58 protein-coding genes (1 of these 58 only partly in view) are annotated in these 54,337 nt (G+C 66.5%); 26 read left to right on the top strand and 32 right to left on the bottom strand.

The annotated features are described in order from the left end of the window. A protein-coding gene (locus tag ATO6_RS14040) for an ABC transporter ATP-binding protein (RefSeq protein WP_088624648.1) crosses the window boundary here: on the top strand, positions 1-167 show its 3' portion. 517 nt of this gene lie to the left of the window's left edge; only the last 167 of its 684 coding nucleotides appear in the window; its start codon lies off the left edge, out of view; its stop codon occupies positions 165-167. A gap of 43 nt (positions 168-210) precedes the next feature. Beyond that, positions 211-1,191, top strand: coding sequence for an Ldh family oxidoreductase (locus ATO6_RS14035; RefSeq protein WP_088624647.1), 981 nt, complete (start codon positions 211-213; stop codon positions 1,189-1,191). Positions 1,192-1,261: 70 nt separating this feature from the next. Here the strand turns inward: ATO6_RS14035 and ATO6_RS14030 are convergent, their stop codons facing one another. From ATO6_RS14030 to ATO6_RS14015, 4 genes are all read right to left on the bottom strand, one after another. Continuing rightward, positions 1,262-2,578 (bottom strand): pilus assembly protein TadG-related protein, encoded by a 1,317-nt coding sequence (locus ATO6_RS14030; RefSeq protein ID WP_088624646.1) that lies wholly within the window; start codon positions 2,576-2,578, stop codon positions 1,262-1,264. 1 nt (position 2,579) lies between these two features. Next, the gene (locus ATO6_RS14025) at positions 2,580-2,981 is read right to left on the bottom strand and encodes a TadE/TadG family type IV pilus assembly protein (RefSeq protein ID WP_088624645.1); all 402 of its coding nucleotides are present in this window, start codon (positions 2,979-2,981) and stop codon (positions 2,580-2,582) included. Between the two features lie 249 nt (positions 2,982-3,230). Next, positions 3,231-5,189: a DNA topoisomerase IV subunit B gene (parE, locus tag ATO6_RS14020; protein WP_088624644.1), complete on the bottom strand. Its 1,959-nt coding sequence runs from the start codon at positions 5,187-5,189 to the stop codon at positions 3,231-3,233. Positions 5,190-5,318: 129 nt separating this feature from the next. Continuing rightward, positions 5,319-6,314 carry a DUF2125 domain-containing protein gene (locus ATO6_RS14015; RefSeq protein ID WP_176440934.1) on the bottom strand — a complete coding sequence of 332 codons (996 nt, stop codon included), beginning with the start codon at positions 6,312-6,314 and terminating at the stop codon, positions 5,319-5,321. Positions 6,315-6,433: 119 nt separating this feature from the next. Between ATO6_RS14015 and ATO6_RS14010 the strand changes: the two genes are divergently transcribed. Genes ATO6_RS14010 through ATO6_RS14000 form a run of 3 tightly spaced genes read left to right on the top strand, consistent with a single transcriptional unit; the run spans position 6,434 to position 10,515 of the window. After that, positions 6,434-6,976: a gamma-glutamylcyclotransferase gene (locus tag ATO6_RS14010; protein ID WP_088624642.1), complete on the top strand. Its 543-nt coding sequence runs from the start codon at positions 6,434-6,436 to the stop codon at positions 6,974-6,976. A 53-nt stretch (positions 6,977-7,029) separates the two neighbouring features. Beyond that, positions 7,030-8,256, top strand: coding sequence for a flagellar protein FliT (locus ATO6_RS14005; RefSeq protein WP_088624641.1), 1,227 nt, complete (start codon positions 7,030-7,032; stop codon positions 8,254-8,256). A gap of 3 nt (positions 8,257-8,259) precedes the next feature. Then, the gene (locus tag ATO6_RS14000) at positions 8,260-10,515 is read left to right on the top strand and encodes a peptidoglycan -binding protein (protein WP_088624640.1); all 2,256 of its coding nucleotides are present in this window, start codon (positions 8,260-8,262) and stop codon (positions 10,513-10,515) included. Positions 10,516-10,518: 3 nt separating this feature from the next. Here ATO6_RS14000 and ATO6_RS13995 read toward each other — a convergent pair whose 3' ends face one another. The 3 genes from ATO6_RS13995 to gloB form a co-directional block, all read right to left on the bottom strand. Further along, entirely contained in the window at positions 10,519-11,481 is a 963-nt protein-coding gene (locus ATO6_RS13995; protein ID WP_088624639.1) for a M23 family metallopeptidase, read from the bottom strand. Positions 11,482-11,601: 120 nt separating this feature from the next. Beyond that, entirely contained in the window at positions 11,602-13,932 is a 2,331-nt protein-coding gene (gene clpA, locus ATO6_RS13990; protein WP_088624638.1) for an ATP-dependent Clp protease ATP-binding subunit ClpA, read from the bottom strand. A gap of 168 nt (positions 13,933-14,100) precedes the next feature. Beyond that, the gene (gene gloB, locus ATO6_RS13985) at positions 14,101-14,862 is read right to left on the bottom strand and encodes a hydroxyacylglutathione hydrolase (RefSeq protein WP_088624637.1); all 762 of its coding nucleotides are present in this window, start codon (positions 14,860-14,862) and stop codon (positions 14,101-14,103) included. A gap of 59 nt (positions 14,863-14,921) precedes the next feature. Here gloB and ATO6_RS13980 point away from each other — a divergent pair, with 59 nt between their 5' ends. After that, complete coding sequence (locus tag ATO6_RS13980; RefSeq protein ID WP_088624636.1) at positions 14,922-15,722, top strand: class I SAM-dependent methyltransferase; 801 nt, start codon at positions 14,922-14,924, stop codon at positions 15,720-15,722. Here the strand turns inward: ATO6_RS13980 and ATO6_RS13975 are convergent. Continuing rightward, positions 15,698-17,056, bottom strand: a complete 1,359-nt coding sequence (locus ATO6_RS13975) for a hypothetical protein (protein ID WP_088624635.1) — start codon at positions 17,054-17,056, stop codon at positions 15,698-15,700. The genes ATO6_RS13980 and ATO6_RS13975 overlap by 25 nt on opposite strands. Before the next feature lie 416 nt (positions 17,057-17,472). On the opposite strand from ATO6_RS13975, the gene ATO6_RS13970 reads away from it, so the two are divergent. The 5 genes from ATO6_RS13970 to ATO6_RS13950 are packed head-to-tail and all read left to right on the top strand — an operon-like array spanning position 17,473 to position 22,337. Next, positions 17,473-18,033 carry a F0F1 ATP synthase subunit delta gene (locus tag ATO6_RS13970; RefSeq protein ID WP_088624861.1) on the top strand — a complete coding sequence of 187 codons (561 nt, stop codon included), beginning with the start codon at positions 17,473-17,475 and terminating at the stop codon, positions 18,031-18,033. Between the two features lies 1 nt (position 18,034). Next, positions 18,035-19,573 carry a F0F1 ATP synthase subunit alpha gene (gene atpA / locus ATO6_RS13965; protein ID WP_088624634.1) on the top strand — a complete coding sequence of 513 codons (1,539 nt, stop codon included), beginning with the start codon at positions 18,035-18,037 and terminating at the stop codon, positions 19,571-19,573. A gap of 12 nt (positions 19,574-19,585) precedes the next feature. Continuing rightward, positions 19,586-20,461, top strand: a complete 876-nt coding sequence (locus ATO6_RS13960) for a F0F1 ATP synthase subunit gamma (protein ID WP_088624633.1) — start codon at positions 19,586-19,588, stop codon at positions 20,459-20,461. Positions 20,462-20,480: 19 nt separating this feature from the next. Further along, positions 20,481-21,905 carry a F0F1 ATP synthase subunit beta gene (gene atpD, locus ATO6_RS13955; protein ID WP_088624632.1) on the top strand — a complete coding sequence of 475 codons (1,425 nt, stop codon included), beginning with the start codon at positions 20,481-20,483 and terminating at the stop codon, positions 21,903-21,905. 12 nt (positions 21,906-21,917) lie between these two features. Next, a complete protein-coding gene (locus ATO6_RS13950) occupies positions 21,918-22,337 on the top strand; it encodes a F0F1 ATP synthase subunit epsilon (protein ID WP_088624631.1) in 420 nt (139 codons plus the stop codon). Positions 22,338-22,391: 54 nt separating this feature from the next. Here ATO6_RS13950 and ATO6_RS13945 read toward each other — a convergent pair whose 3' ends face one another. The 5 genes from ATO6_RS13945 to ATO6_RS13925 form a co-directional block, all read right to left on the bottom strand. Continuing rightward, positions 22,392-23,384, bottom strand: a complete 993-nt coding sequence (locus tag ATO6_RS13945; protein ID WP_088624630.1) for an enoyl-CoA hydratase/isomerase family protein — start codon at positions 23,382-23,384, stop codon at positions 22,392-22,394. A 74-nt stretch (positions 23,385-23,458) separates the two neighbouring features. After that, positions 23,459-24,772 carry a TRAP transporter large permease gene (locus ATO6_RS13940; protein WP_088624629.1) on the bottom strand — a complete coding sequence of 438 codons (1,314 nt, stop codon included), beginning with the start codon at positions 24,770-24,772 and terminating at the stop codon, positions 23,459-23,461. A gap of 66 nt (positions 24,773-24,838) precedes the next feature. Beyond that, positions 24,839-25,480, bottom strand: coding sequence for a TRAP transporter small permease (locus tag ATO6_RS13935; RefSeq protein ID WP_088624628.1), 642 nt, complete (start codon positions 25,478-25,480; stop codon positions 24,839-24,841). A 71-nt stretch (positions 25,481-25,551) separates the two neighbouring features. Beyond that, positions 25,552-26,655 (bottom strand): C4-dicarboxylate TRAP transporter substrate-binding protein, encoded by a 1,104-nt coding sequence (locus ATO6_RS13930; protein ID WP_088624627.1) that lies wholly within the window; start codon positions 26,653-26,655, stop codon positions 25,552-25,554. A 295-nt stretch (positions 26,656-26,950) separates the two neighbouring features. Then, positions 26,951-28,054, bottom strand: coding sequence for a C4-dicarboxylate TRAP transporter substrate-binding protein (locus tag ATO6_RS13925; protein WP_176440933.1), 1,104 nt, complete (start codon positions 28,052-28,054; stop codon positions 26,951-26,953). 362 nt (positions 28,055-28,416) lie between these two features. Here ATO6_RS13925 and ATO6_RS13920 point away from each other — a divergent pair, with 362 nt between their 5' ends. Further along, positions 28,417-28,767: an H-type lectin domain-containing protein gene (locus ATO6_RS13920; protein WP_088624625.1), complete on the top strand. Its 351-nt coding sequence runs from the start codon at positions 28,417-28,419 to the stop codon at positions 28,765-28,767. Between the two features lie 9 nt (positions 28,768-28,776). On the opposite strand, the gene ATO6_RS13915 is transcribed toward ATO6_RS13920, so the two are convergent. Continuing rightward, a complete protein-coding gene (locus ATO6_RS13915) occupies positions 28,777-29,109 on the bottom strand; it encodes a monooxygenase (RefSeq protein ID WP_088624624.1) in 333 nt (110 codons plus the stop codon). Between the two features lie 2 nt (positions 29,110-29,111). Continuing rightward, the gene (locus tag ATO6_RS13910) at positions 29,112-30,128 is read right to left on the bottom strand and encodes a ribose-phosphate pyrophosphokinase (protein ID WP_088624623.1); all 1,017 of its coding nucleotides are present in this window, start codon (positions 30,126-30,128) and stop codon (positions 29,112-29,114) included. A 96-nt stretch (positions 30,129-30,224) separates the two neighbouring features. Here ATO6_RS13910 and ATO6_RS13905 point away from each other — a divergent pair, with 96 nt between their 5' ends. Both ATO6_RS13905 and ATO6_RS13900 read left to right on the top strand, forming a co-directional pair. Further along, positions 30,225-30,824: a 2-hydroxychromene-2-carboxylate isomerase gene (locus tag ATO6_RS13905; protein ID WP_088624622.1), complete on the top strand. Its 600-nt coding sequence runs from the start codon at positions 30,225-30,227 to the stop codon at positions 30,822-30,824. Further along, a complete protein-coding gene (locus tag ATO6_RS13900) occupies positions 30,824-31,660 on the top strand; it encodes an alpha/beta fold hydrolase (protein ID WP_088624621.1) in 837 nt (278 codons plus the stop codon). The genes ATO6_RS13905 and ATO6_RS13900 overlap by 1 nt, the downstream gene beginning before the upstream one ends. 78 nt (positions 31,661-31,738) lie before the next feature. Here ATO6_RS13900 and ATO6_RS13895 read toward each other — a convergent pair whose 3' ends face one another. The 7 genes from ATO6_RS13895 to ATO6_RS13865 form a co-directional block, all read right to left on the bottom strand. Beyond that, the gene (locus tag ATO6_RS13895; RefSeq protein ID WP_088624620.1) at positions 31,739-32,788 is read right to left on the bottom strand and encodes a low specificity L-threonine aldolase; all 1,050 of its coding nucleotides are present in this window, start codon (positions 32,786-32,788) and stop codon (positions 31,739-31,741) included. Continuing rightward, the gene (locus ATO6_RS13890; protein WP_088624619.1) at positions 32,789-33,262 is read right to left on the bottom strand and encodes a YcgN family cysteine cluster protein; all 474 of its coding nucleotides are present in this window, start codon (positions 33,260-33,262) and stop codon (positions 32,789-32,791) included. It abuts the gene before it with no gap. Further along, complete coding sequence (locus ATO6_RS13885) at positions 33,259-34,197, bottom strand: bifunctional riboflavin kinase/FAD synthetase (protein ID WP_088624618.1); 939 nt, start codon at positions 34,195-34,197, stop codon at positions 33,259-33,261. Before ATO6_RS13885 ends, ATO6_RS13890 begins: the two co-directional genes overlap by 4 nt. 115 nt (positions 34,198-34,312) lie before the next feature. Then, positions 34,313-34,756: a MaoC family dehydratase gene (locus ATO6_RS13880; RefSeq protein WP_088624617.1), complete on the bottom strand. Its 444-nt coding sequence runs from the start codon at positions 34,754-34,756 to the stop codon at positions 34,313-34,315. A gap of 104 nt (positions 34,757-34,860) precedes the next feature. Then, positions 34,861-35,733: a TIGR01459 family HAD-type hydrolase gene (locus ATO6_RS13875; protein ID WP_088624616.1), complete on the bottom strand. Its 873-nt coding sequence runs from the start codon at positions 35,731-35,733 to the stop codon at positions 34,861-34,863. 53 nt (positions 35,734-35,786) lie between these two features. Next, positions 35,787-36,287 (bottom strand): hypothetical protein, encoded by a 501-nt coding sequence (locus ATO6_RS13870; RefSeq protein WP_088624615.1) that lies wholly within the window; start codon positions 36,285-36,287, stop codon positions 35,787-35,789. Beyond that, positions 36,284-37,459 carry an MFS transporter gene (locus ATO6_RS13865; RefSeq protein ID WP_088624860.1) on the bottom strand — a complete coding sequence of 392 codons (1,176 nt, stop codon included), beginning with the start codon at positions 37,457-37,459 and terminating at the stop codon, positions 36,284-36,286. The genes ATO6_RS13870 and ATO6_RS13865 overlap by 4 nt, the downstream gene beginning before the upstream one ends. Before the next feature lie 138 nt (positions 37,460-37,597). Between ATO6_RS13865 and ATO6_RS13860 the strand changes: the two genes are divergently transcribed. Continuing rightward, positions 37,598-38,401, top strand: coding sequence for an SDR family NAD(P)-dependent oxidoreductase (locus tag ATO6_RS13860; protein WP_088624614.1), 804 nt, complete (start codon positions 37,598-37,600; stop codon positions 38,399-38,401). Between the two features lie 3 nt (positions 38,402-38,404). On the opposite strand, the gene ATO6_RS13855 is transcribed toward ATO6_RS13860, so the two are convergent. Beyond that, on the bottom strand, positions 38,405-38,998 hold the full coding sequence (locus ATO6_RS13855; RefSeq protein WP_254919156.1) for a hypothetical protein: 594 nt from the start codon (positions 38,996-38,998) through the stop codon (positions 38,405-38,407). A gap of 290 nt (positions 38,999-39,288) precedes the next feature. Here ATO6_RS13855 and ATO6_RS13850 point away from each other — a divergent pair, with 290 nt between their 5' ends. Continuing rightward, positions 39,289-39,717: a hypothetical protein gene (locus tag ATO6_RS13850; RefSeq protein WP_141102002.1), complete on the top strand. Its 429-nt coding sequence runs from the start codon at positions 39,289-39,291 to the stop codon at positions 39,715-39,717. A gap of 74 nt (positions 39,718-39,791) precedes the next feature. Here ATO6_RS13850 and ATO6_RS13845 read toward each other — a convergent pair whose 3' ends face one another. From ATO6_RS13845 to ATO6_RS13835, 3 genes are all read right to left on the bottom strand, one after another. After that, positions 39,792-40,712, bottom strand: a complete 921-nt coding sequence (locus ATO6_RS13845) for a manganese-dependent inorganic pyrophosphatase (protein ID WP_088624612.1) — start codon at positions 40,710-40,712, stop codon at positions 39,792-39,794. Positions 40,713-40,811: 99 nt separating this feature from the next. After that, a complete protein-coding gene (locus ATO6_RS13840; RefSeq protein WP_088624611.1) occupies positions 40,812-41,330 on the bottom strand; it encodes a dihydrofolate reductase family protein in 519 nt (172 codons plus the stop codon). Between the two features lie 138 nt (positions 41,331-41,468). Further along, positions 41,469-42,167 (bottom strand): ZIP family metal transporter, encoded by a 699-nt coding sequence (locus tag ATO6_RS13835; protein ID WP_088624610.1) that lies wholly within the window; start codon positions 42,165-42,167, stop codon positions 41,469-41,471. On the opposite strand from ATO6_RS13835, the gene ATO6_RS13830 reads away from it, so the two are divergent. After that, on the top strand, positions 42,166-42,912 hold the full coding sequence (locus ATO6_RS13830) for a DUF2161 domain-containing phosphodiesterase (protein WP_088624609.1): 747 nt from the start codon (positions 42,166-42,168) through the stop codon (positions 42,910-42,912). The genes ATO6_RS13835 and ATO6_RS13830 overlap by 2 nt on opposite strands. A 10-nt stretch (positions 42,913-42,922) precedes the next feature. On the opposite strand, the gene ATO6_RS13825 is transcribed toward ATO6_RS13830, so the two are convergent. Further along, on the bottom strand, positions 42,923-43,282 hold the full coding sequence (locus ATO6_RS13825) for a nuclear transport factor 2 family protein (RefSeq protein ID WP_088624608.1): 360 nt from the start codon (positions 43,280-43,282) through the stop codon (positions 42,923-42,925). Positions 43,283-43,509: 227 nt separating this feature from the next. Between ATO6_RS13825 and ATO6_RS13820 the strand changes: the two genes are divergently transcribed. Then, entirely contained in the window at positions 43,510-43,797 is a 288-nt protein-coding gene (locus ATO6_RS13820; RefSeq protein WP_088624607.1) for a co-chaperone GroES, read from the top strand. Between the two features lie 41 nt (positions 43,798-43,838). Next, entirely contained in the window at positions 43,839-45,476 is a 1,638-nt protein-coding gene (groL, locus tag ATO6_RS13815) for a chaperonin GroEL (RefSeq protein WP_088624606.1), read from the top strand. A 435-nt stretch (positions 45,477-45,911) separates the two neighbouring features. Here groL and ATO6_RS13810 read toward each other — a convergent pair whose 3' ends face one another. Continuing rightward, entirely contained in the window at positions 45,912-47,063 is a 1,152-nt protein-coding gene (locus ATO6_RS13810; protein WP_176440932.1) for an acyl-CoA dehydrogenase family protein, read from the bottom strand. Between the two features lie 240 nt (positions 47,064-47,303). On the opposite strand from ATO6_RS13810, the gene ATO6_RS13805 reads away from it, so the two are divergent. Next, a complete protein-coding gene (locus tag ATO6_RS13805) occupies positions 47,304-47,684 on the top strand; it encodes a VOC family protein (RefSeq protein ID WP_088624604.1) in 381 nt (126 codons plus the stop codon). 21 nt (positions 47,685-47,705) lie between these two features. Here the strand turns inward: ATO6_RS13805 and ATO6_RS13800 are convergent, their stop codons facing one another. Then, complete coding sequence (locus ATO6_RS13800; RefSeq protein WP_088624603.1) at positions 47,706-48,110, bottom strand: GFA family protein; 405 nt, start codon at positions 48,108-48,110, stop codon at positions 47,706-47,708. Positions 48,111-48,343: 233 nt separating this feature from the next. Here ATO6_RS13800 and ATO6_RS13795 point away from each other — a divergent pair, with 233 nt between their 5' ends. From ATO6_RS13795 to ATO6_RS13785, 3 genes are read left to right on the top strand one after another with little or no spacing between them, the layout of a single operon-like run. Further along, on the top strand, positions 48,344-48,826 hold the full coding sequence (locus tag ATO6_RS13795) for a GNAT family N-acetyltransferase (RefSeq protein ID WP_088624602.1): 483 nt from the start codon (positions 48,344-48,346) through the stop codon (positions 48,824-48,826). Between the two features lie 36 nt (positions 48,827-48,862). Then, complete coding sequence (locus tag ATO6_RS13790; protein ID WP_088624601.1) at positions 48,863-49,609, top strand: alpha/beta fold hydrolase; 747 nt, start codon at positions 48,863-48,865, stop codon at positions 49,607-49,609. Next, on the top strand, positions 49,606-50,742 hold the full coding sequence (locus ATO6_RS13785) for an alpha-D-ribose 1-methylphosphonate 5-triphosphate diphosphatase (protein ID WP_088624600.1): 1,137 nt from the start codon (positions 49,606-49,608) through the stop codon (positions 50,740-50,742). The genes ATO6_RS13790 and ATO6_RS13785 overlap by 4 nt, the downstream gene beginning before the upstream one ends. 3 nt (positions 50,743-50,745) lie before the next feature. Here ATO6_RS13785 and ATO6_RS13780 read toward each other — a convergent pair whose 3' ends face one another. Both ATO6_RS13780 and purE read right to left on the bottom strand, forming a co-directional pair. After that, entirely contained in the window at positions 50,746-51,810 is a 1,065-nt protein-coding gene (locus ATO6_RS13780; protein WP_088624599.1) for a 5-(carboxyamino)imidazole ribonucleotide synthase, read from the bottom strand. Beyond that, positions 51,803-52,291 (bottom strand): 5-(carboxyamino)imidazole ribonucleotide mutase, encoded by a 489-nt coding sequence (gene purE, locus ATO6_RS13775; RefSeq protein ID WP_088624598.1) that lies wholly within the window; start codon positions 52,289-52,291, stop codon positions 51,803-51,805. The genes ATO6_RS13780 and purE overlap by 8 nt, the downstream gene beginning before the upstream one ends. 72 nt (positions 52,292-52,363) lie before the next feature. Here purE and ATO6_RS13770 point away from each other — a divergent pair, with 72 nt between their 5' ends. After that, positions 52,364-52,939: a hypothetical protein gene (locus ATO6_RS13770; protein ID WP_088624597.1), complete on the top strand. Its 576-nt coding sequence runs from the start codon at positions 52,364-52,366 to the stop codon at positions 52,937-52,939. A gap of 3 nt (positions 52,940-52,942) precedes the next feature. Here ATO6_RS13770 and ATO6_RS13765 read toward each other — a convergent pair whose 3' ends face one another. Beyond that, positions 52,943-53,167, bottom strand: coding sequence for a YdcH family protein (locus ATO6_RS13765; protein WP_088624596.1), 225 nt, complete (start codon positions 53,165-53,167; stop codon positions 52,943-52,945). 202 nt (positions 53,168-53,369) lie between these two features. On the opposite strand from ATO6_RS13765, the gene ATO6_RS13760 reads away from it, so the two are divergent. Next, entirely contained in the window at positions 53,370-53,783 is a 414-nt protein-coding gene (locus tag ATO6_RS13760) for an Hsp20 family protein (RefSeq protein ID WP_088624858.1), read from the top strand. Positions 53,784-53,788: 5 nt separating this feature from the next. Beyond that, a complete protein-coding gene (locus ATO6_RS13755; protein ID WP_088624595.1) occupies positions 53,789-54,016 on the top strand; it encodes a DUF1150 family protein in 228 nt (75 codons plus the stop codon). Positions 54,017-54,337 lie beyond the last annotated feature (321 nt).

Below are 54,337 nucleotides of genomic sequence, written 5' to 3'. Positions count from 1 at the left end.
CGACGGGGAACCTGGACCCCGAGACCTCGGACCGCGTGTTCGGCGCGCTGATGGATCTGGTGCGCGGGACAGGGCTGTCGGCACTGATCGCGACCCACAACCTCGAGCTTGCCGCGCGGATGGACAGGATCCTGCGGCTGGACGCCGGAACGCTGGCCGAAGGTTGACCGGACGCCGCCCCCTCGCCACGGTTGGCGAAAGGGGGTGGCCATGCCCGATGTTTCACTCGACGAGATCGAAGCGCGCACCATCGCCGCGCTGACCCGCCACGGCGCTGCGCCCGAGGTCGCGGCCAGCGTCGCGGATGCGGTGCGCGAGGCCGAGGCGACGGGGAACCGGATCTGCGGGCTCTACTACGTCGAAAGCTACTGCCGGCAGCTTGGCACCGGGCGGGTGCAGGGGCAGGCGGTGCCGGTCGTGACTCGCCCGCGTCCGGGGCTTGTGGCGGTCGACGCGGCCTATGGCTTCGCGCAGCCCGCCTTCGCCGCGGGGTTCCCCGCCGCGCTGGAGGCCGCGCGGGCTAACGGCGTCGCGGCGCTGACGGTGGCGCATTCGCACACGGCGACGGCCATGGGATATTTCACCGGCCAGATCGCGCGGGCGGGGATGGTGGGGCTGGGGCTGACCAACGCCTCGCCCACGGTCGCCGCGCCGGGCGGGCGGAAACGGGTGATCGGGACCAATCCGATCGCGTTCTCGGTGCCGGACGGGCAGGGCGGGGTGGCGATGCAGTTCGATTTCTCGACCTCGGCCACCGCGCTCGGCAGCATCACCATGGCGGCGGAGGCGGGCGAGGCGATTCCGGAGGGCTGGGCGGTCGATGCCGAGGGCCGGCCCACGACCGACCCGCAGGCGGCGCTGAAGGGCGCGCTGTCGTCGGCGGGGGGCTACAAGGGCTGGGGTTTCGGCCTGATGGCGGAGCTGCTGGCGGCGGCGATGACCGGCTCGGTGCTGAGCCAGAACGTCCACCCGCTGCGCGAGGACAGCGGGCCGCCGCATGACTTCGGGCAGTTCTACCTGCTGATCGACCCCGCCACCGCGCCGGACTTCGCCGGAGCCTTCGGCCAGATCGCGGCGGCGGTCGCGGCGGACGAGGGCGCGCGGCTGCCGGGTCAGGGACGCGCGCCGCGCGATCCGGTCGGGGTGCCGCAGGACCTGTGGGACACGGTCGTCGCGCTCGGATCGGGCTGAGCGGCCAACGGACGTGAAAACGGCGCGGGCTCCTCTTCCCGCGCCGTCAGGTCCGACCGGATGCGGCCGGTCAGAGAGCCATGCGGAAGTAGGGGGCTTCGATATTCCCCTCCATCCCGGACCCGCAGAAACCCATGTTCATGTTCGACGTCCCGCTGATGATCCCCCCCGCGATCAGCGAGGCACCCTGAATGCCGTCGGCGCGGGCCGCGAATTCGATGTCGCCCTTGGCGATGATCTGGCCCCCGTAGATCTGCAGGTCCGACGCCACGCTGAACCCGCCCATGGTGATCAGCTGTGCGCCGCCGCCCTCGCCGCACCCGTCGTTAATGCCGATCTGGAACCCCGAGGGCGAGTTGAACGAGTTGGCCGACGTGTCCGAGTTGAAGATCATCACGTTCTCGAGCAGCACGCCCTGACCGAATTTCAGTTCGCAGTTCACCAGAAGCACCATGTCCTTGAGGTGCTCTCCGGCCTCGATCGTGGCCTTTCCGCCCGAGCAGTTCAGGTCGTTGATCCGGTTGGGCAGGAAATCGGCGGCGACCAGACGCGTGCCGGTCAGCTGGTAATGCGCGGTGCCATAGATGTAGTCGGGCACGTATTTGCCGGCACCCCAGTCCAGATCGTCCTTGATCGCCTCGATCTTGTTCAGGACGCGCAGGCGGTAGTAGCCCCGGCGCAGCGCCAGCTGCAGGCCTTCGTTGGTTTCGAGCCCCGAATTGGGGAGGTCCAGCAGCGACAGGTCCGGCATCGACACCACCGTTCCCTGCTCGAAGAAGTTGTTCGAGTTGATCGAGACGTAGGTGTTCGAATGGATGCAGAAGCCGTTGAAATAGCTGTTGTTCGACTGGATATCGACCACGCCCTGCGCGACGAAGCCTTCGCGCATGCATGGGGGCTGGTAGGTGGTGAAGATGGCCGAGGTGCGCACGTCCCACTCCGCATGGTTCATCAGGCGGAACAGGTAGGTGTAGACCGGATTGCCGCTTTCCTGCGCGCGGGACGGACGGACACGGACGGCATCGACGCCGTAGGGATTGGCGACGAAGGTCTTGGTGGCGCTGTTCCAGTACCCGAACTCGACATCCTCCACGCTCAGGATCTTGCCGTAGCTGGCTTCCGGCATGTCGCTGCGCGCGATTTCCAGCGCCTTCTGCTTGGCCTGATCCGGGCTGTGCGTTTCGCGGAAATAGAGCGCCGCGTGGGCCGCGCTGTCGGCGGCGACCTGCAACTGGGTGCGGGCGGATTGCAGATAGGCAAAGTCCACGGCAAAGGCGCTGATGAGCAGGGCGCCGGCAAGGACATAGAGGGCGAGGATGGTCATTGCGCCCTGTTCCTCGCGCGCGGTGCGGCGAAGGCGGGCGGCGATCAGCCGGGATGCGGTCATGTCAGTATTCCACGTAGTGCTTGGCCGAGATCGTGATGCCTATATTGGCAAGCTGTTCGATCACGTTGGGTAGGAGCAGGTCGGAGATCTGGTAGTAGACGCGGCTGGTGACGACGCCGTTCTCGATCGAGGTGTTGACCTGCGCGTTCGGCGCGAAGGAGGCGAGTTCGGCCTGGATGTATTCCTCGACCTGGGTCGTGGAGGACATGTTGCCGGTGCTGAGAATGCGGTTCGCGTTCTGCACGATGCGGTAGGCCTGGTTCTTTTCGAACACGATCATCGAAACGTTGATGATCAGCGCGAGGACCCAGACAAAGATCGGTATCCAGATGACGGATTCGACCGTGGCCGATCCCCGTTCGTCCCTCGTGAAAGCCCCCACTCGTGACAACAGCTGGCGCATTGCTGGCTTCCTTACTTGCTACCTCCTTAACAAGCTTGGGAAACCGGGCGTGAATTTGACCGATCGGGGCGAGACTTGGGCACTTGTTGGCGCAATTGCCTCAAAGTGTTCGGAGCGTGTCGGCACAGGCGGGAATCCGCCGAAAATGGGGAGGCCTGTGAATAAAGTAATGAGAATGCAACTTTGAGTTGCGCCGATTCGCTCGGCCCCAAGTGATTAAGATCCGGGCGTTATCCGTGGCGGAGGGCCTCAGACGTCCAGTTCTTCCACGAAACGTGCGTTTTCCTGAATGTACTGGAATCGCAGCTCGGGCTTCTTGCCCATAAGGCGTTCGACCAGATCGCCGGTCTCGCCCGGCTCGTCCTCGTCGATGGTGACGCGGATCAGCTTGCGCGTGTTCACGTCCATCGTCGTTTCCTTGAGGTCCTTCGCGTCCATCTCGCCCAGACCCTTGAACCGGCTGACCTCGATCTTGCCCTTTCCGCCCAGACCCTTGGCCAGCCAGACATCACGCTCGGCCTCGTCCTGCACATAGACGCGGTGCGCGCCCTGCGTCAGCCGGAACAGCGGCGGGCAGGCAAGGTAGAGGTGCCCGTGGTCGATCAGCGGCCGCATCTGGGTGAAGAAGAACGTCATCAGCAGCGACGCGATATGCGCGCCGTCGACGTCGGCGTCGGTCATGATGATGATCTTGTCGTAGCGCAGGTCGTCGATGTTGAACTTGGTCCCCAGCCCGACGCCCATGGCCTGGCACAGGTCCTGGATCTCGGTGTTGGTGCCGATCTTGGACGACGCCGCGCCCAGCACGTTCAGGATCTTGCCGCGCAGGGGCAGCAGCGCCTGCAGCTTGCGGTCGCGCGCCATCTTGGCCGAGCCGCCGGCCGAGTCGCCCTCGACGAGGAACAGTTCGGTCCCGTCCCGCGCGGTGGCGGAGCAGTCGGTCAGCTTGCCCGGCAGGCGCAGCTTCTTGGTGGCCGTCTTGCGCTGCGTTTCCTTTTCCTGCCGCCTGCGCAGCCGCTCTTCGGCCCGCAGGACGAGGAAGTCGAGGATCGCACCGGCGGATTTCGTGTCCGCCGCCAGCCAGTTGTCGAAATGGTCGCGCACCGCTCCCTCGACCAGCCGCTGCGCCTCGGTCGTGGCGAGCCGGTCCTTGGTCTGGCCCACGAATTCCGGTTCGCGGATAAAGCAGGACACCAGCGCGCAGCCGCCGGTGATCAGGTCGTCGCGGGTGATCTGCGCGGCCTTGCGGTTGTTGATCAGCTCGCCATAGCCCTTGATCCCCTTGAGGATCGCGTTCCAGAAACCGGCGACATGCGTCCCGCCCTCGGGCGTCGGGACGGTGTTACAGTAGGACTGGATGAACCCGTCGCGCGACGGCGTCCAGTTGATCGCCCATTCCACCCGGCCCGGCACGCCGAAGCGTTCCTGGAATTCCACCCGGCCCGCGAAGGGCTGGTCGGAATAGGTGGAGGCCTTGTCCATCGTTTCCTTCAGGTAGTCCGACAGGCCGCCGGGGAAGTGGAAGACCGCCTCGAGCGGGGTCTCGCCATCGTCGATCTCGGTCTTCCAGCGGATCTCGACGCCGGAGAAGAGATAGGCCTTGGACCGGATCGACTTGAACAGGCGCGCGGGCTTGAAGCGGTGGCTGCCGAAGATCTCCTCGTCGGCGTGGAACGTCGTCGTGGTGCCGCGCCGGTTCGGGGCCGCCCCGATTTCCTGCAGGGGGCCCTGCGGCACGCCGCGGGAAAAGCGCTGTTCCACCAGCTTCCGGTCGCGGGCGACCTGGACCACCATGGAATCCGACAGCGCGTTGACGACCGAGGCGCCGACGCCGTGCAGGCCGCCCGAGGTCTCGTAGGCCTTGCCCGAGAACTTGCCGCCCGCGTGCAGGGTGCAGAGGATCACCTCCAGCGCCGACTTGCCTGGGAACTTGGGGTGCGGGTCGAAGGGCATGCCGCGCCCGTTGTCGCGGACGGTGACGGCGTAATCCGAATGCAGCTCGATCTCGATCCGGTTGGCATGGCCCGCCACGGCCTCGTCCATGGAGTTGTCGAGGATCTCGGCCACCAGATGGTGAAGCGCGCGTTCGTCGGTGCCGCCGATATACATGCCGGGGCGCTTGCGAACGGGTTCCAGCCCTTCGAGAACCTCGATCGAGGAGGCGTCGTAGGTGGTTTGCGGCGCGGCCGCGAGGAGGTCGTCTGCCATGTCGTCTGCTCTTCTTGGTTGTCGGACACTATGGCATCTCGGGCCACGCGGGAAAAGACCTTCGGCGGCTTTGTCCACAAGATAAGGGGCGTTTCGCCGCTGCGGCACGCAAGATCGGGGCGGATGCCCTCAGCGCAGGCGGATGATGGGGGCGGGACCCAGCGGGACCGGCCCCAGATAGACCCGCCCGCCCGAGAATGTCAGCGTCACGTTCAGGCTGTCGGGACGGCCCGTCAGGTTGGCGAGAAAGCTCAGCCCCTTCTCGACCTGGTCCGCCACCCCGCCGGGCAGGACGCCCGCGTTGACCGCGACGCCCAGCATCTCGCGCCAGCGTTCGGCCTTGATCGCGATCTCGCCCTCGGGCTGGCCGAGCGCGTCGATATCCAGCGTGCCGGTCGCCGCCAGTTGCAGTTCGCCCCAGACCCCCTCGGCCTTGCGCAGGACGATCTGCTGTGGCTGCGGCCGGGCGCGTTCCAGCGCGTCCAGATCCCACGGGCGGTCGAAGGCCGTGTCCATGTCCAGTTCCAGCCGGGTCAGCACCGGCGGCAGCGAGATCCCCTGTGCCAGCCGGGACAGCAGAACGTCGGGCACCGTGACCCCCTCGGTCAGAACGCCGTAGCGATAGGTCGCCTCGGTCTCGGCCTTCAGCTCCGTCGCCAGCCGCAGGGTGCCGACCGAGGCGCCGGCCTCGCCGCCGACGGTGATGTCCGAGCCCACGAAGGTCGCGCGTTCCAGCGGCAGGCGCGGGGCAGGGGACAGCGATAGGCTGGCCTTCAGGTCGCCTGCCGTGACCGCCAGCCGTTCGATCGGGGTGGCCACGGTGCTTTCCGGCGGAAAGACGGCGATCACGCGGGTCGGCTGGTAGGACAGCGCCAGCAGCTGGAAGAACGGCGCCTCCCATGCCCATCCGGTGGCCGGGTCCGCGATAGCGAGGTCGGTGAAGGTGGTGTCGAAGCGGTTGGGGAACCCCCGGACGCTCAGGTCCGCGTAATCCGCCTGCCAGCCTTCCGCGCGGCGGTCGGCGAACCAGCCCTCGAACGCGCCCTTGGCCGAACGCGATCCGATCACCCAGTAGGCGGACCAGCCGAGGGCGAGGATCAGGACGAGGGCGAGAAGCTTCTTCACTGCGGGGTCTCTTTGTAACTGGGGGGCCGAGATGATAGTCGGGGCACATGGCGCGCCGTCCGGGGAATACAAGCCCCGCCCGGCGCGGGCCAGTGAATTGCGCGCGAGCCGGGGGTGAGATGGAAACGTGGGTGTTCGGATACGGGTCGCTGATGTGGAACCCCGAGTTCGATCCGGCCGAACGGGCGCTGGCCCGGATCGACGGCTATGCCCGCACCTTCTGCATGCGCTCGATCCACCATCGCGGCAGCCCCGAGGCGCCCGGCCTCGTGCTGGCGCTGGACCACGCGCCGGGCGAGGTGTGCCGGGGCATCGCCCTGCGCCTGCCCGAGGCGGGGCAGGCGGATATCCTCGCCGCGCTGCGCGAACGGGAACTGGTGTCCTCGGCCTATCGCGAGGAGGTCGTGCCGCTGATGCTGGACGACGGGCGCGCGGTGCAGGCGCTGGCCTATGTGGTCGATCGCGATCACGTGCAATACTGCGGCGGCCTGCCGCTGGAGGAGCAGGCCGGCATCATCGCCGGGGCGCATGGCGGGCGGGGTCCGAACCGGGATTACCTCTGGTCGACCGTATCGCACTTGATCGAACTCGGAATTCGTGATGCGGAACTGGAAGACCTGTCCGCCCGCGTGCGCGAAATAACAGATAAGTCCTTGGCTTGAACGGGCCGAACCCGTAGAATCGGCCAAACAAACCAGTGTCAGGATCCGTCCGAATGGACCAGCCGGACCGCGAGGCCCATACGCAGTTCTCCCAGCCCGTGCGCCAGATCATGCTCATGCTGATCGTGCTTGGGCTGACCGCCGCAGGCATGTTCATCGCCGCGCCACGGGTCCTGCCCGTCTTTGTCGCCAACCTCTACCTGAACGGCTTCATCGCCTTCGTCTTCGCGCTCGGGATCATCGCGTGCTTCTGGCAGGTGGTGCAGCTGATCGCCTCGGTCCGCTGGATCGAGGCTTTCGCCGCCGACCGGAACGAGGTCGACGACGTCGAGGCGCCGCGCCTGCTGACGCCGCTTGCCACGCTGCTCCGGTCGCGGCGGTCGCGGATGCAGATATCCTCGACCTCGGCCACGTCGATCCTCGAATCCGTCGCCACCCGCATCGACGAGGCGCGTGAAATCACGCGCTACATCGTCAACCTGCTGATCTTCCTTGGCCTTCTGGGCACCTTCTATGGCCTCGCCACCACCGTCCCGGCGGTGGTCGACACGATCCGCGGCCTCGCGCCGCGTGACGGCGAGGGCGGGGTGGAGGTGTTCAACCGGCTGATGACCGGCCTCGAAAGCCAGCTCGGCGGCATGGGGGTGGCGTTCTCATCCTCGCTGCTCGGCCTGACCGGGTCGCTCGTCGTGGGCCTGCTGGAGCTGTTCGCGGGCCACGGTCAGAACCGGTTCTACCGCGAGCTGGAGGAATGGCTGTCGACCATCACCCGCGTCAGCTTTGCCAGCGGCGACGGCGAGGGCGGCGAGGCGGGCGCGCTGGCGGGCGTCATGGACCACATGGCCGAGCAGATGGAAAGCCTGCAGACCATGTTCACGCAGTCCGACATCAACCGGTCGATGCTGGATGAACGGATCGGCCACCTGACCGACGCGGTCAGCGCACTGGCCGCGCGGCTGAACGAACAGGCCGAACACAACCCCGTTATACCCCCTCTTCTGAGGGTGGCCGAGGGGCAGGAAAGGCTGTTGGATCAGCTGTCCCGGCAAGAGGCCGGAGAAGGGCTCGATGCCGAGAGCCGGATGCGCCTGCGCTCGATCGACGTGCAGCTGCTGCGCATCCTGGAAGAAATCTCGGCGGGCCGGCAGGAAACCATGACCGAGCTGCGGACCGATCTCGCGGCTCTGTCCCGCGCGGTTCAGGCGTCGCAGCGGCGGCCCGGTCCGCTGGCGGGCACGCCCGCGCCGATCAAGCGATCCGGCGGGGGCCAGGAGGGCTGAGGCATGGCGCTTTCACGGCGCACCGGCAACCGGTTCCAGGGGTCGATCTGGCCCGGCTTCGTCGACGCGATGACGGGGCTGCTGCTGGTCCTGATGTTCGTGCTGACGATCTTCATGGTCGTGCAGTTCGTGCTGAAGGAAACCATCACCGGGCAGGAGACCGAGCTTGACGAGCTGACGACCGAGGTCGCGGCCCTCGCTCAGGCCCTCGGGCTGGAGCGGACGCGGACCAGCCGCCTGACCTCCGACCTCGACACCCTGAACGCCACGCTGGCCGAGGCGCGATCCGAGGCCGAGCAGCAGACCGCCCTGCTGACGGCCCTGACCGCCGAGCGGGACCAGACCAGCCGCGACCTGCGCGCCGCCGAGGCGCGGATCACCGATTTCGAGTCGCAGGTCGCCAGCCTTCTGGCCGCGCAGAACCGTGCGCAGGCCCAGATCGCCACGCTGACCGGCGAACGCGACGATGCCCGCGATCAGGTGGCCTCGCTTGAGGAGACGCGGCAGGGGCTGGTCGCCGATAAGGAGGCGCTGGAACAGGCGCAGGCGCGGCTGATTACGGATCAGGAGGCGCTGCAACTGGCGCTGGCGCAGGCGCGGAGCGAGATTGACGCAGGCGTGGAAACAGCACGCCTCGCCGCCGCCCGGCGCGAGGCGCTGGAGGCGCTGATCGCGGATCTCAGGACAAAGAACGCCGACGCCGCCGAGACGAACGAGAGCCTTGCCGCCACCATCGCGCGGCTTGAGACGGCGAATGCCGACGCGGCGGACGCCAATTCGGGGCTGACGGCGCGGATCGCCGATCTGGAATCCAGCCTGACCGAGCAGGAACAGGCCCGTCTGGCCGAAGCCGCCGCCGCCGAGGCGCTGCGCGAACGGCTGAAGAACGCGGATGACGAACTGACCGCGATGACGCTGGCGCTGGAGGAACAGCGCAAGAAGGCCGAGGAGACGCTGACCATGCTCGCCGCCGCGCAGGCGCGTCGGGATGACCTGTCCGCTCAGCTCGCCGCCGCGCTGCTGGCGGGCGATCAGGGCCGCGCCGCGCTGAACGCGGAACTCGACACCGCCCGCGCCCGCGCCGAAGAGGCCGAGGCACAGCTGGCCGAAGCCCGCTCGGAAGTCGCCGGTCTGCAGGCTGCCGTCGCCCGGACCGAATCCGAACTGACCGCCGCCACCGAAGGACGCAGCCGCGAGGTGGCCGGGCTTCAGCAGGAACTGACCCGCGCCGCCGCAGAACGGGCCGAGGCCGAGGCCGCACTGAACGCCCGGATCGACGCTGCCGAAGCCGCCACGGTCGAGGCCGAGAACAGGCTTGCCGCGCTGACCGAGGACAAGGCCGAGGCCGAGCGACAGCTCGCCGCCGCGCTGGCCGCACGTCAGGCGGCCGAGGCCGCGACGATGGACCGCGAAGAGATCGAGCGCCAGCTGGCCGCCGCGCTGGCCGCCAAGCTGAAGGCCGAACAATCCGCGCAGGCGCAGCTGTCCGAGGCCGAGCAGCGCGAGGTCCTGCTGCGGCAGGCCAAGGCGCAACTGGCCGAGGAACAGTCCCATTCCGCCGAAGCCGCCCGCCGCGCGACGCTGCTGAACCAGCAGGTCGCCGCCCTTCGGTCGCAGCTCGGCTCGCTGCAGGCGCTGCTGGACGACGCCAAGGAGCGCGACGCCGCCGCGAAGGTCGAGATCGCGAGCCTCGGGCAGGACCTGAACACCGCGCTGGCCCGCGCTGCATCCGAGCAGCGCAAGCGCGCCGAGCTGGAAGAGGCCGAGCGCAAGCGGCTGGAGGCGCAGGCCAAGGACCTCGAACGCTACCGGTCGGAATTTTTTGGCCGCATGCGCGAGATCCTCGGCAACCGCGAGGGCGTGAAGATCGTCGGCGACCGCTTTGTCTTCTCCTCCGAGGTCCTCTTCGCGCCCGGTCAGGCGGAACTGTCGACCGAGGGCCGGAACGAGATCGCCAAGGTCGCCCTGCTGATCGGGGATATCGCCTCCGAGATCCCGCAGGGAATCGACTGGATCCTGCGTGTGGACGGTCACACGGACGACGTGCCGCTGACGCGCAACGCCGAGTTTGCCGATAACTGGGAACTGAGCCAGGCGCGGGCCTTGTCCGTGGTGCGGTTTATGACCGACGAGCTCAATGTGCCGCCGTCCCGGCTGTCTGCCAACGGGTTCGGTCAGTATCAGCCGATCACGGAAGGCTCCTCGCCCGAGGCGCGCGCGCAGAACCGGCGGATCGAGCTCAAGCTGACCGAGCGCTGAGGCTCAGCGGACGGTCATTTCCGTCGCGATCCGGCTGATTTCCTTGCCGTCGCGAGTCAGGGTCAGATCGCCGGTGTAGGTGCCGGGGGGCAGGGCGCCCCGGTTCCGCTTGCCTCCCGCCCGGAAATACTGGGCCTGCGCCTTCTCCAGTTCGGTCTCCGTGGCGAAGATCTCGCCTTCGGGTCCTGTGATCCGCATGGACAGGATATCCCCCATCCGGCTGCCGAACCCAAACGCCCAGACGACGATGGCCGGGGTGGTCGACGACATCTCGGCACTGTGCGCGGTTCCGGCCTTGACCGCGTCATAGTCCGGGATGGCCGCGGCGAAGCCGGCGCTCAGCAGCCCGCCCGCCTGGTAGGCCGGGGGATCGGACCAGAGCGTTTCACCCGCCGCCAGCCCGCACTGGCCCGGCTCCGCCTCAGGGCGGAACGGGTCGACCACGGCGTCGTTGTAGCGGACCGACAGGTGGACATGCGGGAACTGGGTGCGCCCGCTCAGGCCGATCTGGCCAAGCACCGCTCCCGCCTCGACCCTGTCGCCGGCCTTCACGGTCACACTGCCCTGCTTCATATGGCAGTACTGGGTTTCCCAGCCGTCCTCGTGGCGGATAACCACGCCGTTGCCGCAATCCCGTCCGTCGATCTCGGCCTCGGACTCGGCGGTGAAGACGCGGTCCTCCATACCGTCCCGCACCCCGCGCACCAGCCCGGCGGCCGAGGCGACGACGTTCACGCCCGCCTCCATCGCGGCCAGCGAGGGCAGGGCGACGTCGGTGCCCTTGTGCCGGTCGTAGGAGAGCACGCCGCAGGCATAGTCGACGGCGCCCTCGGTCGGGTCGGTGTCGACGTAGTTCTGGATGTAGCAGGTTTCACCCAGCGAGCAGTCGGCGGGCAGTTGCAGGACTGGCTGTGCCGCGGCGGGAAAGGGCAGGGCGAGGACGAGCAGGGGAAGGATGTGGCGCATGCCGGCATCTTCTTCGTTCGGTGTTGGAAAGCAAGCGCGCTGACCCATCTGCCCGATCACAAAGGAAAAGGCCCGGCGCGGGGCCGGGCCTTTCCGATTTCCTTGCGATCCGTTTCCGGATCACTCCGCCGTCAGCAGCGGGGGCTTGTTGCCGGACAGGCGCGGATGCTCCGGCCCGTCGATCTGGAGGTCGATCTCGCCGTTCTTCAGCGCGACCTTGACGACGCCACCCTTGGCCAGCTTGCCGAAGAGCAGTTCCTCGGCCAGCGGCTTCTTGATGTGTTCCTGGATGACGCGGGCCAGCGGCCGCGCCCCCATCTTGTCGTCGTAGCCTTTTTCGCCCAGCCATTCGGCTGCGGGCTTGGTCAGTTCGATCGTCACGCCGCGGTCCATCAGCTGTGCCTCGAGCTGAAGCACGAACTTCTCGACCACCTGCAGGATGATTTCCTTGCCCAGCGGGGCGAAGGAGATCACGGCATCCAGACGGTTGCGGAATTCCGGCGTGAACGTGCGTTCGATCGCCGCCGTATCCTCGCCCTCGCGCCGGTCGCGACCGAAGCCGATGGCGGCCTTGGCCTGTTCCGACGCGCCCGCGTTGGAGGTCATGATCAGGATCACGTTGCGGAAGTTCACCGTCCGGCCGTTGTGGTCGGTCAGTTTCCCGTGGTCCATCACCTGCAGCAGGATGTTGTAGACATCCGGATGCGCCTTCTCGATCTCGTCCAGCAGCAGCACGCAGTGCGGATGCTGGTCGACGCCGTCGGTCAGCAGGCCGCCCTGGTCAAAGCCGACATAGCCCGGAGGCGCGCCGATCAGGCGGGAAACCGCGTGCTTCTCCATGTATTCCGACATGTCGAAGCGGAGCAGTTCCACGCCAAGGCTGTCGGCCAGCTGATTGGCCACCTCGGTCTTGCCGACCCCGGTCGGGCCCGCGAACAGGTAGTTGCCGATCGGCTTTTCCGGTTCGCGCAGGCCGGCACGGGCCAGCTTGATCGCCGAAGCGAGGGATTCGATCGCCTTGTCTTGGCCGAAGACGACGCGCTTGAGCGTGCCTTCGAGGTCTTTGAGCACCTCGGCGTCGTCCTTGGACACGGATTTCGGGGGGATGCGGGCGATCTTGGCCACGACATCCTCGATCTCCTTGGCGCCGATGGTCTTGCGGCGCTTGGACTCGGCCACCAGATGCTGCGCCGCGCCGGCCTCGTCGATCACGTCGATGGCCTTGTCGGGCAGTTTCCGGTCGTTGATGTAGCGCGCGGACAGCTCCACGGCCGACTTGATCGCGTCGGCGGTGTAGCGGACCGAGTGATGCTCCTCGAAGTAGGGCTTGAGGCCCTTGAGGATTTTCACCGTGTCCTCGACCGTCGGCTCGTTCACGTCGATCTTCTGGAACCGGCGGCTCAGCGCGCGGTCCTTTTCGAAGTGCTGGCGGAACTCCTTGTAGGTGGTGGAGCCCATGCAGCGCAGCTTGCCGCCCTGAAGCGCGGGCTTCAGCAGGTTCGATGCGTCCATGGCCCCGCCCGAGGTCGCGCCGGCGCCGATGACCGTGTGGATCTCGTCGATGAAGAGCACCGCGTCGGGATGTTCCTCAAGCTCGTTCACCACGGCCTTGAGCCGTTCCTCGAAATCGCCGCGGTAGCGGGTGCCGGCCAGCAGCGCGCCCATGTCGAGCGAATAGATCGTGGTTTCGGACAGGACCTCGGGGGTCTGGCCGTTGACGATCTTGCGCGCCAGACCTTCGGCGATGGCGGTCTTGCCGACACCGGGGTCGCCCACCAGAAGCGGGTTGTTCTTGCGGCGGCGGCAGAGCACCTGGATACAGCGCTCCACCTCGGATTCGCGCCCGATGAGCGGGTCGACATCGCCCGTGCGCGCCTTGGCGTTCAGGTCGACGCAATACTTGTCGAGCGCGCTTTCCTTGGCTTCGCCCGGTTCAGCGGATGCGGTTTGCGTGGCTTCCTCCTCCGGCTCGGTGGCGCCGGTGACTGGGCGGCTTTCGCCATAGGCCGGGTTCTTGGCCACGCCATGCGCGATGAAGTTCACCGCGTCGTAGCGGGTCATGTCCTGTTCCTGCAGGAAATAGGCCGCGTTGGACTCTCGTTCTGCAAAGATCGCGACCAGCACGTTGGCGCCGGTCACTTCGGTGCGTCCGGAACTCTGGACGTGGATGGCAGCGCGCTGGATCACGCGCTGGAAGGCAGCGGTCGGAACCGCCTCGGAACCGTCGACGTCGGTGACGAGATTCGACAGGTCATCCTCGATGAATTCCACGAGGGTCTTGCGCAGGTCTTCGGTATCGACGGAGCAGGCCTTCATCACTTTGGATGCGTCCGGTTCGTCGATCAACGCCAGCAACAGGTGCTCCAGCGTCGCGAATTCGTGACGTCGCGCATTCGCAAGTGCAAGCGCGGCGTGGATTGCCTGTTCCAGTGTCGTCGAGAATGAAGGCAACTGGATGCTCCTTCTGATTGGGGAAGGGGCGGGGCGCCGAGGGCCCCGGTCCCGACCATGGCCTCATAGTATGAAAGTTTGGTCGATATCCGTGGGGCTTCAAGGGTTATTTGTGATTTACCGTTCACATTTCCCGAAACCGATGCGTCCGCGCGCGACTTTCACGCATCAGAAGTTGTCCTTGGCCTTTCGGACGGCCGCAAACACCTCTGCCGGGTCGGCGCCCGCCATGTTCATGGCGGCCTGCAGTTCCGGCGTGTGACAGCGCAGGAAGGGGTTGGTTTCAAGTTCCACGGACAGCGGAACGGGGACTGTGGGACGGCCCGCGGCCCGCGCGGCTTCGACCTCTTTCATGCGAGAGATAAGTTTCGCGTTCTCCGGTTCAATGGACAGCGCGAACTTTCCGTTCGCCGTCGTGTATTCGTGGCCGGAGTAGATCATCGTCTCGGGGGGCAGGGCGGCCAGCTTGCACATGGTGGCGTACTGCATCTCCATCGTGCCCTCGAACACGCGGCCGCAGCCCCATGCCATCAGGCTGTCGGCGGTAAAGATCGCGCCGCCGTTGGGGAAGTGGAACGCCATGTGGCCCAGCGTGTGGCCCGGCACGTCGAGCGGCACGGTATAGCCTTCGCCCTCGCCACCGTTCATCCCCTCGGTCAGCGCCATGTCGAGCGGCGGCAGCTTGGCCTCCTCGGCTTTCGGTCCCATGACCTTGACGCCGAAACGCGCTTTCAGCTCGTCCGTTCCGGCGGTGTGGTCGCCGTGGTGGTGGGTGATCATCAGCACCCCCGGTGTCCATCCGCGTTCCTCGGCGGCGGCGATGATCGGCCCCGCTTCGGGCGCGTCGATGATGCAGACCCCGTCCGGACCCTTGACCAGATAGGCATAGTTGTCGGTGCGGCAGGGGATCGTGACGATGTCCAGGGGCATGGCAAATGGCCTTTCCGTTGCTATTGTCTTCATGGAACCCCATGCGCGGCTGAGGTGCAATGCATCAGGATGTGACGGATCTGCGGAATTTCTACTACCGGTCGATGCTCGGTCGGGCGGTGCAGCAGCATGTCCGCGACAATCTCCTGAAGCTCTGGCCCGAGGCGAAGGGCCAGACCGTGGCGGGCTACGGCTTCGCCGTGCCGCTGCTGCGCCCCTACCTTGCCGACGCGCGCCGGGTGATCGGGCTGATGCCCGCGGCGCAGGGCGCGATGCCGTGGCCCGCCGGGATGCCCAACGTGTCGGTGCTGTGCGAGGAAACGGAGTGGCCGGTCGAGACGGGGCATGTCGACAAGCTGGTGGTCATGCACGGGCTGGAGGTCAGCGAACGGCCCTCGGACCTGATGCAGGAATGCTTCCGCGTGCTCGGCCCCGGCGGGCGGGCGATCTTTGTCGTGCCGAACCGGTCGGGGCTCTGGGCGCGGAACGACCGGACGCCCTTCGGGCACGGGCGTCCCTACAGCCAGAGCCAGCTCGAGACGCAGCTGCGGCGACACGGGTTCATCCCCGAGACCCATGTCTCGCTGCTCTACCAGCCGCCTTCGTCGAAACGGTTCTGGCTCAAGTCGGGTGTCACGGTCGAAAAGTTCGGGCGCAAGTTCTCGATGGTGATGAACGGCGGCGTCATCATGGTCGAGGCGACCAAGCGGGTGCAGATGCCGTCGGGCCCCGGCGTGAAGGTGCATCAGCCGCGTGGACTTAAAGTGCTGGAGGGCCTGGGCGCGGGCAAGCCCGAGACGGCGCGCGTCGGCGCCGCCCCGGATCGCCGGACCGGTCAGGCGGCTGACGCGGGACGGTAGATCGCGGCGAAGTGGTCGTAGTCCTCGATCATCACCAGACCGTCCAGATCGTCGGGCGTGGCGCCGGTGACATGCAGGGTCCGCGTGATGACCGGCGCATTGCTGTCCTCGGTGTTCTCGGCGGTCAGGATCAGGTCGGTGCCGGTCGCGGTCGCCACGGCTTCCGTCCGGGTCACGACGTATGGCGACACCTCGGCATCCGACATTTCGATCACCAGCATGTCCTCGGCCGGATCGAAGTCGGTGATCGTGCCGATATCGGCGGACAGCGGGAAATCCGGCGACAGGGTCGGTGCGCCGGAATCCGTGTCGATAAAGTCATACATCCCTGCCTGGCCATAGACGTCATTGCTCAGCAGGAATGTATCCGCACCGTCGCCTCCGGTCGCCAGAATGTCCGACCCGTAGACCGCGCTGTAGGAGGAATCGATGAACATCAGCGTGTCGTCGCCTTCGCCGCCCTCCAGCGCGATGTCCCATCTCTGCTCTGCCGCATCGGGGTCGCCCGGATCGCCCATCCTGCGGGCATACATCAGGTCATCGCCCGCCTCGCCCTGCGCCAACCCGCCGTTGATGGCGCCCACGGTGTCGTCCCCGTCGCCGCCCGTGACGGTGGCGGCGTCCAGCGTGGTGTCGTAGCTCGGGGAATAGATCGCCTCGGCCAGGTCGTTGCCGGTGCCGCCGTCGGCGGTCGATCCGTTGCCCGCGACTACGGTGTCGTCGCCCGCGTCGCCCGACGCGGTGCCGCCGCGCAGTGCGCTGACATAGTCGTCGCCATCCCCGCCTGAAACGGTGCCGGGCCCCGTCTCGCCATAGGCCTGAACCATGTCGTCGCCGTTGCCCCCGAACCCGGTGCCCGCGCCTCGGACCGTGATCTCGTCCGCGCCAGCGCCACCTTCGGCAAGGCCGGTGTCGCGCACGGTCAGGGTGTCGTCGCCCGATCCGCCATGCACCGTCGCATTGCCACGGCTGACCAGCGTGTCCTGGCCGGCCTCGCCAAAGGCTTCGGACCGGTTCATGGCGAGGATGTCGTCATCGCCCTCGCCACCGCGGAATATCACATCCTCGCTAAGTTCCGCGCTGTCGTCGCCCGCACCGCCAAGGCCAAGGCTGTCATCGGTCAGCGAGAAGGTGTCGGCGCCGCCGGTGCCGGAGACGACCTGCGTCCCGCTGCCGAAAAGGATGCCCGAGGGGTCCGGCTGGCCCGGACCTTCGGGCGTTTCGGGCTCGGGCGTGGCAACGTCCTGCTCCGGATCGTCGTCGTCATCAAAAACATCAAAGCCGATCAGAAGCCCGCCGATTATGGCGAGGCCGAATATCGCGAAAAGTTCCATCAATGCCCCCACAGCAATACGGATGCCGGGTCTGCCGGCTCCGCAATGCCGAGGGTGGACTGTCGGGCAGGGAATGGCCACCTATTGCTCATGAGGAAACACACTGTTTCCATAGCGCTACCAAATTGCCTGCGGACGATAGCGGGGCAACGGCCGGCTCGTCCCGAGAATCGTGCGCGGCGACCGGTAACGCGAACGCGAGCGCTAACAGTTTGGGCGAAACCGCCGCAGCGCGGCGCGGGCAGGAAAACAAGGGTGAAAAACCCGTCACAAAAGGCTTTATAGCAGGTTGCCCGCATCATGGGCCTCTGCTACACCCACGCCGATTTTGATGCTTTGACAACTATCAAGGCTCCCACGCCCCGGGGCCGCGTTCGCTTGCGCGGAGACCGGGGCCCGAACGCGGAAGGGTGGACGTGTCCGAACCAGCTTCGATCTCATCCGGCATCGCCGCGCGTTATGCGACTGCCGTTTTCGACATCGCCAAGGGTGACAACGGGCTCGACGCCCTCGAGACAGACATCGACACACTCGAAGCCGCGCTGAACGACAGCGCGGATTTCCGTGCGCTGATCTCCTCGCCGGTCTACTCGCGCGATGCCCAGGGCAAGGCCGTCGCCGCGCTGGCCGACAAGATGGGCCTTTCGGCCACCATGAAAAGCACGCTGGGGCTGATGGCCTCCAAACGGCGCCTTTTCGTCCTGCCGCAACTGGTCGCCGCCCTGCGCGCCGCCATTGCAGAGCACAAGGGCGAGGTGACCGCCGAGGTCGTGAGCGCGAAGGCGCTGACCAAGACCCAGTCTGACAAACTGTCCAAGACGCTGGCCGCTGCGGTCGGCAAGGACGTGAAAATCAATGCGACCGTCGATGAAGCCCTTATCGGCGGTCTTGTCGTCAAGGTGGGCTCTCGGATGATCGACACGTCGATCCGGTCCAAGCTCAACTCACTCCAGAATGCCATGAAAGAGGTCGGATAAGATGGGAATCCAGGCAGCCGAAATCTCTGCGATCCTGAAGGAGCAGATCAAGAACTTTGGCCAGGAGGCCGAAGTGGCCGAAGTCGGCCGGGTGCTTTCCGTCGGTGACGGTATCGCCCGCGTCTATGGCCTCGACAGCGTCCAGGCGGGCGAGATGGTCGAATTTCCGGGCGGCATCATGGGTATGGCGCTCAACCTCGAAACCGACAACGTCGGCGTCGTGATCTTCGGTTCCGACCGGGACATCAAGGAGGGCGACACCGTCAAGCGCACGAACTCGATCGTGGACGTGCCCGCCGGTGACGAACTGCTCGGCCGCGTGGTCGACGGTCTCGGCAACCCGCTGGACGGCAAGGGCCCGATCAACGCCTCCAAGCGTCTGGTCGCGGACGTCAAGGCGCCGGGCATCATCCCGCGTAAGTCGGTGCACGAACCGATGGCGACCGGCCTCAAGTCGATCGACGCAATGATCCCGATCGGCCGCGGCCAGCGCGAGCTGATCATCGGCGACCGTCAGACCGGCAAGACCGCCGTGGCTCTCGACGCGATCCTGAACCAGAAGTCCTACAACGAAGCCGCCGGCGATGACGAGAGCAAGAAGCTCTACTGCGTCTACGTCGCCATCGGCCAGAAGCGCTCCACCGTGGCGCAGCTGATGAAGAAGCTCGAGGAAAACGGCGCGATGGAATACTCCATCATCGTCGCTGCAACCGCGTCCGACCCGGCGCCGATGCAGTACCTCGCGCCCTACACCGCGACCGCGATGGCCGAGCACTTCCGTGACAACGGCCGCCACGCGCTGATCATCTACGATGACCTCTCCAAGCAGGCCGTGGCCTACCGCCAGATGTCCCTGCTGCTCCGCCGTCCGCCGGGGCGTGAAGCCTACCCGGGCGACGTGTTCTACCTCCACTCCCGCCTGCTGGAGCGTTCGGCAAAGCTGAACGAGGACTTCGGCGCAGGCTCGCTGACGGCGCTGCCGATCATCGAAACCCAGGGCGGCGACGTGTCGGCGTTCATTCCGACCAACGTGATCTCGATCACCGACGGCCAGATCTTCCTGGAAACGGAACTGTTCTTCCAGGGCATCCGTCCCGCCGTGAACACCGGTCTGTCGGTGTCGCGCGTCGGTTCGTCGGCCCAGACCTCGGCCATGTCCTCGGTCGCCGGTCCGGTGAAACTGTCGCTGGCCCAGTACCGCGAGATGGCGGCCTTCGCCCAGTTCGGTTCCGACCTCGACGCCTCGACCCAGCGACTGCTGAACCGTGGCGCGCGTCTGACCGAGCTGATGAAGCAGCCGCAGTACTCGCCGCTGACCAACGCGGAAATCGTGGTTGTCATCTTCGCCGGCACCAACGGCTACCTCGACAAGCTGCCGCTGTCGGACGTGGCCCGGTTCGAGCGTGATCTTCTTGCGTTCATGAACAACAAGAAGAAAGACGTGATGGACTGGATCACCAACGACGATCCCAAGATCAAGGGTGATGCTGCGGACAAGCTGAAGGCTGCCATCGACGAATTCGCCGCAGACTTCGCGTAAGAGGGGGGAGACATGCCCAACCTCAAGGACCTGAAAAACCGGATCGCGTCGGTCAAGTCGACCCGCAAGATCACCAAGGCCATGCAGATGGTGGCCGCCGCGAAACTGCGGCGGGCACAGGAAGCGGCCGAGGCTGCCCGGCCCTACGCCGAGCGCTTCAACGCGGTGATGGCGCAGCTCGCGGCTTCGGTCGGCGGTTCGGACAGCGCGCCGCGCCTGCTTTCGGGCACCGGAAAGGACGACGTGCACATGCTCGTCGTCATGACCGGTGAACGGGGCCTGTGCGGCGGTTTCAACTCGTCGATCGTCAAGCTGGCCAAGACCCGCGCCGAGCAGCTGAAGAAGGCCGGCAAGACGGTGAAGATCCTCACCGTCGGCAAGAAGGGCCGTGAACAGCTGCGCCGCGACTGGGGCGACTACCTGGTGGGTCACGTCGACCTGAGCCAGGTGAAACAGCTCGGCTATGCCAACGCGCAGGACATCGCCAAGGGTCTGCTCGAACGCTTCGACGCGGGCGAGTTCGACGTCGCGACGATCTTCTACAGCCGTTTCGAGTCGGTGATCAGCCAGATCCCGACCGAACAGCAGGTGATCCCGGCCAAGTTCGAAGAGTCCGAGGGCGACGCGCCCGCGACGCTCTACGACTACGAGCCGTCGGAAGAGGAAATCCTCGCCGACCTGCTGCCGCGCGGTGTGGCGACCCAGATCTTCTCGGCCCTGCTCGAGAACAACGCCTCGTTCAACGGCGCGCAGATGTCCGCAATGGACAACGCGACGCGGAACGCGGGCGACATGATCGACAGGCTGACGATCGAGTACAACCGCTCGCGTCAGGCGGTCATCACGAACGAGCTGATCGAAATTATTTCGGGCGCGGAAGCGCTCTGACGGAACCGGAGAAACAAAGATGGCAAACGCAAAAGGCAAAGTGACCCAGGTCATCGGCGCCGTCGTCGACGTTCAGTTCGACGACCACCTGCCCGAGATTCTGAACGCGCTGACCACCGAAAACCAAGGCAAGAAGCTGGTTCTGGAAGTGGCGCAGCACCTCGGTGAAAACACCGTCCGCACCATCGCCATGGACGCGACCGAAGGTCTGGTCCGCGGCCAGGTGGTCACGGACACCGACGGCCCGATCTCGGTGCCGGTCGGCAACGCGACGCTGGGCCGCATCCTGAACGTGGTGGGCGAGCCCGTGGACGAAAAGGGCCCGGTCAACGCGACCGAGACCCGCCCGATCCACGCGACCGCGCCCGAGTTCTCGGACCAGTCGACGGAAACGGAAATCCTCGTCACCGGCATCAAGGTGATCGACCTGCTGGCACCTTACTCCAAGGGCGGCAAGATCGGTCTCTTCGGCGGTGCCGGCGTGGGCAAGACCGTTCTCATCATGGAACTGATCAACAACATCGCGAAGGTGCACTCGGGCTACTCCGTGTTCGCCGGCGTGGGCGAGCGGACCCGTGAAGGCAACGACCTCTACCACGAGATGATCGAATCCAACGTGATCAAGCCGGACAACCTCGAGGACTCTCAGGTGGCCCTGGTCTACGGTCAGATGAACGAGCCTCCGGGGGCCCGCGCACGCGTCGCGCTGACCGGCCTGACGCTGGCCGAGCAGTTCCGCGACCAGTCCGGGACCGACGTTCTGTTCTTCGTCGACAACATCTTCCGCTTCACGCAGGCCGGTTCGGAAGTGTCCGCACTTCTCGGCCGTATCCCGTCCGCAGTGGGTTACCAGCCGACGCTGGCCACCGACATGGGCGCGATGCAGGAACGGATCACCTCGACCAAGTCGGGCTCGATCACCTCGATCCAGGCCGTGTACGTGCCCGCGGACGACCTTACCGACCCCGCACCGGCAACGACCTTCGCGCACCTCGACGCAACGACCGTTCTGTCGCGCGCGATCTCGGAACTGGGCATCTACCCCGCGGTGGACCCGCTCGACTCCTCGTCGCGTCTGATGGACCCGGCGATCCTCGGTGACGAGCACTACGGCGTCGCACGTCAGGTTCAGGGTATCCTCCAGCGCTACAAGTCGCTGCAGGACATCATCGCGATCCTCGGCATGGACGAACTGTCGGAAGAGGACAAGCTGACCGTGGCACGCGCCCGGAAGATCCAGCGTTTCCTGTCCCAGCCGTTCGACGTGGCAAAGGTCTTCACCGGTTCCGACGGCGTTCAGGTTCCGCTCGAAGACACGATCTCGTCCTTCAAGGCGGTTGTGGCCGGCGAATACGACCACCTGCCCGAAGCGGCCTTCTACATGGTCGGCGGCATCGAGGAAGTGAAAGCCAAGGCCCAGAAACTCGCAGCAGAAGCCGCGTAAGGGGCTGAACTGATGGCTGAGAACATGAAATTCGACCTCGTGTCGCCGGAACGGAGCCTCGTCTCCGGAGAGGCGTCTGCGGTCCAGATTCCGGGGGCCGACGGCGACCTGACGGCGATGCAGGGGCACGCGCCCCTCATCACCACCCTGCGTCCCGGCGTTCTCAAGGTTCAGGGACCGCAGGGCGAGGATCAGTATGTCGTGTCCGGCGGCTTTGCCGAGATCAACGCCGACGGCGTCTCGGTCCTGGCCGAACGGGCCCTGCACCAGAAGGAAATGACCCAGGACATCCTGAATGACTGGGTCAAGGAAGCACACGAAGCCAAGCAGAACGCCCATCCGGACGTCGCTGACTCGGCGGCAAAGCTTCTGGCCGACATGGTGGCCATGGGGACGCACATCGGGCTGGACCCGAACCAGGCGAGCCTCTGAGGCACTGACAGTTTGCGAAAGGCCCCGGCACTGCCGGGGCCTTTTGCGTTGCGCTCAGCCGGTGTCGCGCGGGGGCCGGGTGCCCTTGGCCGCGACATGCGCGAAGCGCGCGCCGAGGGCGGGGGAGAGCAGGGGCGGAAACACCGCCGCCTCGCGCGACATCCACGTGCTTTCCGGGACCTGCTGGCCAAGGTGGTCGCGGATCAGGCCGGTCATCACAGCCAGAGCCGCGCATTCCCACGGGTGCAGGTCGAGTTCGGCGGTCAGCCGCGCCTCCAGCGCGCTCAGCCGGTCCGCGTCTTCCGGGCCGGGCAGGGCGAGCGCCTGCTCCGACCATTCCATGCCCGCCAGTTCCTCGCAGCGCGCCAGAGCGGCGGGGATCAGGTCCGCGCGCCCGGCCACGTCCCTGTCGCCCGCACGCAGCACATGGGCGGCTCTGGCGGCGGCTGCGCCTTCGGACACCACACCGCGCGCATAGGCCGTCAGCGCGCCCTCCAGCGCGTCCCACGGGCGGTCGCCGGCCGCCTGCCGCCGCAGCATCAACTGGCAGACGCCGCCCCAGCCGGGGATCAGCCCCATCCATATCTCGCGCAGCGCGAAGGTGGCGTCGCGCTCCATCGCCAGACCGTTGGCGAAGAGCGCGATCTCGCATCCGCCCGAATAGGCGCCGCCGTGGATCGCCGCCACGACGGGGCAGGGGGCGTCGCGCAGGCGCATCAGGGTGGACTGGCCGTCGATCAGGAACCGCAGGCTGGGGCCCGCGTCGCCGGTCAGGATGGTGTCGCGGAACGGCCCGCCCGCGCCAAAGACGAAACAGCGCGGCGAATCCGAGGTCAGGACCAGCCCGCCGAACTCCATCCCCGCGCGGTCGAATGCGGCATCCAGCGCCTCGATCGACGGCGGCGTGACCAGCGCCATGTCGCCGCAGAACTCGAAGACCGCGGCATCGGCCCCGACATCCCAGAGCCGCGCCACATCGCGCCACTCCCGCACCAGCCGCGCGGTGTCGCGCAGCCCTGCGGCGTCCAGAGGTGCTTCGTTCGACATGTTCAACCTCCCTAAACGAAAGCGGCCCGCCTCCTTTCGGGGGCGGGCCGCGATGTTACGCGATGACGCGGACCTTACTGGCCCATCATCAGGCTCGGCAGCCAGAGAGAGAAGCTCTGGTTGGTGATGAGCGCCCACATGATGAAGAACTCGCAGACGAGGAACCAGCCCACGCCCTTGAAGATGGTCGAGAGCGGGACGGCGTCCCCGACCACGTTCTTCACAATATACACGTTTAGTCCGACAGGTGGCGTCAGAAGACCGATCTCGATCATCTTGACCACGATCACGCCGATCCAGATCAGGTCGACGTTCAGCGCGTCGAACGCAGGCAGGAAGACCGGCAGGGTCAGCAGCATCACACCCAGCGGGTCGAGGAACATGCCGAGGATCAGGTAGATGATCGCCAGCGCGATCACCAGCTCGAGCTCGTTCAGCTGCATGTCGGACACTAGGTTCGCGATGTAGGTCGGCACGCCCGCCAGAGCGAGGAAGCGGGTCAGCAGGACCGCCCCGATGGCGAGGAAGAACAGCGACGATGTGGTCCTCAGGGCGTCCATGACGGAGTCCTTCAGCACCTCGTAGTTGGTTCGTCCCTGCGCCGCGCCGATCAGGATCGCGAACACCGCGCCCAGTGCACCCGCCTCGGTCGGCGTGGCGACACCGGCGTAGATGGAGCCGATCACACCCAGCACCAGCAGGGGCAGCGGCCACACTTCGCGGATGGCGATCCAGCGCTCGCGCCACGTCACCGTCAAGGCGACCTTGGGCGCCAGTTCCGGCCAGACCATGCAGCGGCCGACGATCATGATCGTGTAGGCGCCGGCGGTCATCAGGCCGGGAATGATCCCCGCGATCAGAAGGCGGCCCACCGACTGCTCGGTGAAGAAGCCGTAGATCACGAAGGCGATGGACGGCGGGATCAGCGCGCCGAGCGTGCCGGACGCCGCCACGGTGCCCGTCGCCAGCGACTTGTCGTAGCCGTATTTCAGCATCTCCGGGATGGCGAGCCGTCCGACGGCGGCCGAGGTGGCGACCGACGACCCCGACGCGGCGGCAAAACCCGCGGCGGTGAAGTTGGTGGCTACGGCCAGACCGCCGGGCAGGTTGTTCAGCCACACCCGCGCGGCGGCGTAGAGGCTGGAGGTCAGGCCCGTCTTGTAGGCGATGGCGCCCATCAGAAGGAACATCGGGATCGCCGAGAGTTCCCAGGATGAGGCGAATTCATGCGGCAGGCCGCCGATCATCGCGAAGGCGGCGCGGGTGTTCCGCACGATCATGATCCCGATCAGCGACACCGAACCGAGGGCGAATGCGATAGGCACCCGCGCGGCGAGCAGCACGAGGATCGCGCCAACGCCCATGAAACCGATAGTGAGAGAGTCCATTTGATTTTATCCCTGTACCCGTTCCGTATGCCGTCTACGCGGCACGCCGGTGCGGGAGTTGTCCGTTCAGTCTGCTGACGATCCGCCCTTGCCGACCCCGAGCGATCCATCGTCGCCGCTGGTCTTGCCGCGGCGTTTCTCGATCGCCTCGGCTTCGGCCACGGCTGCCTCGACCGCCGATTTCAGGCTGCGGTCAGGAAGCGGACGTGTGCCGCGCAGAAGGAAGGACAGGTTGTCGATGGCGTAGAGCGTCAGGTAGACCGTCGTCAGGAACGCCCCAACCGGATAGAACCAGCGCGCACCCCAGACGGGGATGTCGAACGTCGCGGTTTCCCAGACTTCGCCGATATGCGTCTTGTGCAGCGCTTCCTCGACCCCTTCGAGCAGCAGGAAGAACGCGTAGACCGCGCCGATCAGACAGCCGAGGAACTTGAAGAACGACAGCGGCCTTGGCGAGAGGTGCTGGGTAAACAATTCCACTTCCAGATGTTCGTGATCGCGGGTCACGGCACCGAGCGGCAGGAAGACCAGCGCCACCATGTAGTAGGCGGACACGATTTCCAGCGTGGAAGGGATGGGCTTGTTGATTGTGTATTTCAGAGCCACGTCGAGAGAGACCTGAACCATCATCACGAAAAGGATGATGCCACCGATCGCGGCGACAGCGCCGGAAACACGGGATGCGACGGATTCGATTGCGCGCAGCATGAAGTCACCCGTAATTCAGAGGGAAAGAAGCCGGGGCGATCTGATGATGCCCCGGCCATGATCACGAGACTTTAGATCTTGGAGAAGATCTCGTCCTGGAGAGCCTGGCGATACGCGTCCTTGTCGTTGCCGATCTCTTCCATCTTGGCCGTCCACTTGGCGACCAGTTCCTTGTAGGTGTTCAGAAGCGCCTCGGCATTCTCGATGCCGTCCTTCTGCGCGCCTGCCAGAGCGGTTTCATAGGCCTTGGCTTCCTCCGCGGCCCACGCGTCCTTGAACGCCTGATCCGATTCCTCGACCACGCCGCCGTTGTTGGCGAGCCATTCCAGCGCCTTGTCGTTGTCGTCGACATAGGCCCACATGATGTCAGCCACGTTCTGCGCCATTTCCATCTTGAAGGCGCCGCGCTGCTCTTCGGTCAGCTCGTTCCAGACGTCGAGGTTGATCGCCCAGTTCATGGTGCCGAAGTAGGACCCGACCGGGTTCGACCAGATGCCCTTGGCGTAGTCCTTGAGGTTGTAGGTGTCGAGCCAGGCGGCCGCGCCGACGGCGCAGTCGATCTGGCCGCGCTGCATGGCTTCATACATCTCGGCGGTGGTGATCGACACCGGCGCCGCGCCGATGTTCAGCATGGCGATGCCGACGCCCGACGTCGCGCGGATCTTCTTGCCCTGCAGATCGGCGAGGGTCTTGATCGGCTCCTTGCAGATCACGTGATACGCGCCGGTGGCGGACCACGACAGGCCGATCACGTTGTTTTCGGTCCGCTCTTCGATGCACTGCGGGCAGTGCAGAAGCTGGAACTCGTTGGTCGCGGCGGCCATGACCTTGGGGTTGTGGCCGATGGCCAGCATCGACGACACCATCGCGGCGGTCGGCAGCGAGGATTTCACGTAGATGTCCACGACCGAGGCCGCATCCAGAATGCCGCTGCCCACGTTGCTCAGCAGGTCCTTCGGACCGCCCATGGCGCCGCCGGCGAAGTTTTCGAAGGTGATCTCGCCGTTGGTGTCCTTGGTGATCCGCTCCTGCGAGGGCCGGATGCCGTAGACGTTGGTCGTGTGCGTCGGCGAGGTATAGGCGCCGTAGGTCAGCTCGCGCGGTTCGGCTTGCGCCAGACCGGCCGTCAGGGCCAGTGCGGCGGTTGCGCAGAGGGCTGCATTGCGAAGTTTCATTGGTTTCCTCCCTGGAACCGGATTTTTGGATTGCCCGCACCTCTCCCCTTTTGGTGCGTGGCGTCCGAGGCTGATGTTTCACGCCTCTTGTATCGGCAGACTATTATTTGACCGGCAGGTAAGCAAGAGATTCCACGCCGTTCCGAGGCTTGGTCGTACCATTTTTTCGGAAGAGTGTGCTTGCATACGCGGTGCTGCGATGCAGCGGTGCAGCCGGTCGGTCGGGGGTATCCAGGCCCCTTTGCCGGGCATCTGAAACGGCGGCAGGGATCCCTGCCGCCGCTCGTTCAAGCCGTCAGAGCTTGTCGTAGACCTCGGTCTGGAGCGCCTGGATATAGGCCTCCTTGTCGTCGCCGACCTCGGCCACGATCTTGGTCCATTTGTCGACCAGCGTCTTGTAGGCGTTGACCAGCTCTTCGGCATTTTCCATGCCGGCATCCTTGTTGATCTTCGCCGTCGTCTCGTATTCCGCAGCGCGGATCCGGGCGACACCTTCCTTCAGCTCGTCATCGAATTCGTAGGCCTTGCCGCCGGAGGCTTCGAAGTTCTTGAGGGCTTCGTCGCCTTCAGGCCCGTAGGCAAAGACGATGTCGGCCACGAGGCGCGCCATGTTGTCCTTGATGATCTGCTTGTTGGAGTCCGAAAGCTCCTCCCAGACCTGCTTGTTCATCACGAAGCCCATGATGCCGAAGTAGGACCCCATGCTGTCCAGAACGACGGACTTGGAGAAGTCCTTGAGCGCATAGGTGTCGAGCCAGGCGATCGAACCGGTGGCACAGTCCATCTGACCGCGCTGCATCGCTTCGTACATCTCGGCGGTCGTGATCGACACAGCGGTGCCGCCCAGTTCCTGGATGGCACGGCCCATCCCGCCGACCGCGCGGACCTTCTTGCCCTTGAGCTGCTCGGCGGTGTGCACCTCGTCCTTGCAGATCAGGTGATACGTGCCGGTGGCGGTGAAACCCATTGCGATCACGTTGTTCTTTTCGTGATCCTCAAGGCATTCGGGGCAGTTAAGCAGCTGCCATTCGTTCATGGCGGCGGCCATGACCTTGGGGTCCTCGCCGACGATCAGCATCCCCGAAACCATCGCGGAGTGCGGGACCGACGCCTTGACGTAGATGTCGACCACGCCGGACGCATCCAGCACGCCCGAGCCGGCGTTGCCCAGAAGCTCTTTCGGGCCGCCCATGGCGCCACCGGTGAATGCCTCCCATTTCATGTCACCGCCCGATTGCTCTTCGAGCCGTTTCAGCAAAGGTTCGGTGCCTTCACGGAAAGTGGTCGTCGTCGGTCCGACATAGGTCCCGAAGGTCAGGTCGACCGCACCGGCCTGAGTTCCGGCAAGACCCAGCGTCACCGCTGTCACAGCTGCCACGGGCAGCGACGTGAATTTCATGTTATCTTCCTCCCAAAGAAGCGTGCCGGTTTGGCGGTTTCTCCGCACTTTATTCACCGGCCCCGCGGCCCACATGACCGCTTCGTGCCAGACAGCCTAATGGTGAGTCGCTTCGCGAATCAACAGATTCCCGGCCCCTGACGGCATCACAAGCCGGGTATCACATATGCGAAGTTATTGATTATATGCGAAAATCATGTATTGCCGCGCCGCGGCGTCAGCCGGAACGGCGGGTCCGGCGGGAAAATGGCAAATGCGGTTTTGCCTTTTTCCATATAGTTACACGGTATTTTCCCCGATTGGTCCACAATCCCGCCGGATTTCAGATTTAGTCCTCACCGCAAGAACAGGACTGGAAGACCATGAAGAGACTGCGCAACCACTGGATAGGGATAGACCAGGGCGATACCGTGATGTTTTCGGACTTCGAGGACGGCGGCGAGATGTGGACCGGCCACGGCCCGCGCGAGAAACGTCGGCGCATCAAGTTCCGCGAGAGCTTTCGGACCCCGCCGGTGATCCAGTGCGCCCTGTCGATGTGGGACACCGACAATACCACCTTCCAGCGTGGCGATATTTCGGCGGAAAGGATCGAGGCGGACGGCTTCGAACTGGTCTTCAAGACCTGGGCCGACAGCCGCATCGCCCGTGCCCGTATTCGCTGGACCGCCATCGGCGAATTGCGCCATGCGGACGAATGGGACATCTACTGACGGCCGCGCTCAGCCATCCTGCGCCGCATTCGCGTCAATCCGGATATCGCCGGTGACATTGTCCAGCAGAACCGGGCTGTCGAACAGCGTCAGCGTCGGCCGCGCACCGAAGCGGCCCTCCATCCAGTCGGCCCAGCCATCGTTGAACCACGCGCGGGCTGAATCCTCTGTGTCGAAGACATAGACCCCGCCGCCGCCTGCCTCGCTGTTCAGGTAATATTTGCGCAGCAGTCCCGGCACATCCCGAAAGATGCGCTCCGCCGACTCGACCGACTGGGCGATCACCTCGGCCTCGGGCCGCTTGGGGCCGGGCAGGGGGATCTGGACCAGCGCGACGATCATACTCAGTCCTTGAAGAAGCCTTCGTAGATCGGCTCCAGCGTCTCGGTCTCGAACAGCGAGGAAACGGAGGTGCCGTTCCAGATGTTCAGGATCGCCTGCGCGAACATCGGTGCGGTCGGGACCACGCGGATGTTCTTGGCCTGCGCCACGGGCCCCGGCGCGGCGATGCTGTCGGTGATGACCAGCGATTTCATGACCGAGCTTTCCACCCGCTCGACCGCCGGACCGGACAGGACCCCGTGCGAGATGTAGGCATGCACCTCGGTCGCGCCGTTCGACGACAACAGTTCCGCCGCCTTGCACAGCGTGCCCGCGGTGTCGACGATGTCGTCCACGATGATGCAGGTCTTGCCCGCGACCTCGCCGATGACCGTCATCTCGGCCACTTCGCCCGGCTTCTCGCGCCGCTTGTCCACGATGGCGAGCGGGGCATTAATCCGCTTCGCCAGTTCCCGCGCCCGCGCCACGCCGCCCACGTCCGGCGACACGATCATCAGGTCGCCCATGCGGTCCTTGAACTTGTGCATGATGTCCAGCGCGAAGATCGGGCTGGCATAAAGGTTGTCGACGGGGATGTCGAAGAAGCCCTGGATCTGCGCCGCATGCAGGTCCATCGTCAGCACCCGCGCAATGCCCGCCTCGACCAGCATGTTGGCGACGAGCTTGGCGGTGATCGGGGTCCGCGCCTTGGTGCGGCGGTCCTGACGGGCATAGCCGAAATAGGGGATCACCGCAGTCACCCGCTGGGCCGAGGACCGGCGCAGCGCGTCCGCGATGATCAGCAGCTCCATCAGGTTGTCGTTCGCCGGGTTCGACGTCGACTGGATGACGAACATGTCCTCGCCGCGGACGTTCTCGAACACCTCGACGAAGATTTCGCCGTCGTTGAACCGTTCCACCCGCGCATCGACCAGTCCGACGGTCATCCCCCGGTGCATCGACATCCGCCGTGCGATCGCATTGGCGAGGGGCATGTTGGAATTGCCGGAGATAAGCTTGGGGTCGACGACGGTGGGCATATATGTGTTTCCCGGAGAGTGACGGAATCGTGACGTTGACACCGCTTACCACCCCGATACCGTCTTGCAAACCGAACGGGCACGAGGGAGGGCCGGATGCCGCACATAGATTATTACTTCGTCGCCGTTTCGCCCTGGGCCTATCTGGCGGGCAACCGGCTGGAAGAGATGGCCGGGCGGCACGGCGCGACGATCACCTACAAGCCGGTCGACATGGGCCGGGTGTTTTCCGCGACCGGCGGGCTGCCCCTGAACCAGCGCTCCGAGGCGCGGCAGGCCTATCGCCTGCAGGAACTGGAGCGCACCCGGAAGAAGACCGGACTGCCGCTGAACATCCATCCCGCGCATTTCCCGGCCAACCCGGCCCCGGCCTCCTACGCGATCATCGCCGCGCAGAAGGCGGGCGGCGGCGATGTGGGCGCGCTGGTGCAGAACGTCCTGCGGTCGTGCTGGGCCGAGGAGAAGAACATCGCCGAGGATGACGTGATCCGGGCCTGCCTGACGGCGGCTGGTTTCGATCCCGGACTGGCCGACAGCGGCCTGCTGTCCGGCGCCACGCAATACGAGGCCAATACCGAAGAGGCGATCCAGGTGGGTGCTTTCGGCTCGCCCTTCTACATCGTCGACAGCGGCCAGCGGTTCTGGGGGCAGGACCGGCTCGACGATCTCGAGGCGCATCTGGCGGGGAAACTCTGATGCCACAGGCGATCCGGGGCGGCCACGACACCCATTGGCGCGTAATGGGGCAGGGGGCGGAGCCCGCCGTGATGATCCACTGCTCGCTCGCCCATTCCGGCGCGTGGTCCGGCGTGGCCGAACGGCTGGATGACCTGCTGGCGATGCGCGCCTTCGACATGGTCGGGCATGGGCTCTCCGCCGACTGGGACGGCACCGGCGACTACGCCGAGGCGGTGGCCAATGTCGGCCGCGATTTCCTGACCGACAGCAACCGCCCGCAGCACCTGATCGCGCACAGCTTCGGCGCGGTGACGGCCCTGCGCCTCGCCTGCGAGATGCCGGAACGGATCGCGACCCTGACGCTGGTCGAACCGGTGCTCTTCACCGTCGCCCGCGTCGATGCGCCCGACGCCACGCCCGAGGGCGTGTCGAACACCTCGACCTTCCGCGAGGCGCTGGATAAGGGCGACCTCGTCACCGCCGCCCGCGAATTCCACGCCAAATGGGGCGACGGGCGCGCTTGGGATGAGATGTCGGAACGCCAACGCGACGGCCTCGCGCGCCGCATGCCCATGATCGCCGCGGTTCAGCTGACCAACAACGGCGATCCCGGCGACATCGTCTCGAGCGGCGCGATCGAGCGCCTGCCGATGCCGACCCTTCTGGTCGAGGGCGGCGACAGCCCGCCGCATATCGCGATCATCAACGGCGGCCTCGCCCGCCGCATCCGCGACAGCCGCCGTCTGGTGGTCGAGGGGGCAGGTCACATGGCCCCCATCACCCACCCGGACCCGGTGGCCGAGGCGATCCGCACCCTCGTCACCGAGGCCCGCGTTCCAGCTTCCTCTGGCTGAAAATATCCTCGGGGGTGAATTGCGGCCCGCAGGCCGCAAAAGGGGGCAGACAGCCCCCTTGCGTCCCCGCCGCCAGCTCTACCCGCGGGCCAGCGCGACGAACCGGTCGATCTCGCTTTCCGGCAGCGACCAGTCACAGACCATCCGCGCCAGCAGCGGCCCGCCGTCCTGCGCCAGTTCCGCGTCGTCCGCATCCCACAGGTAGTAATGCCCGCCGCCCGCGCGCAGCCGCCGGTGCGTCTCGCGCGGCAGGCTGACGAAGGCCGCGTTGGCCTCGGGCCGGTGCAGGAACTCGGCGCCCGGCACGGTGTCCAGCCCCTCGGCCAGTCGCGCGCAGCGGGCATTCGCCTCGGCCGCCGTCTCCAGCCACAGGCCGTCCAAGAGGTAGGCCTCCATCTGCGCGGCAAGGAACCGGTGCTTGGAGAACAGGTGCGCGCCCCGCTTGCGGCGCAGCTCGAACTCCCACGCCTTGGCCGGGTCGAAGAACACCACCGCCTCGACCCCGAGGCAGCCGTTCTTGGTCCCGCCGATGCTGACCGCATCCACGCCCGCCCTGGTGGTCAGATCCGCGGGCGAACAGCCAAGCGCCGCGACCGCGTTCCCGAGCCGCGCGCCGTCCATGTAGAGCGGCTGATCGAACCCATGCGCGACCTTGGCGATCGCCGCCACCTCGTCCACCGAGTAGCAGCGCCCCAGCTCGGTCGTGTTGGTGATCGACACCGGCCCGCGCTGCGCGCCGTGCACGCCCCGGTTCTCGACCGGCGCCATGACCTCGCGGAGACCCTCGGCGCTCATCTTGTCCGCCTCGCCGACCAGCGTCAGCTTGGCCCCGCCGGTGAAGAATTCCGGCGCGTTGCACTCGTCCACCGCGATATGCGCATGCGGGGTGCAGAACACCGTCTGCCAAGGCTGCGTCAGCGTCCCGAGGGCCAGCACGTTCGCCGCCGTCCCCGTCGCGACGAGGTAGACCGCCGCCTCGGGCGCCCCGAAAATCTCGCGCACAAGGGCCGTCACCCGCTCCATCGGGGCATCGGCCCCGTAGGACACGTCATAGCCAGAATTCGCGGCGACGACCGCCTCCATGACCTTGGGATGGGCGGGACCGTAGTTGTCGGACCGGAACTGCATTCAGACAGGCTCCTCTATGATGTGATCCTCCCAGTCGTCCTCGCCGATCTCGAACTCGGGCACCGTGATGCCCTGCATCGAGACACCGGCCTCGTGCACGCTGTCCGGCGTGCCCGAGATCAGCGGATGCCAGTCGAACAGCGGCAGTCCGAGGTGCACCAGCCGGTAGGCGCAGGTCTGCGGCAGCCAGTACATGTGCTTGTCCAGATCGCCGGGCTTCAGCGATATGCATTCCGGCACGAACTGGTGGCGGATCGGGTATTGCGAACAGCGGCAGTCGCTGTCGTCGAACAGGCGGCAGGCGACGCAGGTCAGGGCGACCTCGCCGGTGTCCTCGTCCTCGAGCTTGTTCATGCAGCACTTGCCGCAGCCGTCGCAGAGCGCTTCCCACTCCCGCTGGGTCATGCGGTTCAGCGGCACGCTCTCCCAGTAGCGGGGGCGCAGGCGGGTCCGGTCGATCGGATCCTCGGTCATTCCGCCGCCAGGATGTCTCGGGCGCGGGCGCAGTCGGCGTCCATCTGGGCGATCAGCGCATCCAGCCCGTCGAACTTCGCCTCGGGGCGCAGGTAGTCGACCAGCGCGACCGAGACATGCTTGCCGTAAAGGTCGCCCTTGAAGTCGAAGATGAAGGTTTCGAGGTTCGGCACCTCGCCGTCGAACTGGGGCCGGATGCCGAGGCTGGCGGCGCCCCGGTAGCTGCCCGCATGCGGCCCTTCCAGCACGTCGATGAAGACGGCATAGACGCCGAATTTCGGCAGGTGCAGCCCCTCGATGTTCAGGTTCGCCGTCGGATAGCCCAGGTCCCGGCCGCGCTGGTCGCCGCGCACGACGGGGCCCTCGATCCGGTGCCAGTGGCCCAGCATTGCGGCGGCGTCGCGGGGGCGGCCCTCGGCCAGCGCCTCGCGGATGGCGGTGGAGGAGACGCGGATGCCGTCGCCCTCCAGCAGTTCGGCCACGGTCACGCCGAAGCCCATTTCCGCGCCGAAGCGCTTGAGGCTCTCGGTGTCACCGGCGCGGCCCTTGCCGAAATGGAAATCCGAGCCGACGACGACATGGCGCAGGCCCAGTCCGTCGACGATGACCTTCCGCGCGAAATCCTCGGGCGACAGCCCGGCCAGCGCGCGGTTGAAGGTGATCTCGTAGAGCACGTCGACGCCCAGCTTCTCCAGCCGGTGTGCCCGCGCCTCGGGGCCGGTCAGCCGGAAGGGCGGTGCATCCGGCGCGAAGACCTGCCGGGGGTGGGGTTCGAAGGTCATCACGCCGAGCGGCGCGCCGATCTCGGCCCCCGCCTTTCGGGCGAGGTCGATCACCGCCTGATGGCCCAGATGGACGCCGTCGAAATTGCCGATGGCGGCGCTGGCGCCCCGGTCGGCTTCGGAAACGAAGGTATAGTCGCGCACGATCCGCATGGGCGAAGGCGTATCTCCGGGGGCGGGGGGGTGCAAGAGGGGCCGTTCATCCGTCCTGACGGACGGCCTCACACCTGTCCCCCGCGAGCCCCGCCCGGAAGGGCGGGAGAGCGCGTCAGTCGAACTTGCGCGACGGGGCGAGGACGGTGGCCTCGCCGATCAGGACCTTCTTGCCGTTGACCGTGCAGCGGGTGTCCAGCTGCACGCGGCGCTTGGCGTGGTCGATGCCGGTGACCTCGACCTCTGCGATCACGGTGTCGCCGGGCCGGACCGGCCCGAGGAACTTCAGCGACTGGCCCATGTAGACCGTGCCGTGGCCCGGCAGCTGTTCCCCGATCACGGCCGAGATCAGCCCGGCGGTCAGCATGCCATGCGCGATTCGGCCCTCGAAGATCGTGTCCTGCGCATAGGCGTCGTCCAGATGCACCGGGTTACGGTCGGTCGAGACCTCGGCAAAGAGCTCGATATCGCGGTCGGTCACGACTTTCCGCAGATAGCGGGTCATGCCCATCTCGATATCTTCGATGCAGATCGTTCCGCGGGGCAGGTTGTCCAACATCCGGGCCTTCCTTCGTCATCGGGCGAGTAATTTTCGGACGCCTGACTGGCGTCGTAGGCAACTTAATTACTTCGCGGACGCAGAAAATCAACCCCGAATGTGAGTCACCGCAGCTTTCCGATGCAGAAGGTCGGCCCCATTTCCGTAGCCTGCAGAAAGGCTTGCAGCTTTTCCGGATCGGGCTGCGTCACCGTGCCCGTCTCAGCCGCCGCAAGCCCCCCGGTGATGAAGAGCGAATCGTAATCCTCGCCGACGGCGCCGGCGATGTCGGTGCCGATTCCATCGCCGATGCACAGGATCCCCTCGGCCGGCACGTCAAGTCCGAGCGAGGCAAGGCGGCGCCGGGCGAGGTCGTAGATCGGCGGATGCGGCTTGCCGAAATAGAGGCTCTCGCCCCCCATCTCGGTATAGAGCTGCGCCACGGCGCCCGCGCACCATTCCCGCGTCTCGCCCCGGTCCACGACGATGTCGGGGTTGGCGCAGAGCAGCTTCATCCCTTTCTGCTTGGCATAGAGCAGTTCGGGCCGCAGCACCGAGGGATCGGCCATGGGATCGAACGGCCCGAGGCAGACGATCCCCTCGGCCTCGTCCAGCGGGACGCGGACGATCTCGGCCGGGTTCTCCATGATCTTCAGCGGCGTGAAGAACCCGACTTCCTCGCGCTCGCCGATACAAAAGACCGCCTCGCCGACCACGCCCTCGAACATCGCCTTGCGCGCGCTGTCGCCCGAGGTGGCGATGGTGTCCCACGCATCGGTCGGCACGCCGAAGCTCTCCAGCTGCCGCTCCACCGCCGCGCGGGGGCGGGGGGAGTTGGTGACGAGGATCACCGCGCCGCCGCCCTCGCGATACTTCTGAAGGGCCTTGACGGCGTCCGGCAGGGCCTTCCGCCCGTCATGCACGCAGCCCCAGAGGTCCACGAAAAGCGCGTCGTAGCGGTCCGAGATGTCGGACAGGGCGGTGATGATCTGGTTCATTCCGGGTCCTCGTAACCGCGGCGAGTCGGCGCCGCCTTCGCATGTCGGGGCTTTCATGCCCGATCGCCGGGGCCAAGGCCAGTCGCATCCCCGTCATCCTCTCCGCCGCGCCGGATCCGCGTCGCGATCCGCAGCGCCCGGCGCGCGATGTGGCGTTGACGATAGACATGGCGGCAGAACCGCGCCGTGATCGGCGTCTGCCATCCCGCGTCCAGAACGATCCGATCGGTCCACAGCGCGCCCTCGGGATGGGGCCCAAAGCTCAGCCTGTGGTCCCACCTTCGGACCTGCGGGTTGCTCTCGTGGCTCTGGACGATGCGGGCGGCGGGGTCGACCCGCACGACCTGCATCACATGGTGCCGGGTCTTTAGCCAGCCCCACATGGTGACGTCGACGTCGTAGCGGTCGCCTTGTTCGATCACCTTGTCCGGCAGGCGGTCGTATCGGGCGATCCCCGCCATGGCCTGCTTCATCTCGCGCAGGTCGAGGGCTTCGGCGAATATCTGATCGGGATCGCCCGGATAGATCGCCTCGATCGTGATGACCCGGATCATGCCGCGCCCCTCCGTCTTGCCGCCATCAGCGCAAGGTGGATCGCCGCGCCGCCTCCGAAACAGAGGATCGCAAAGCCCGCCACCCCCGCCAGCCCGAACGCCCCCGCCGCCGCCAGCAGGATCGGCGTGCCCAAAGTGTTGCCGAGGTTGCCCATCTGGGCCACCGCGCCGTTCGCCTCGGCCTGCGTCTCGGGCGTGGCGTTCAGCTGCGGGACCGAGGCGAAGCTCGCCCCCTGCACCAGCCCCAGCGAGGCGATCAGCAGCACCGCCAGCCAGCCGTTGGCGCCGGACAGCCCGAAGATCAGGGCCAGCGGCACGGCCAGCAGGAACCCGGCGATCACCACCGGCACCGCACCGAACCGCGTCACCAGCACGACGCCGATGGTCATCGACACGGCCATGCCGGCGAAGGGCATGGCACCGGTCACGAGGCTGCGCATCGCCGGATCGACATAGTCGGGCAACACCGTGACAAGCGAGACGTAACCGAGCGTGTAGAACAGCCAGCCGAGGCCGGGGGCCGCGATCCGGGCCGAGCCATAGATGCGCAGGTGCTGCCGCGCGACCTCGGCCGGGTTCAGGCGCGGGCCCGCGGGCAGGCTCCGCTGACGCGGCAGGCCGAGCGCGAGGATCGCCGCCATCACCAGCATGTAGAACGCATGCGCCCCGAACAGCGCCCCCGCGCCCTGCGCCATGGCCAGCGGCTGCCCGATCCATGCCAGCAGGGTGAAGGAGACACCGAAGAAGGTGCTCCAGATCGTCAGCGTCAGGACCCGGTGACGCGGGGCCGAGATCTGGGCGATCAGCGTCGGCGCGGCGACGACGATGACCAGATGCGACAGCCCCTCGATCACCCGGCTGGCGATCATCAGGGGCAGGGGCGGCAGGCTGGCCTGGTAGGCCGACATCGCCGCCCCGAGCAGCAGCGCCGCCAGCAGCAGCCGCCGGAACCCCAGCCGGGCCACGACCAGACCGGCCACCAGCCCCAGCACGATCCCGAGCAGTCCGATCGCCGAGACGACGAAGCCCAGCGACGGCCCCGCGTCGGGATAGGCCTCGCGCAGGACGGGGAACAGGACGCTCGCCTTGCCGTATTGCGCGGCGGCGCCGAGCCCGGCGCAGTAGAGCGCGGCGACAAGGGCGAAATCGGTGCGGTCGGGGCTGTCGGACATGGCGCCATAGGCGCGGGAACGGGGGCCGGGGTCAAGGCACCCGCCGTGCATCCCTGCACAGTCGGGACATCTGCGCCTGTGCCCTTGCCGTTCGCGCGGAGCGTGCCATCCTGCGCGGCAGGAAAAGAGGAGACCCGAATGGATCTGCAACTCAAGGGCAAGTGCGCGCTGATCACCGGCGGCAGCCGGGGCATCGGCCTGGCGGTGGCCAAGGTGCTGGCGGGCGAGGGCGCGCATGTCGCCCTGATCGGCCGGGACGGCGCGGCGGCGGAACAGGCGGCGGCGGGGATCGGCGCGGCCTACGGCGTGAAGGCCGTCGGACTGTCCTGCGACACGCGCGACGACGCGGCGGTGCCCGCGATGGTGGCCAGGGTGGTCGAGGCGCTCGGCGGTGTGGACATCGTCGTGAACTCCGCCGCCGCACCGGCGGGGCAGAAGAAGCCGCCGAACAGTGCTGAGGTCACGCAGGCGCATCTGGAAGAGCACATCAACACCAAGGTCATGGGCTACCTGCGGGTGGCGCAGGCGGCGATGCCGCACATGGTGGCGAAGGGCTGGGGGCGGATCATCTCGATCTCGGGCACCGGCATGTACCGCGCGGCGGGCGATCCGGTGGGCGCCATCCGCAACGCGGGCGTGGTGGCGATGTCCAAGAACCTCGCGCAGGATCTGGCCGGCACCGGCGTGACCACCAGCGTCCTGCACCCCGGCATGACCCGGACCGAGAACGTGGATGCGATGATCGAAGCCAAGGCCAAGGCGGCGGGCACCTCGTTCGAGGAAGAAATGGCGAAGATGGCGGCGGGCACGATCAACGGTGTCGTGCCCTCGGCGGACGACATGGCCTATATCGTGGCCTTCCTCGCCTCGCCGCTGTCGTCCTCGATCAACGGCGAGGTGATCACGGCGACCGGCGGACGGCCGGGGATCGTGACCTACTGAGGCTCAGTTCCGGGGGCGCTGCATCATCCGTTCGTGCACGGCGGCCATCCCCCGGTCCGCCATGTCCGACACCTCTTCGGCATGGGTCTGCAGCGTCGCCACGACCTCCGGGTCGTCCGACGTCTGGGTCACGACGATGCCCGCATCCGTCACCTCGATCTCGGTCCTGATCCGGTCGCCGCGCTGGAACAGCAGGTCGAGCGTCGGGGACTGGATGATGACCTGCGGATCGCGCCCCTCCTCGACACGGGCGATCATCCCGGTGACGTGGCTGACCAGCGCCTCCATGACCTCAGGGTCCGAGGAACTGGTGACGGTGCGGATGCCGTCCGGCAGGATCTCGACGGTGCGGTTCATGGTCCGGAAGTTCCGGAACATCACGGCCATTTCGGCGCTTTCCTCGGGCGTGGCATCCACGCCGCGCAGGCCGGGCATGTTGACCTCGTCGTGGCCGGTGCCGTCCGCGCCGTGCCCGTGTCCTGCCCCGTGGCCCATGACGCCGTGGGTGGTCATCTGGGCCTGCGCAATCACGGGCAGACACATTGTGACCGTCCAGAGCATGGCGGCAATCAGCTTCGATCGGGTCGAAATCGGCATCCTGTCCTCACGTGGTTCGTCAGAGGTAATATGCAGAGGTCCGAATGCGAAACGAAGTGCCATTTCCGTGAGGGTGCAATCTGTCGCGGATCCTGGCGTTGAACATTTCGTTTGCGGGAATCCGGAAACTGACCAACGCTGCGCTCCGTGTCCGAGGTGCAGCCTGCGGAAAGGCGGGAGGAGCCGTCGGCGAACACGACGTTTGGGTCTGGAGGGCGTGTGTCGTGAAATATGTTACTTTAGTATTCGGCCTGATCTTGATGGTGACCCTGTCTGCCGCATCGGCAGCCATGGCACAGGGGTGGCGCACCTATTCCGCGCCGGACTACGGATTCTCGATGCTCGTTCCCGACGACACGAAGATCACGACGAAAGAGTTCGGCAGCGGATGGGGCGGTCTGGTGGGCGACAGCGACGGGGTCCGGGTCATCGGTATCGCCAAGCTGGGCGCGCCGGAAGAGGCGCGGGAAATCGAGGCCTTCGGCGTCGACGTCACGGGCATTCCGGCCGGTCGCTGGACGCAGATCGACTCGGGCTCGGGGCAGGGCTGGTCGTGGTATCGGACCGTCCGCGCGCAGGACGGCGGGCGACTGGTCTTTGGCGGCTATGGTGTGGGAAAACGAGGAAGCTACCTGCTGATCCTGATCACAACGCCCGAGGTCTTCAACGCCTACCGGCCCGATTTCGACAAATGGTACAACAGCATCCGGTTGAATTGATCGCCGCCGGACGATCTTGACGAAAAAGGCGCCCTTGCCGGGGCGCCTTTCCAATGTCCTGAGTCTGCGAAGGCTCAGACCTTGAGCGAGGGAATGATCTGCTTCTTGCGGCTCATGATCCCCGGCAGCACCACGGTGTTTCCGGACACGGTCGCGCCAAAGCTCTTCTCGGCCAGGCCCTTCACCAGATCGTTGGGGACCAGCAGCGTCGCTTCCTCGTTCAGGATGTCCACGACGAACAGCAGGACCTGATCCGCGCCGTCCTCTTTCGCGACATCCACCATGGAGGCCATCAGGCTGTCCTTGCGGTCGAGGATCAGCTTGGGCGCAGTCGTTTCCAGAACCGAGACGCGGAAGTCCTTGCCGCCGACCGAGTATTCCTTGGAGTCCATGCGCAGCAGCTCGGCATCCGAGAACGCGCCGACGTCCGATTTGGCTTCGAACATTTCCGACGCATAGGCGGAGAGGTCGACGCCCAGTTCACCGGCCAGCTTCTCGGCCAGCGCCTTGTCCTGCTCGGTCGTGGTGGGCGAGCGGAATTCCAGCGTGTCGGACAGGATGCACGACAGCATCAGGCCCTTGATGCCGTCGGTCATCTTGTCGGCATTCGGGCCCATCAGGTTGTGCATGATGGTCGCGGTGCAGGCGAGCGGCTTGATCGTGATGTCGATCGGGCCTTTCGTCTCCAGCCCGCCGGCCAGCTTGTGGTGGTCGATGATCTGGATGATGTCCGCGCCGTTGATCCCCGCGGGCAGTTCCGCCGGGTTGTTGGTGTCGACGATGACGACCTTGTCGTCCTCGGCCACGTCCGTGATGATCTCGGGCTTGTCGTAGCCCCATTTCTTCAGAACGAAGGCCGCTTCGGTGTTCGGCTCGCCCAGAAGCTTCGCCTCGGCCTTCTGGCCCCGGATTTCGCTCAGGTACCACGCCCAGATGAGCGGCGAGCCGGTGGAGTCGGTGTCGGGGGATTTGTGGCCGAAAACCTTGATCGTCATGTCTGTCCGTCCGTGATGGGAATGTCTGTCGCGGCGCGGTATAGCGGCGGGCCGCGCCTTTGTCACCCGCCCGGAAGCCACTCCGGACGGGTGCGACGATCAGAGCCGGAAACTCAGCGTTCTGACGCCGGATGCGTGGTCGGTCGCGGCTTCGGCGCGGGCGGAAACGGGCAGGGGGATGCCGCCGAAGACCGGCACGCCGCCACCCAGCAGGATCGGTGCGCATTTCAGGATCACGCGGTCGATCAGGCCGGCCTTCAGCAGCGCGCCGGCCAGCCTGCCGCCGCCGCAGAGGTAGATGGGCGCTCCGTCGCTCTCCTTCAGCGCGGCCACGTCGGTCAGCGCGATCCGGCGCACCTCGCCCGAAGCGGGCAGGTCGAGCGTTTCGCTGACGACATGCGTGTCCATCCATGGGTAGGGGTTCGCGCCGGGCGTCATGCCGAAGGCATAGCCCGCCTCGTAGGACGCGCGGCCCATGATGGCGGTGGCGTAGCCCTGCATGCGGGCGAGGTAGGCGTCCACGTGATCGCCCTCGAACGGAAAGGCCGAGGTGTCGCCGCCGGGCGCGCAGATGTAGCCGTCGGCCGAGACGGCCACGTCGTAGATGATGTCTCTCATGATGTATCCTGTGGGAAGAGTGCACGGACCCCGTGCCGTTGGCCGGAGTCGTTCGCGGTGGCTATCGCCGGATCAGTTGATCACCGTCAGGGCACTCCTCGTCGGATGTCCCTGTCCTAGCCTTTGCGGACGCTCCGATCAACCCGCGAGCAATGACAGCCCGAACGCCGTAAGCAGCCCGATGGCGACGGCGATCCCGGTGCCGTAGTGGTCCTCGCGGAACGCCTGCGGAAAGACCTCGGTTGCCAGCGAGGCGGTGACGGCCCCGGCGGCGACGCAGCGGATCGCGGCCAGCGTCTGTGGCCCGGCGTCCCGCAGCAGCAGGTTCCCCGCGACGGCCGCCGCCGCCAGCAGCCCCGCCGTCGCGGACCAGAGCCCAAGTGCCCGGCCACGCGACATGCCGCCCGCGCGCATCTCCTTCGCGCCGCCCGCCGCCTCGGGCAGGTTCGACAGCAGGATGGCCCCCGCCAGCGCCGCGACCTCCTGCCAGCCCGCGCCGATCAGCGCGACGCCGAGGGCGAGGTTCTCGGGCACCCCGTCGAAGGTGATCGCCAGCAGCAGGCCGGTGCCCTCGCTCTCGGCCGTGCTGTGGTCAAGCCAGCGGTCGGCCAGCGTGAACCCCGCCGCCCCGCCGAGCGTGGCCACCGCGAGCCATGGAAACGCGAGGTGGTGCGAAGCCGGCTCGATCAGTTCGATCGTCACCGAAACGATCAGCGCCCCGCCAGCCAGCGCCACCATGAACCCCTCAACCGGCGAGGGCAGCGGACCGTAAAGCCCCCAGACCGCGCCGAGGATCAGGGCGGCGGAGACGATGGCGACGACGAGGAACAGCATCATGGGCCAAGACCATTGGTTGCGCGCCCGTCAGGCGCTAGGCTGGGGAAAACGGGGCAGGGCAGGCGTGGCGACGCGGGAACGGGATCTCTATCCGCCGATCAAGGCATGGCTGACCGCGCGTGGCTTCGACGTGAAGGGCGAGGTCGGGGCGGCGGATGTCGTGGCCCTGCGCCCGGATGCGCCGGACGATCCGGTGGTGATCGAACTGAAGACCGGGTTCACCCTGTCGCTGCTGCATCAGGGCGTGGCGCGGCTGGCGGTGTCGGAAACCGTCTATCTCGCCGTGCCCAAGCCCAGGAAGGGCCGCAAGGCGCTGGCCGCCGAGGTGACGCTCTGCCGTCGGCTCGGGCTGGGGCTGATCCATGTGCGGCTGTCGGACGGCCACGTCGAGGTGCAGTGCGATCCCGGCCCCTACACGCCGCGCAAGTCGGGTGTGAAGCGTCAGCGCCTGCTGCGCGAATGGTCCCGCCGGGCGGGTGATCCCAACGACGGCGGCGCGACCCGGCATGGCATCGTGACGAGCTACCGTCAGGACGCCCTGCGCTGCGCCCGGTTCCTCGCCGGAGCGGGGGCCGAGCGCGGGGCGACGGTCGCGAAGGCGACCGGGGTCACGTCTGCCACGCGGATCATGGCCGACGATCACTACGGCTGGTTCGAGAAGGTCGAGCGCGGGGTCTATGCGCTGACCGATCAGGGGCGCCGGGGGCTCGCCGACTGGTCGGACGCGCTGCCGGACGACGCCTGAGCCGCCCAAGTCAGGCGATCGCTTCGCTGTGCACCGGGCTCTGCTGGTGCTGCACCAGCAGCCAGCCGCCGTCGCGCCAGATCCATGTCGAGGTGCACAGCGCCTCGCAGACCGGATCGCCCTCGCGCACGGCGCGGGCACGGTAGCTGAGGACGGTCAGCCCGTCGGTCTCGGACACGTGGCGGCCTTCCATCTCGACGCTCTGCCAGCGGGGCGCTTCCTTGAGGCTCTCCAGAATCTGCTCGCCCTGCAGGGTGCCGATGCCGGGAAACGCCATCAGGCAACCATCCGCCATCCTGCGCCGGAAGGCGTCGGTGCCGCCGGTCCAGAGCAATTCCTCGATCTGCCAGATGTCGCTTTGCTGGGGCATGGTGGACTCCTCGGCTCACAGTGGATAGGACGCCCGAACAGCCCGAATGTTCCATCTGGCCCGCCGCGGAGCAGCGAAAAATTCTCCGCTTCCCGCGCTTGACACACTTCCGCCACCTCCTTACCTACGCGCCGTTAGCACTCGCCACTGGTGAGTGATAACGCCCTCGGGCCGAGGAGCGCACCGGGGGACAGGGAATACAAACTGTGAGCCAAGGAGCCTCAGACATGGCATTCAAACCGCTTCATGACCGCGTGCTCGTCCGCCGCGTGGAAAGCGAAGAAAAGACCAAGGGCGGTCTGATCATCCCCGACAGCGCGAAAGAAAAGCCCTCGGAAGGCGAAGTCGTTTCCTGCGGCGAAGGCGCCCGCAAGGACTCCGGCGAACTGATCGCGATGTCGGTCAAGGCCGGCGACCGCATCCTGTTCGGCAAATGGTCCGGCACCGAAGTGACCATCGACGGCGAAGAGCTGCTCATCATGAAGGAAAGCGACATTCTGGGCATCACCGCCTGATCGCTTCCTCCCCGAAATCCTGAGAGTTAGGAGACTTTCGAATGGCTAAAGAAGTCAAATTCGATACCGACGCCCGCAACCGGATGCTGAAGGGTGTCAACATCCTCGCCGACGCGGTGAAGGTGACCCTGGGCCCGAAAGGCCGCAACGTGGTTCTGGACAAGTCCTTCGGCGCACCGCGCATCACCAAGGACGGTGTCTCGGTCGCCAAGGAAATCGAACTGGAAGACAAGTTCGAGAACATGGGCGCCCAGATGGTGAAGGAAGTCGCTTCCCGCACCAACGACGAAGCCGGTGACGGCACCACCACCGCGACCGTGCTGGCCCAGGCCATCGTGAAAGAGGGCATGAAGGCCGTTGCTGCCGGCATGAACCCGATGGATCTGAAGCGCGGCATCGACCTCGCCACCGTCAAGGTCGTCGACGCGATCAAGGCCGCGGCCCGCGACGTGACCGACAGCGACGAAGTCGCGCAGGTCGGCACCATCTCGGCCAACGGCGAAGCCTCCATCGGCCGCATGATCGCGGACGCGATGCAGAAGGTCGGCAACGAGGGTGTCATCACCGTCGAGGAAGCCAAGGGGATGGAGACCGAGGTCGAAGTCGTCGAAGGCATGCAGTTCGACCGCGGCTACCTGTCGCCCTACTTCGTCACCAACCCGGACAAGATGATTGCCGAGCTGGAAGACTGCTACATCCTGCTGCACGAGAAGAAGCTCTCCTCGCTCCAGCCGATGGTTCCGCTGCTCGAGTCGGTGATCCAGTCGCAGAAGCCGCTGCTGATCATCGCTGAAGACGTCGAAGGCGAAGCGCTGGCGACCCTCGTGGTCAACAAGCTGCGCGGCGGCCTCAAGATCGCAGCCGTCAAGGCACCGGGCTTCGGCGATCGCCGCAAGGCCATGCTGCAGGACATCGCGATCCTGACCGGCGGCCAGGTGATCTCGGAAGAGCTGGGCATGAAGCTCGAGAACGTGACCGTGGACATGCTTGGCACCGCCAAGAAGGTCTCGATCACCAAGGACGAGACGACCGTCGTCGACGGTGCAGGCGACAAGGCCGAGATCGAAGCCCGCGTGGCCCAGATCAACACCCAGATCGCGGACACCACCTCGGACTACGACCGTGAGAAGCTGCAGGAACGCGTTGCCAAGCTGGCAGGTGGCGTTGCAGTCATCCGCGTCGGCGGCATGACCGAAGTCGAAGTGAAAGAGCGCAAGGACCGCGTCGATGACGCGCTGAACGCAACCCGCGCGGCCGTTCAGGAAGGCATCGTGGTCGGCGGCGGCGTCGCCCTGGTTCAGGGTGCCAAGACGCTCGAAGGTCTGACCGGTGCGAACGCCGACCAGAACAACGGTATCGCCATCGTGCGCCGTGCTCTGGAAGCGCCGCTGCGCCAGATCGCCGAGAACGCAGGCGTCGACGGCTCCGTCGTGGCCGGCAAGGTGCGTGAATCGTCCGACCTGAAGTTCGGCTTCAACGCCCAGACCGAAGAATATGGCGACATGTTCAAGTTCGGCGTCATCGACCCGGCGAAAGTCGTCCGCACCGCGCTCGAGGATGCAGCCTCGATCGCCGGTCTGCTGATCACGACCGAAGCCATGGTTGCCGACAAGCCCGAGCCGAAAGGCGCGGCTGGCGGCGGCATGCCCGACATGGGCGGCATGGGCGGCATGATGTAAGTCCAAATCGCTCCGCGATTTGGACTGGGAGCCGACAGGCGAATGGCCGCAAGGCCAATCGCCGAGAGGCCACCGCCTGAACGAAGTTGGAAAGGCCCCCGCATCGTCGGGGGCCTTCTCTTTTGGGAGGCAAGAGCACCAAGGCGCGGAATCAAGGCCGAAGGCCGCCGCCTCTCGGCGATTGCGTGGCAATCGCCTGCCGGCAGTGCATTGCTTCGCAATGCACGAGAGGCCTCGCCGGGCCGCCCCCTCGGCCCGGCGATTTGGCCACCGCCAGCGCCACGCTCGGTCTGCGCGCCGACTTGGTTGTCATAAATCACTGCCGTTCAAGCGTCGGATCGCCGAACCGGCGGCCCGTCGATGCGCGGCTCCGCGCCCTGTCTCAACATGCAAGGCGAACCGCAGACTACGCCCGACGACCTGCCATTGTGGCTTTCACCCCTTGGCATATTGCATCGACAGCCCGTCCAGCAGAATCTCCGACGATCCGTCCACGAACCCCGAGATCTTCGCCCCCTGGATGTGCCGCCCGAACGGATACTTCGCGCTCAGACCCTCGGCCCCCATGAGCTGCGCGAGCGCGGGCAGGTGACGCTCGGCCATCCGGGTCGCGAAGAGCTTGGCCCGCGCGGATTCGAACCGCGCTTCCAGCCCCGCGTCGATCCGCGCTTCGGCATGACGCACCAGCGCCCGCGCGGCGGCGAGGTCCATGTCCGCCTCGCCCAGCGACCAGCGCCAGCCCTGATGCTCCACCAGCCTGCGCCCGAAGGTCTCGCGCCGCCGCCCGTACTCGGCGGCGATCTTCAGCGCCGCGGCCACCATGCCGCAGCACATGGCCCCGACATAGGTCCGCGCCCCGTTGATGTCGGTCAGCGCGTATTTGAACGCCTGACCGGGCGCCTGCATCATCTCGTCGTCCCGCGCGTGGTAGTTCTTCAGCTCGAACCCGCCGACGCCGATGGAATGCTGCCCTGACAGCTCGAACCGGTCGAGCCGCGAGAACCCCTCGCGCTGCCCGTCGATCAGGAAGGCGGCGATGCCCGCGCCCCGGCTGCCGGGCTCCGTCTGCGCGTAAAGGATGATCAGGTCCGAGGCCGCGGCGTTGATGATCCACGCCTTGGTCCCGTTCAGCCGCCAGCCATCGCCGTCGCGAGTGGCCGTGGTGGAGATCGCCGCGAAATCCGTCCCCGCGCCGGGTTCGGTCAGCGCGGTGCTGCCGAGCCGCCGGGCGCTGATCAGGTCGGACAGGTAGCGTTCCGCCAGATGCGGGGCATCGCGGCACAGCTTGTAACCGATGTTGGTCGAGTTGATGAGCGACAGCGAGAAGCCGAAATCTGCACCGGCCAGAACCTCGCTCAGCCGCGACTTGACCGAGAAGGGCAGGCCGAGCCCGCCCTGATCGCGCGGCACCTGCAGGCCCATCCAGCCGAAGCGCGACGCCTCGCGCAGGGTGTCGATGTCGTAGGTGTTCGTCCGGTCCCACTCCGCAGCCCTCGGTGCGATCACCTGGTCGGCAAAGTCCTGCGCCTGCCGCAGCAGGTCCTCCGCCCGTGCCTCGTCCGTCTCGCCCTGGTTCCGATCGCTCATGACCCCGCCTCCCCGCGTTTCGTCTGGTTGGGACAGGAACCCTGAGAGCGGGGCCGGGATCAACCAATAGTTTCGCGGCAGATTATACGGATGCGTCGGTCCGCCGCCGCGGGACGGGACAGGTCCCTGCATTCCGCAACTCGCCCCTTCACGCCGCTCGCCTGCCGGTCTACCCATTCGGTGCGGGCCGATCCCGGTCCGCCGCGCAGCACGCGCGGTCCAGTCCCGGAGGAGGCAGGTTTGTTCAATCACGTCATGGTCGGCTCGAACGACATCGAGCGGTCCCGCAAGTTCTACAACGCCGTGCTCGGCGTTCTCGGCGCGGGTGAACCCGTCCAGAACACCAATGCCAAGGGCGACATCCGTCTGTTCTATCGCCACGACGGCAACAGCTTCGGCATTTCCGAACCGATCGACGGCCAGCCCGCGACCGGCGCCAACGGCGGCACCATCGGCTTCAAATGCACCTCGCCCGAGCAGGTGGTGGAGTTCCACGATGTCGCCGTCGCCAATGGCGGCACCTCGATCGAGGAGGCCCCCGGCCCGCGTCCCAGCGGGATGCACCTGGCCTATGTCCGCGATCCGGACGGCAACAAGCTCTGCGCGCTCTATCGCGGCTGACCGCGCATCGGCCCCGGCGCTCTACTGGCCTTCGTGGCCGGGCAGGGCGCCGATGTCGCCCAGCCACGGCAGGGCCGAGCGGGTCCATATCTGAAGCGACGGGATCAGGTCGGCGGCATTGTCCAGCGTGCCGACCCTGAGCCCGAAGCGCTTCGGCCCCGGACCCTCCGACGTGGCATAGACCGGCGTCCCGCAATCCGCGCAGAAGGCATGGAGCCGCCGGTTGCCGCTGTCCGCGATCTTCACGTAGCTCTTCGGACTGCCGCCGAGCAGCCGGAACCGGTCATCGTCGGCGAAGACGTTGACCCGGAACGCCGAACCCGACAGCCGCTGGCAGTCGGTGCAGTGGCAGATCCGGATCTCGGCCGGGTCGATCTCGGCTTCGAAGCGGATGGCGCCGCAATGGCAGTGTCCGGTGACGTGCATGACTTTCTCCTGTCCTGAGTTCCGCGCCCCTCGGCAAGACGCGACCAGCATCCGGGCGATGACACGTCGCTGACGTCAGCGGACTTTCCGCCTATTTTCCAGACAATTGTGACATGCCCGCAATGGGCCGCGTGAAAATCGAGGGCACCGCCCTTGCGCCTTGGTCCTGCCCTTTGGCTAGCTGACCATCTGCAGCGGCGTATCTTGCGCCATGTTATCCGGACCGCCCGCCGATGCTACTCCGTTTTGTCCTGCCCGAAGACCGGGACACCATTTCCGACCTACTGACGGCCTCGTTCCCGTCGGATGCCGAGGCGCGTCTGGTGCAGGACCTGCGCGATGCGGGGGACATGATGGTCGAACTGGTCGCCGTGCTCGATCCGGGCATCGTCGGCTACATCGGCTTCGCCCGCCACTATGATCCCAAGGGCTGGTACTGCCTGTCCCCGCTGGCCGTCGCCAAGCGGCACCGCCGCAAGGGGATCGGGGCCGAACTCGTGCGCTACGGCCTCGACTACGCCCGCCGCCACGGCGCGCAGGCGATTACCGTGCTGGGCGATACGCGCTACTACCGGCGCTTCGGTTTCACCCACAAGGCGGCCGAGAACCTGACCTCGCACTTTCCCGAGGAGCACACACTGCTCTACCCGATCGCACCGGGCACTTCGGGAACGGCGGCGCACCTGCACTACCCCGACGCCTTCTACCGGTTCTAGCGGAGGCCGGTCTTCCGGTGCTATGCGGTGCCGGTGATGCGAGCCCTTATCCCCTCTCTCCTGACGGCGCTGGCCCTCTCCGCCGCACCCGCCCCCGCGGCGACGCCCGGCTGCGTCGTGCTGCTGCACGGACTGGCGCGGACCGAGGCGTCGATGTGGGCGATGGCCGGGGCGCTGGAGCGGCGCGGCTACAGGGTGGTGCGGCCCGGCTATCCCTCTACCAGCGCGCCGGTCGCCGAACTGGCCGAGGATCTGCTGCCCCGCGCCGTCGCCGCGTGCCGGGGGGAGCGCCTTTCTTTCGTGACCCATTCGATGGGCGGTATCCTGCTCCGCTGGTGGCTGGCGGGCCGCGCCGCGCCGGAACGTCTGACGCGGGTGGTGATGCTGGCGCCGCCGAACCATGGATCGGGCATTGTCGACGCGCTCGGGCATCTGGACCTGTTCCAGTGGCTGAACGGTCCGGCCGGGCTGCAGCTCGGCACCGACGGGCTGCCGTCGGACCTGCCGCCGGTGACGTTCCCGCTGGGCGTCATCGCGGGCAGCCGCAGCCTGAACCCGGTGTTCTCGGCGCTGGTCGAGGGGCGGGACGACGGCAAGGTCTCGATCCGCTCGACGCGGGTCGAGGGGATGACGGCGCATATCACGCTGCCGGTCACGCACACCTTCATGATGTCCGACCCGGTCGTGATCGCCCAGACCATCGCCTTTCTCGACACCGGGACATTCCGCCCCGGCCTCGGCTGGTGGCAGGCGCTTGGCGAGGTGATGGAGGGCGGGGAGTGAAACCGTTCCACATCACCGGCGCTCAGGTGCTGCGTCCGGGCGGGCTGGACGACGCGCCGCTCGGCATCGCCGGGGCGCGGATCGCCGATGAATTGCCGGGGCGCGCCGTCGACCTGACCGGCTGGCTGGTCCTGCCGGGGATCGTCGACATTCACGGCGACGGCTTCGAACGTCACCTCGCCCCCCGGCGCGGCGCGATGAGCGACCTCGCCTCGGGCCTGATCGCGACCGAGGCGGAACTGGCGGCGAACGGTATCACCACCGCCGTGCTGGCCCAGTTCTGGAGCTGGGAGGGCGGAATGCGCGGCCCGGACTTCGCTCTGGCGATGCTCGACGCGTTGGACCGGGTTCGGGGCGGCTTCGGGACCGATCTGCTGTGCCAGTTGCGGCTCGAAACGCACCTGATCGACGACTACCGCCGGTTCGAGGAGGCCGTCGCGCGCCATCGCGTGCCCTATGTCGTCTTCAACGACCATCTGCCGCATGCCGCGCTGAACGCGGGCCGCAAGGTGCCGCGTCTGACCGGGCAGGCGCTGAAATCCGGCCGTTCGCCCGAGGCGCATCTGGCGCTGCTTGAGGCGCTCCATGCCCGCGATCCCGAGGTGCCCGATGCCGTCACGGCGCTGGCCGCGCGGCTGGCGGGGCAGGGGGTGCGGACCGGCAGCCACGATGACCCGGACGCCGAGACGCGCAGGCTCTGGCGCGGGCGGGGCGTGACGCTGTCGGAGTTCCCGGAAACGCCGGACGCCGCCGCCGAGGCCGCCGGCGCCGGGGAGCCGGTCGTGATGGGCGCGCCGAACGTGATGCGCGGCGGATCGCACGCGGGCAAGGTCGCGGCCGAGGATATCGTCCGGTCCGGTCACTGCACCGCGCTGGCGTCTGACTACCACTACCCCGCGCCGCGCCTCGCCGCTCTGAAACTGGCGGAGTCGCTGGGGCTTGGGGCCGCGTGGCGTCTCGTCTCCTCGGGGCCCGCCGAAGTGCTGGGCCTGATCGACCGGGGGCACCTGTCGCCCGGCGCGCGGGCGGATCTGGTAATCCTCCACCCGGGAACGGGGCGCGTCGGCGCGACCATCGCGGGGGGCGAGGTGCGTTACATGTCGGGCGAGGTCGCCCGCGCCTTCATCGGCTGAGGGTTATCCGCTGCGGGGGCGGACGATATTGGCATGGCCCATCTTGCGGCCCGGACGCGCATCGCCCTTGCCGTAGAGATGCAGCGCCGTGTCGGCGCGTTTCGCCAGCTCCGGCACCCGGTCCATATCCGCGCCGATCAGGTTTTCCATCACCACGTCCGCATGCCGCGACCCGTCGCCGAGCGGCCAGCCCGCGACGGCCCGGATATGCTGTTCGAACTGGTCCACGGTGCAGCCGTTCTGCGTCCAGTGGCCCGAATTGTGGACCCGCGGTGCGATCTCGTTCACCACCAGCCCGCCGGGCGTGACGAAGAGCTCGACCCCCAGCACGCCGACATAATCGAGCGCGTTCAGGATGCGCGAGGCCAGCAGCACCGCGTCGGTCCTGAGCGACGACGGGATCGGCGCGGGCACGGTGGTGCGGCGCAGGATGCCGTCCTCGTGCAGGTTCTCGCCCGGATCGTAGCAGGCAACGTCTCCATCCACGTTCCGCGCGGCGATGACCGAAACTTCGGTCGAGAAGTCGATGAAGCCTTCGAGGATCGACGGTGCCCCGGCCATCGCCTCCCACGCCGCCGCGGCGTCGCCGGGCGACTTCAGCCGCGCCTGTCCCTTGCCGTCATAGCCAAGACGCCGGGTCTTGAGGATCGCGGGCGTGCCGATCTGCGCAACCGCGGCCTCCAGCGCGGAGAGGTCGTCGACCGCCGCGTAGGGCGCGGTCTTCAGCCCCAGCCCGCTGAGGAAATCCTTTTCTGTCAGCCGGTCCTGGCTGATCCGCAGCGCCTCGCGTCCCGGACGGATGGGGCGGCGCGATTCCAGCAGGTCGAGCGCCGAGGTCGGCACGTTCTCGAACTCGTAGGTGATGACGTCCACGCTGTCGGCAAAGGCCAGCAGCGCCGCCGCGTCCTCGTAGGGCGCGGTGGTGCAGGCGTGGGCCACGTCGGCGGCGGGCGGGTTCGCGCCCGGCTCGTAGATGTGGCAGCGCAGGCCGAGGCGCGAGGCCGCGACCGACAGCATCCGGCCCAGCTGGCCACCGCCGAGGATGCCGATGGTGCGGATGTCACTCATCCTCGGGCACCTCGGGGATGGAGGCAGACAGCGCCGCGCGCCATGCGTCCAGCCGGTCGGCCAGCGCCGGGTCCGAGGTGGCGAGGATCGCGGCGGCCATCAGCCCCGCGTTCGCGGCCCCGGCCGATCCGATGGCCATGGTTGCGACGGGAAAGCCCTTGGGCATCTGGACGATGGAGTAGAGGCTGTCGACGCCGGACAAAGCCCGCGTCTGCACCGGCACGCCGATGACGGGCACGCGGGTCTTGGATGCCATCATGCCCGGCAGATGTGCCGCGCCGCCCGCGCCCGCGATGATGACCTTGAGGCCCCGGCCCGCGGCTTCCTTGCCGTAGGACCACAGCCGGTCGGGCGTGCGGTGCGCGCTGACGATCCGGGTCTCGTAGGGCACGCCCAGTTCGTCGAGGATCGTGGCGGCCTCCTTCATCGTCGGCCAGTCGGACTGGCTGCCCATGATGATCCCGATCTCGACTCCGGACATTGGCCGCTCCTCACAGTTGAGACTTTCGATTATATTGAGGCATCCATGACATCAATACGCGAACAAATCTGAATGGAGACGAAGGCCGATCGGATCAGGGCACTTGCCGCGACCGGAATGCCGGTCGCCGACATCGCGCGACACCTCGGTATCCGGTATCAGCATGTATACAACGTCCTGAAAAGATCGGGCGTCTCGCCGGGGGCGTCCAGTGCGCCCCCTCAAGTGACAGCGCAACAGGGCAAGCCAAGGTTGCCGATAGAGCTTCTGCTGGCCGCCGGATTTCGTGAGCGGACAGCTTGGGAGCAGGGCGAAGACGGACGCCTTTCAGTCCCGTCCGATTTGCCGAAACAGCCCGGTCTCTATGCCTTTCACGATGGCAGGCATGCTCTCTACGTCGGACTGGCTTCCATGGGTCTTTCCAAACGGATCAGGTTCTATGCACGTCCGGGATCATCTCAGCGGACGTCGATGCGCATCGGCGCGTTGATAGGTGAAGCGCTTGCACTCGGGCAGACGGTGGGACTTCTTACGATGGAGCCGCCGCACGGCATCTGGAACGGATTGCCCATACACACCGCAGCCGGCGTCGAGCTGGGCCTGATACAGACCTACAGCCTCGACTGGAACATTCGCAGCGCAGGCTGAAAATTAGGCGATGATGTCCGGCGTCAGCCGGTCCTCGATCGCCGCGATCAGGTCCTTCAGCCGCAGCTTCTGCTTCTTCAGCCGCTGCAGGGTCAGCTGGTCCGCCGTGCCGCGGTCCTGCAGCGCCCGGATCGCGTCGTCCAGATCGCGGTGCTGCTGGCGAAAGACCTCCAGTTCGACCCGCAGCACCTCGTCGGTCTTCATCGAGATGTCGTTCTGGGCGTTCATGGCGTGGTCCGGGACTGTTGCTTTGCCCGGACGATACCGCGTCCACCCGCTTCGGGAAAGGCCGTTGCACAGGAACCATCCACCCGGAACTGCCCGCATCCGACTCCTTGCGCGGTGTGAGAGCAGCCCCCATATTCGATAGCGAAGGGGCGCCGCCTGACAGGGACGCCACGGAAATGTCGCTTGGGACAAGGACATGTCGATGACGAAACTCACGCTGGGGTCTCACCCCTATCTTCTCGGGTTCGAACAGCTCGAGCGCCTGCTGGAACGCGGCGCCAAGGGTGGGAACGAGGGCTATCCCCCGTTCAACATCGAACAGACCTCGGACAATTCCTATCGCATCACGCTCGCCGTCGCGGGCTTCACCGACGCCGATCTGTCGATCACGGTCGAGGATCGCCAACTGGTGATCCGGGGCCGTCAGGCCGACGACAGCGAAGGCCGCACCTTTCTGCACCGCGGTATCGCGGCGCGTCAGTTCCAGCGCAGTTTCGTGCTGGCCGAGGGCGTGGAAGTGGGCGAGGCGCGACTGGAAAACGGGCTTTTGCACGTGGATCTGAACCGAGCGGAGCCCGAACGCGTTATCCAGACGATACGGATCACGAAGGGGTAGTAGAGATGGAAACGAAATACGAAGTCACTCAGGACGAAACGCAGCGGATCGTCTACATCCGCCCGGTCGCGGTCGAGGACCTGCCGGTCGAGGTGCGTGCGCAGGCCGAAGGTGCGGACACCGTCTATGCGGTGCATGACGAGGACGGCGAGCGGCTGGCGCTGGTCAAGGACCGGAACCTCGCCTTCATCCTGGCCCGCCAGAACGATTTCGCACCGGTCACGGTGCACTAGGCCCTCTTCTCAGCTGCATGCCAACGGCGGGACCCCGTGCTACGATTACGGCGCGGGGTCGCGCCGGATATTGAGCACTTGCCCGAGAAGCGATTCGCAATTTCGCCCTTTGTGATTGCGAAACGGTGTTGGATCGGGCTCCGGAATAGTTTCCCAAATCTTAAGTCCAATTGGGCCGAAACAACGGGTTTTCGGCCTTTTCGGTATTCTTCTTGCGGAATGTGACGAAATTGGGGCAGTCTGTTTCGGTGACGTGGGAGGTGATGTAACCAATCGGCATATATGGAGAGTTTTAATCTCCTTTGGGTTGTCTCTGGTTCA

The sequence above is a fragment of the Oceanicola sp. 22II-s10i genome (assembly GCF_002210105.1).
Lineage (GTDB): Bacteria > Pseudomonadota > Alphaproteobacteria > Rhodobacterales > Rhodobacteraceae > Pseudooceanicola.
This window is presented reverse-complemented; position numbering and strand designations above follow the sequence as displayed.

What these genes read in the sequence shown, in the direction of transcription:
- ATO6_RS14035 (WP_088624647.1), top strand. Translation starts at nt 211, where the DNA reads ATGCCCGATGTTTCACTCGACGAGATCGAAGCGCGCACCATCGCCGCG.
- ATO6_RS14030 (WP_088624646.1), bottom strand. Translation starts at nt 2,578, where the DNA reads ATGACCGCATCCCGGCTGATCGCCGCCCGCCTTCGCCGCACCGCGCGC.
- ATO6_RS14025 (WP_088624645.1), bottom strand. Translation starts at nt 2,981, where the DNA reads ATGCGCCAGCTGTTGTCACGAGTGGGGGCTTTCACGAGGGACGAACGG.
- parE (WP_088624644.1), bottom strand. Translation starts at nt 5,189, where the DNA reads ATGGCAGACGACCTCCTCGCGGCCGCGCCGCAAACCACCTACGACGCC.
- ATO6_RS14010 (WP_088624642.1), top strand. Translation starts at nt 6,434, where the DNA reads ATGGAAACGTGGGTGTTCGGATACGGGTCGCTGATGTGGAACCCCGAG.
- ATO6_RS14005 (WP_088624641.1), top strand. Translation starts at nt 7,030, where the DNA reads ATGGACCAGCCGGACCGCGAGGCCCATACGCAGTTCTCCCAGCCCGTG.
- ATO6_RS14000 (WP_088624640.1), top strand. Translation starts at nt 8,260, where the DNA reads ATGGCGCTTTCACGGCGCACCGGCAACCGGTTCCAGGGGTCGATCTGG.
- ATO6_RS13995 (WP_088624639.1), bottom strand. Translation starts at nt 11,481, where the DNA reads ATGCGCCACATCCTTCCCCTGCTCGTCCTCGCCCTGCCCTTTCCCGCC.
- gloB (WP_088624637.1), bottom strand. Translation starts at nt 14,862, where the DNA reads ATGCCCCTGGACATCGTCACGATCCCCTGCCGCACCGACAACTATGCC.
- ATO6_RS13980 (WP_088624636.1), top strand. Translation starts at nt 14,922, where the DNA reads ATGCATCAGGATGTGACGGATCTGCGGAATTTCTACTACCGGTCGATG.
- ATO6_RS13975 (WP_088624635.1), bottom strand. Translation starts at nt 17,056, where the DNA reads ATGGAACTTTTCGCGATATTCGGCCTCGCCATAATCGGCGGGCTTCTG.
- atpA (WP_088624634.1), top strand. Translation starts at nt 18,035, where the DNA reads ATGGGAATCCAGGCAGCCGAAATCTCTGCGATCCTGAAGGAGCAGATC.
- ATO6_RS13960 (WP_088624633.1), top strand. Translation starts at nt 19,586, where the DNA reads ATGCCCAACCTCAAGGACCTGAAAAACCGGATCGCGTCGGTCAAGTCG.
- atpD (WP_088624632.1), top strand. Translation starts at nt 20,481, where the DNA reads ATGGCAAACGCAAAAGGCAAAGTGACCCAGGTCATCGGCGCCGTCGTC.
- ATO6_RS13950 (WP_088624631.1), top strand. Translation starts at nt 21,918, where the DNA reads ATGGCTGAGAACATGAAATTCGACCTCGTGTCGCCGGAACGGAGCCTC.
- ATO6_RS13945 (WP_088624630.1), bottom strand. Translation starts at nt 23,384, where the DNA reads ATGTCGAACGAAGCACCTCTGGACGCCGCAGGGCTGCGCGACACCGCG.
- ATO6_RS13940 (WP_088624629.1), bottom strand. Translation starts at nt 24,772, where the DNA reads ATGGACTCTCTCACTATCGGTTTCATGGGCGTTGGCGCGATCCTCGTG.
- ATO6_RS13935 (WP_088624628.1), bottom strand. Translation starts at nt 25,480, where the DNA reads ATGCTGCGCGCAATCGAATCCGTCGCATCCCGTGTTTCCGGCGCTGTC.
- ATO6_RS13930 (WP_088624627.1), bottom strand. Translation starts at nt 26,655, where the DNA reads ATGAAACTTCGCAATGCAGCCCTCTGCGCAACCGCCGCACTGGCCCTG.
- ATO6_RS13925 (WP_176440933.1), bottom strand. Translation starts at nt 28,054, where the DNA reads ATGAAATTCACGTCGCTGCCCGTGGCAGCTGTGACAGCGGTGACGCTG.
- ATO6_RS13920 (WP_088624625.1), top strand. Translation starts at nt 28,417, where the DNA reads ATGAAGAGACTGCGCAACCACTGGATAGGGATAGACCAGGGCGATACC.
- ATO6_RS13915 (WP_088624624.1), bottom strand. Translation starts at nt 29,109, where the DNA reads ATGATCGTCGCGCTGGTCCAGATCCCCCTGCCCGGCCCCAAGCGGCCC.
- ATO6_RS13910 (WP_088624623.1), bottom strand. Translation starts at nt 30,128, where the DNA reads ATGCCCACCGTCGTCGACCCCAAGCTTATCTCCGGCAATTCCAACATG.
- ATO6_RS13905 (WP_088624622.1), top strand. Translation starts at nt 30,225, where the DNA reads ATGCCGCACATAGATTATTACTTCGTCGCCGTTTCGCCCTGGGCCTAT.
- ATO6_RS13900 (WP_088624621.1), top strand. Translation starts at nt 30,824, where the DNA reads ATGCCACAGGCGATCCGGGGCGGCCACGACACCCATTGGCGCGTAATG.
- ATO6_RS13895 (WP_088624620.1), bottom strand. Translation starts at nt 32,788, where the DNA reads ATGCAGTTCCGGTCCGACAACTACGGTCCCGCCCATCCCAAGGTCATG.
- ATO6_RS13890 (WP_088624619.1), bottom strand. Translation starts at nt 33,262, where the DNA reads ATGACCGAGGATCCGATCGACCGGACCCGCCTGCGCCCCCGCTACTGG.
- ATO6_RS13885 (WP_088624618.1), bottom strand. Translation starts at nt 34,197, where the DNA reads ATGCGGATCGTGCGCGACTATACCTTCGTTTCCGAAGCCGACCGGGGC.
- ATO6_RS13880 (WP_088624617.1), bottom strand. Translation starts at nt 34,756, where the DNA reads ATGTTGGACAACCTGCCCCGCGGAACGATCTGCATCGAAGATATCGAG.
- ATO6_RS13875 (WP_088624616.1), bottom strand. Translation starts at nt 35,733, where the DNA reads ATGAACCAGATCATCACCGCCCTGTCCGACATCTCGGACCGCTACGAC.
- ATO6_RS13870 (WP_088624615.1), bottom strand. Translation starts at nt 36,287, where the DNA reads ATGATCCGGGTCATCACGATCGAGGCGATCTATCCGGGCGATCCCGAT.
- ATO6_RS13865 (WP_088624860.1), bottom strand. Translation starts at nt 37,459, where the DNA reads ATGTCCGACAGCCCCGACCGCACCGATTTCGCCCTTGTCGCCGCGCTC.
- ATO6_RS13860 (WP_088624614.1), top strand. Translation starts at nt 37,598, where the DNA reads ATGGATCTGCAACTCAAGGGCAAGTGCGCGCTGATCACCGGCGGCAGC.
- ATO6_RS13855 (WP_254919156.1), bottom strand. Translation starts at nt 38,998, where the DNA reads ATGCCGATTTCGACCCGATCGAAGCTGATTGCCGCCATGCTCTGGACG.
- ATO6_RS13850 (WP_141102002.1), top strand. Translation starts at nt 39,289, where the DNA reads ATGGCACAGGGGTGGCGCACCTATTCCGCGCCGGACTACGGATTCTCG.
- ATO6_RS13845 (WP_088624612.1), bottom strand. Translation starts at nt 40,712, where the DNA reads ATGACGATCAAGGTTTTCGGCCACAAATCCCCCGACACCGACTCCACC.
- ATO6_RS13840 (WP_088624611.1), bottom strand. Translation starts at nt 41,330, where the DNA reads ATGAGAGACATCATCTACGACGTGGCCGTCTCGGCCGACGGCTACATC.
- ATO6_RS13830 (WP_088624609.1), top strand. Translation starts at nt 42,166, where the DNA reads ATGGGCCAAGACCATTGGTTGCGCGCCCGTCAGGCGCTAGGCTGGGGA.
- ATO6_RS13835 (WP_088624610.1), bottom strand. Translation starts at nt 42,167, where the DNA reads ATGATGCTGTTCCTCGTCGTCGCCATCGTCTCCGCCGCCCTGATCCTC.
- ATO6_RS13825 (WP_088624608.1), bottom strand. Translation starts at nt 43,282, where the DNA reads ATGCCCCAGCAAAGCGACATCTGGCAGATCGAGGAATTGCTCTGGACC.
- ATO6_RS13820 (WP_088624607.1), top strand. Translation starts at nt 43,510, where the DNA reads ATGGCATTCAAACCGCTTCATGACCGCGTGCTCGTCCGCCGCGTGGAA.
- groL (WP_088624606.1), top strand. Translation starts at nt 43,839, where the DNA reads ATGGCTAAAGAAGTCAAATTCGATACCGACGCCCGCAACCGGATGCTG.
- ATO6_RS13810 (WP_176440932.1), bottom strand. Translation starts at nt 47,063, where the DNA reads ATGAGCGATCGGAACCAGGGCGAGACGGACGAGGCACGGGCGGAGGAC.
- ATO6_RS13800 (WP_088624603.1), bottom strand. Translation starts at nt 48,110, where the DNA reads ATGCACGTCACCGGACACTGCCATTGCGGCGCCATCCGCTTCGAAGCC.
- ATO6_RS13795 (WP_088624602.1), top strand. Translation starts at nt 48,344, where the DNA reads ATGCTACTCCGTTTTGTCCTGCCCGAAGACCGGGACACCATTTCCGAC.
- ATO6_RS13790 (WP_088624601.1), top strand. Translation starts at nt 48,863, where the DNA reads ATGCGAGCCCTTATCCCCTCTCTCCTGACGGCGCTGGCCCTCTCCGCC.
- ATO6_RS13780 (WP_088624599.1), bottom strand. Translation starts at nt 51,810, where the DNA reads ATGAGTGACATCCGCACCATCGGCATCCTCGGCGGTGGCCAGCTGGGC.
- purE (WP_088624598.1), bottom strand. Translation starts at nt 52,291, where the DNA reads ATGTCCGGAGTCGAGATCGGGATCATCATGGGCAGCCAGTCCGACTGG.
- ATO6_RS13770 (WP_088624597.1), top strand. Translation starts at nt 52,364, where the DNA reads ATGGAGACGAAGGCCGATCGGATCAGGGCACTTGCCGCGACCGGAATG.
- ATO6_RS13765 (WP_088624596.1), bottom strand. Translation starts at nt 53,167, where the DNA reads ATGAACGCCCAGAACGACATCTCGATGAAGACCGACGAGGTGCTGCGG.
- ATO6_RS13760 (WP_088624858.1), top strand. Translation starts at nt 53,370, where the DNA reads ATGACGAAACTCACGCTGGGGTCTCACCCCTATCTTCTCGGGTTCGAA.
- ATO6_RS13755 (WP_088624595.1), top strand. Translation starts at nt 53,789, where the DNA reads ATGGAAACGAAATACGAAGTCACTCAGGACGAAACGCAGCGGATCGTC.